The 57,671-nt window shown below is 45.8% G+C and carries 55 protein-coding genes (1 of these 55 running past the window's edge); 25 read left to right on the forward strand and 30 right to left on the reverse strand.

Translation table 11 applies throughout. The features are described from left to right. The coding region (locus tag WH96_RS16330) for an FAD-dependent oxidoreductase (protein WP_047765296.1) at nt 1-372 on the forward strand (372 nt) is incomplete at its 5' end. Here WH96_RS16330 and WH96_RS22680 read toward each other — a convergent pair. Continuing rightward, entirely contained in the window at nt 373-2,109 is a 1,737-nt protein-coding gene (locus tag WH96_RS22680; protein WP_053006044.1) for a calcium-binding protein, read from the reverse strand. A gap of 513 nt (nt 2,110-2,622) precedes the next feature. Here WH96_RS22680 and WH96_RS16340 point away from each other — a divergent pair. Together WH96_RS16340 and WH96_RS16345 are read left to right on the forward strand one after the other, a co-directional pair. After that, nucleotides 2,623-3,963 carry an NAD(P)/FAD-dependent oxidoreductase gene (locus WH96_RS16340; RefSeq protein WP_047765297.1) on the forward strand — a complete coding sequence of 447 codons (1,341 nt, stop codon included), beginning with the start codon at nt 2,623-2,625 and terminating at the stop codon, nt 3,961-3,963. A 61-nt stretch (nt 3,964-4,024) separates the two neighbouring features. Continuing rightward, entirely contained in the window at nt 4,025-5,305 is a 1,281-nt protein-coding gene (locus tag WH96_RS16345) for an NAD(P)/FAD-dependent oxidoreductase (RefSeq protein ID WP_047765298.1), read from the forward strand. A gap of 46 nt (nt 5,306-5,351) precedes the next feature. Here WH96_RS16345 and WH96_RS16350 read toward each other — a convergent pair whose 3' ends face one another. Both WH96_RS16350 and WH96_RS16355 read right to left on the reverse strand, forming a co-directional pair. Further along, nucleotides 5,352-6,110, reverse strand: a complete 759-nt coding sequence (locus WH96_RS16350; protein ID WP_047765350.1) for a DeoR/GlpR family DNA-binding transcription regulator — start codon at nt 6,108-6,110, stop codon at nt 5,352-5,354. A 118-nt stretch (nt 6,111-6,228) separates the two neighbouring features. Then, entirely contained in the window at nt 6,229-8,712 is a 2,484-nt protein-coding gene (locus WH96_RS16355) for a DUF3772 domain-containing protein (RefSeq protein WP_047765299.1), read from the reverse strand. A 376-nt stretch (nt 8,713-9,088) separates the two neighbouring features. Between WH96_RS16355 and WH96_RS16360 the strand changes: the two genes are divergently transcribed. The 5 genes from WH96_RS16360 to WH96_RS16380 all read left to right on the forward strand — a co-directional run bounded on the left by WH96_RS16360 (nt 9,089) and on the right by WH96_RS16380 (nt 14,118). Next, nucleotides 9,089-10,393 (forward strand): extracellular solute-binding protein, encoded by a 1,305-nt coding sequence (locus WH96_RS16360; protein WP_047765300.1) that lies wholly within the window; start codon nt 9,089-9,091, stop codon nt 10,391-10,393. Nucleotides 10,394-10,480: 87 nt separating this feature from the next. Further along, on the forward strand, nt 10,481-11,359 hold the full coding sequence (locus WH96_RS16365; protein WP_047765301.1) for an ABC transporter permease subunit: 879 nt from the start codon (nt 10,481-10,483) through the stop codon (nt 11,357-11,359). Between the two features lie 11 nt (nt 11,360-11,370). After that, nucleotides 11,371-12,225, forward strand: coding sequence for an ABC transporter permease subunit (locus WH96_RS16370; protein WP_047765302.1), 855 nt, complete (start codon nt 11,371-11,373; stop codon nt 12,223-12,225). Beyond that, a complete protein-coding gene (gene ugpC / locus WH96_RS16375) occupies nt 12,225-13,301 on the forward strand; it encodes a sn-glycerol-3-phosphate ABC transporter ATP-binding protein UgpC (RefSeq protein ID WP_047765303.1) in 1,077 nt (358 codons plus the stop codon). Before WH96_RS16370 ends, ugpC begins: the two co-directional genes overlap by 1 nt. Before the next feature lie 22 nt (nt 13,302-13,323). Next, entirely contained in the window at nt 13,324-14,118 is a 795-nt protein-coding gene (locus tag WH96_RS16380; RefSeq protein WP_218045075.1) for a DeoR/GlpR family DNA-binding transcription regulator, read from the forward strand. A gap of 5 nt (nt 14,119-14,123) precedes the next feature. On the opposite strand, the gene WH96_RS16385 is transcribed toward WH96_RS16380, so the two are convergent. The 5 genes from WH96_RS16385 to WH96_RS16405 form a co-directional block, all read right to left on the reverse strand. Further along, nucleotides 14,124-14,897, reverse strand: a complete 774-nt coding sequence (locus WH96_RS16385; protein ID WP_047765305.1) for a substrate-binding periplasmic protein — start codon at nt 14,895-14,897, stop codon at nt 14,124-14,126. A gap of 130 nt (nt 14,898-15,027) precedes the next feature. After that, on the reverse strand, nt 15,028-15,381 hold the full coding sequence (locus WH96_RS16390; protein ID WP_047765306.1) for a VOC family protein: 354 nt from the start codon (nt 15,379-15,381) through the stop codon (nt 15,028-15,030). A gap of 62 nt (nt 15,382-15,443) precedes the next feature. Next, nucleotides 15,444-15,932, reverse strand: coding sequence for an SRPBCC family protein (locus tag WH96_RS16395; RefSeq protein WP_047765307.1), 489 nt, complete (start codon nt 15,930-15,932; stop codon nt 15,444-15,446). Beyond that, nucleotides 15,933-16,277: an ArsR/SmtB family transcription factor gene (locus WH96_RS16400; protein WP_047765308.1), complete on the reverse strand. Its 345-nt coding sequence runs from the start codon at nt 16,275-16,277 to the stop codon at nt 15,933-15,935. Nucleotides 16,278-16,365: 88 nt separating this feature from the next. Then, on the reverse strand, nt 16,366-17,742 hold the full coding sequence (locus WH96_RS16405) for an aminotransferase-like domain-containing protein (RefSeq protein WP_053006048.1): 1,377 nt from the start codon (nt 17,740-17,742) through the stop codon (nt 16,366-16,368). Nucleotides 17,743-17,845: 103 nt separating this feature from the next. Here WH96_RS16405 and WH96_RS16410 point away from each other — a divergent pair, with 103 nt between their 5' ends. Next, the gene (locus WH96_RS16410; RefSeq protein WP_047765309.1) at nt 17,846-18,586 is read left to right on the forward strand and encodes a pyridoxine 5'-phosphate synthase; all 741 of its coding nucleotides are present in this window, start codon (nt 17,846-17,848) and stop codon (nt 18,584-18,586) included. Between the two features lie 123 nt (nt 18,587-18,709). After that, nucleotides 18,710-19,129, forward strand: coding sequence for a DUF1801 domain-containing protein (locus WH96_RS16415; protein WP_047765352.1), 420 nt, complete (start codon nt 18,710-18,712; stop codon nt 19,127-19,129). Here WH96_RS16415 and WH96_RS16420 read toward each other — a convergent pair. From WH96_RS16420 to WH96_RS16465, 10 genes are all read right to left on the reverse strand, one after another. Continuing rightward, nucleotides 19,126-19,392 (reverse strand): metal-sensing transcriptional repressor, encoded by a 267-nt coding sequence (locus WH96_RS16420; RefSeq protein WP_047765310.1) that lies wholly within the window; start codon nt 19,390-19,392, stop codon nt 19,126-19,128. The two genes, WH96_RS16415 and WH96_RS16420, sit on opposite strands and share 4 nt — an antisense overlap. A gap of 117 nt (nt 19,393-19,509) precedes the next feature. Beyond that, entirely contained in the window at nt 19,510-20,280 is a 771-nt protein-coding gene (locus WH96_RS16425) for a hypothetical protein (protein WP_047765311.1), read from the reverse strand. A gap of 97 nt (nt 20,281-20,377) precedes the next feature. After that, entirely contained in the window at nt 20,378-21,040 is a 663-nt protein-coding gene (locus WH96_RS22015) for a hypothetical protein (protein WP_156176834.1), read from the reverse strand. 112 nt (nt 21,041-21,152) lie between these two features. Continuing rightward, on the reverse strand, nt 21,153-22,196 hold the full coding sequence (locus WH96_RS16435; RefSeq protein WP_053006050.1) for an RDD family protein: 1,044 nt from the start codon (nt 22,194-22,196) through the stop codon (nt 21,153-21,155). Beyond that, entirely contained in the window at nt 22,181-23,188 is a 1,008-nt protein-coding gene (locus WH96_RS16440) for a stage II sporulation protein M (protein ID WP_047765313.1), read from the reverse strand. The genes WH96_RS16435 and WH96_RS16440 overlap by 16 nt, the downstream gene beginning before the upstream one ends. Nucleotides 23,189-23,206: 18 nt before the next feature. Further along, the gene (locus WH96_RS16445; RefSeq protein ID WP_053006052.1) at nt 23,207-24,523 is read right to left on the reverse strand and encodes a DUF58 domain-containing protein; all 1,317 of its coding nucleotides are present in this window, start codon (nt 24,521-24,523) and stop codon (nt 23,207-23,209) included. Next, nucleotides 24,523-25,479 carry an AAA family ATPase gene (locus tag WH96_RS16450; RefSeq protein ID WP_047765315.1) on the reverse strand — a complete coding sequence of 319 codons (957 nt, stop codon included), beginning with the start codon at nt 25,477-25,479 and terminating at the stop codon, nt 24,523-24,525. The genes WH96_RS16445 and WH96_RS16450 overlap by 1 nt, the downstream gene beginning before the upstream one ends. Continuing rightward, nucleotides 25,466-26,722 (reverse strand): hypothetical protein, encoded by a 1,257-nt coding sequence (locus tag WH96_RS16455; RefSeq protein WP_047765316.1) that lies wholly within the window; start codon nt 26,720-26,722, stop codon nt 25,466-25,468. Before WH96_RS16455 ends, WH96_RS16450 begins: the two co-directional genes overlap by 14 nt. Beyond that, nucleotides 26,722-27,429 carry a hypothetical protein gene (locus WH96_RS16460; protein ID WP_047765317.1) on the reverse strand — a complete coding sequence of 236 codons (708 nt, stop codon included), beginning with the start codon at nt 27,427-27,429 and terminating at the stop codon, nt 26,722-26,724. The genes WH96_RS16455 and WH96_RS16460 overlap by 1 nt, the downstream gene beginning before the upstream one ends. A gap of 324 nt (nt 27,430-27,753) precedes the next feature. Further along, a complete protein-coding gene (locus WH96_RS16465) occupies nt 27,754-28,305 on the reverse strand; it encodes a TetR/AcrR family transcriptional regulator (protein ID WP_047765318.1) in 552 nt (183 codons plus the stop codon). A gap of 132 nt (nt 28,306-28,437) precedes the next feature. Between WH96_RS16465 and WH96_RS16470 the strand changes: the two genes are divergently transcribed. The 3 genes from WH96_RS16470 to WH96_RS21520 all read left to right on the forward strand — a co-directional run bounded on the left by WH96_RS16470 (nt 28,438) and on the right by WH96_RS21520 (nt 31,189). Further along, on the forward strand, nt 28,438-29,100 hold the full coding sequence (locus WH96_RS16470; protein WP_047765319.1) for a cupin domain-containing protein: 663 nt from the start codon (nt 28,438-28,440) through the stop codon (nt 29,098-29,100). Nucleotides 29,101-29,518: 418 nt separating this feature from the next. Then, nucleotides 29,519-30,517, forward strand: coding sequence for a D-cysteine desulfhydrase family protein (locus tag WH96_RS16475; RefSeq protein ID WP_047765320.1), 999 nt, complete (start codon nt 29,519-29,521; stop codon nt 30,515-30,517). Between the two features lie 36 nt (nt 30,518-30,553). Beyond that, a complete protein-coding gene (locus tag WH96_RS21520) occupies nt 30,554-31,189 on the forward strand; it encodes a GDSL-type esterase/lipase family protein (protein ID WP_053006053.1) in 636 nt (211 codons plus the stop codon). A gap of 11 nt (nt 31,190-31,200) precedes the next feature. Here WH96_RS21520 and WH96_RS16485 read toward each other — a convergent pair whose 3' ends face one another. Further along, entirely contained in the window at nt 31,201-31,662 is a 462-nt protein-coding gene (locus tag WH96_RS16485; RefSeq protein WP_047765321.1) for an Lrp/AsnC family transcriptional regulator, read from the reverse strand. A 214-nt stretch (nt 31,663-31,876) separates the two neighbouring features. Between WH96_RS16485 and WH96_RS16490 the strand changes: the two genes are divergently transcribed. Both WH96_RS16490 and WH96_RS16495 read left to right on the forward strand, forming a co-directional pair. Next, a complete protein-coding gene (locus WH96_RS16490) occupies nt 31,877-32,782 on the forward strand; it encodes a DMT family transporter (protein ID WP_047765322.1) in 906 nt (301 codons plus the stop codon). A gap of 284 nt (nt 32,783-33,066) precedes the next feature. Further along, a complete protein-coding gene (locus tag WH96_RS16495; RefSeq protein ID WP_047765323.1) occupies nt 33,067-35,070 on the forward strand; it encodes a hydantoinase/oxoprolinase N-terminal domain-containing protein in 2,004 nt (667 codons plus the stop codon). 194 nt (nt 35,071-35,264) lie between these two features. Here WH96_RS16495 and WH96_RS16500 read toward each other — a convergent pair whose 3' ends face one another. Next, complete coding sequence (locus WH96_RS16500; RefSeq protein WP_047765324.1) at nt 35,265-35,642, reverse strand: avidin/streptavidin family protein; 378 nt, start codon at nt 35,640-35,642, stop codon at nt 35,265-35,267. A gap of 208 nt (nt 35,643-35,850) precedes the next feature. Here WH96_RS16500 and WH96_RS16505 point away from each other — a divergent pair, with 208 nt between their 5' ends. Further along, nucleotides 35,851-38,121 (forward strand): winged helix DNA-binding protein, encoded by a 2,271-nt coding sequence (locus tag WH96_RS16505; protein WP_204248223.1) that lies wholly within the window; start codon nt 35,851-35,853, stop codon nt 38,119-38,121. 52 nt (nt 38,122-38,173) lie between these two features. After that, on the forward strand, nt 38,174-38,743 hold the full coding sequence (locus WH96_RS16510) for a hypothetical protein (RefSeq protein ID WP_047765325.1): 570 nt from the start codon (nt 38,174-38,176) through the stop codon (nt 38,741-38,743). Between the two features lie 113 nt (nt 38,744-38,856). On the opposite strand, the gene WH96_RS16515 is transcribed toward WH96_RS16510, so the two are convergent. Then, nucleotides 38,857-39,396, reverse strand: coding sequence for a winged helix-turn-helix transcriptional regulator (locus WH96_RS16515; protein WP_047765326.1), 540 nt, complete (start codon nt 39,394-39,396; stop codon nt 38,857-38,859). 69 nt (nt 39,397-39,465) lie between these two features. Here WH96_RS16515 and WH96_RS16520 point away from each other — a divergent pair, with 69 nt between their 5' ends. Beyond that, nucleotides 39,466-39,843, forward strand: coding sequence for a VOC family protein (locus WH96_RS16520; protein WP_047765327.1), 378 nt, complete (start codon nt 39,466-39,468; stop codon nt 39,841-39,843). Nucleotides 39,844-40,140: 297 nt separating this feature from the next. Here the strand turns inward: WH96_RS16520 and WH96_RS16525 are convergent, their stop codons facing one another. From WH96_RS16525 to WH96_RS16535, 3 genes are all read right to left on the reverse strand, one after another. After that, nucleotides 40,141-40,749 (reverse strand): alpha-ketoglutarate-dependent dioxygenase AlkB family protein, encoded by a 609-nt coding sequence (locus tag WH96_RS16525; RefSeq protein WP_047765328.1) that lies wholly within the window; start codon nt 40,747-40,749, stop codon nt 40,141-40,143. A 28-nt stretch (nt 40,750-40,777) separates the two neighbouring features. Then, nucleotides 40,778-41,371, reverse strand: a complete 594-nt coding sequence (locus WH96_RS16530) for a DUF4447 family protein (RefSeq protein WP_047765329.1) — start codon at nt 41,369-41,371, stop codon at nt 40,778-40,780. A 290-nt stretch (nt 41,372-41,661) separates the two neighbouring features. Next, entirely contained in the window at nt 41,662-42,078 is a 417-nt protein-coding gene (locus tag WH96_RS16535; protein WP_047765330.1) for a PilZ domain-containing protein, read from the reverse strand. Between the two features lie 258 nt (nt 42,079-42,336). On the opposite strand from WH96_RS16535, the gene WH96_RS16540 reads away from it, so the two are divergent. Beyond that, a complete protein-coding gene (locus WH96_RS16540; protein ID WP_047765331.1) occupies nt 42,337-43,317 on the forward strand; it encodes a lipid II:glycine glycyltransferase FemX in 981 nt (326 codons plus the stop codon). Between the two features lie 146 nt (nt 43,318-43,463). On the opposite strand, the gene WH96_RS16545 is transcribed toward WH96_RS16540, so the two are convergent. Then, on the reverse strand, nt 43,464-44,699 hold the full coding sequence (locus WH96_RS16545) for a YeeE/YedE family protein (protein WP_218045076.1): 1,236 nt from the start codon (nt 44,697-44,699) through the stop codon (nt 43,464-43,466). Beyond that, on the reverse strand, nt 44,671-44,859 hold the full coding sequence (locus WH96_RS16550) for a hypothetical protein (RefSeq protein ID WP_047765333.1): 189 nt from the start codon (nt 44,857-44,859) through the stop codon (nt 44,671-44,673). The genes WH96_RS16545 and WH96_RS16550 overlap by 29 nt, the downstream gene beginning before the upstream one ends. 80 nt (nt 44,860-44,939) lie before the next feature. Here WH96_RS16550 and WH96_RS16555 point away from each other — a divergent pair, with 80 nt between their 5' ends. Both WH96_RS16555 and WH96_RS16560 read left to right on the forward strand, forming a co-directional pair. Next, nucleotides 44,940-46,328 (forward strand): tetratricopeptide repeat protein, encoded by a 1,389-nt coding sequence (locus tag WH96_RS16555; protein ID WP_047765334.1) that lies wholly within the window; start codon nt 44,940-44,942, stop codon nt 46,326-46,328. 153 nt (nt 46,329-46,481) lie between these two features. Then, on the forward strand, nt 46,482-46,865 hold the full coding sequence (locus tag WH96_RS16560) for a DUF1761 domain-containing protein (protein ID WP_047765335.1): 384 nt from the start codon (nt 46,482-46,484) through the stop codon (nt 46,863-46,865). Between the two features lie 102 nt (nt 46,866-46,967). Here WH96_RS16560 and WH96_RS16565 read toward each other — a convergent pair whose 3' ends face one another. Both WH96_RS16565 and WH96_RS16570 read right to left on the reverse strand, forming a co-directional pair. Continuing rightward, the gene (locus WH96_RS16565) at nt 46,968-47,951 is read right to left on the reverse strand and encodes an alpha/beta hydrolase (protein WP_047765336.1); all 984 of its coding nucleotides are present in this window, start codon (nt 47,949-47,951) and stop codon (nt 46,968-46,970) included. A gap of 24 nt (nt 47,952-47,975) precedes the next feature. Continuing rightward, complete coding sequence (locus tag WH96_RS16570; protein ID WP_053006055.1) at nt 47,976-49,214, reverse strand: OpgC family protein; 1,239 nt, start codon at nt 49,212-49,214, stop codon at nt 47,976-47,978. Between the two features lie 306 nt (nt 49,215-49,520). Here WH96_RS16570 and WH96_RS16575 point away from each other — a divergent pair, with 306 nt between their 5' ends. Both WH96_RS16575 and mdoH read left to right on the forward strand, forming a co-directional pair. Further along, entirely contained in the window at nt 49,521-51,086 is a 1,566-nt protein-coding gene (locus WH96_RS16575) for a glucan biosynthesis protein (RefSeq protein WP_082130544.1), read from the forward strand. Nucleotides 51,087-51,101: 15 nt separating this feature from the next. Beyond that, the gene (mdoH, locus tag WH96_RS16580) at nt 51,102-52,946 is read left to right on the forward strand and encodes a glucans biosynthesis glucosyltransferase MdoH (RefSeq protein ID WP_053006059.1); all 1,845 of its coding nucleotides are present in this window, start codon (nt 51,102-51,104) and stop codon (nt 52,944-52,946) included. A 15-nt stretch (nt 52,947-52,961) separates the two neighbouring features. Here mdoH and WH96_RS21525 read toward each other — a convergent pair whose 3' ends face one another. Together WH96_RS21525 and WH96_RS16590 are read right to left on the reverse strand one after the other, a co-directional pair. Further along, nucleotides 52,962-54,437 carry a sensor histidine kinase gene (locus tag WH96_RS21525; protein ID WP_162200164.1) on the reverse strand — a complete coding sequence of 492 codons (1,476 nt, stop codon included), beginning with the start codon at nt 54,435-54,437 and terminating at the stop codon, nt 52,962-52,964. 8 nt (nt 54,438-54,445) lie between these two features. Further along, nucleotides 54,446-55,207 carry a response regulator gene (locus WH96_RS16590; protein ID WP_047765337.1) on the reverse strand — a complete coding sequence of 254 codons (762 nt, stop codon included), beginning with the start codon at nt 55,205-55,207 and terminating at the stop codon, nt 54,446-54,448. Nucleotides 55,208-55,484: 277 nt separating this feature from the next. Between WH96_RS16590 and WH96_RS16595 the strand changes: the two genes are divergently transcribed. Then, nucleotides 55,485-56,747 (forward strand): ABC transporter substrate-binding protein, encoded by a 1,263-nt coding sequence (locus WH96_RS16595; protein WP_047765338.1) that lies wholly within the window; start codon nt 55,485-55,487, stop codon nt 56,745-56,747. 237 nt (nt 56,748-56,984) lie between these two features. Then, nucleotides 56,985-57,671, forward strand: partial view of a carbohydrate ABC transporter permease gene (locus WH96_RS16600; protein WP_047765360.1) — the 5' portion only. It continues 222 nt past the right edge of the window; 687 of the gene's 909 nt are visible here — the first part of the coding sequence; its start codon is at nt 56,985-56,987; its stop codon lies off the right edge, out of view.

Consider the following 57,671-nt stretch of genomic DNA (forward strand, 5'->3'; position numbering starts at 1 on the left):
GAAACCCATAACACCGATGCTGATGTTATGGGCAGCGGAGAGATAGAACTGGCCCATAAAGCAAACCGTATGGATGACCTGCGGCAGGAACAGGAATTTCTCGGCAAAACCTTTGATCACAACACTTATGTCCTTGCCCCGGCCCAGTTAGCTGAAATCGGTCTGTCGGGTGACTTTCACGGTGGTCTGCATAACCCCGACCGGGTTTGGTCTTCATCACTAAAATATGCCAGAGGGCTTGCCCGCCTTTTGCGTGACGGTGGTATTGAGATCTTTGGCAACAGCCCTGTCACCAAGTGGGAAAAACATGTTCGATGGTCACCATCTTCACACCTCACAGGGCATGGTAAAAGCCAACTACGTCATTATTAATTACGAATGAATTTCCAAATTTTCTGTTTCGAGTAGTGACTGAATAGTCGCGATCTCTGATCTTCCGCTAAGAAGGTCGAGATTCCCGAGCTCGATAATAAAACCATCAGATCCAACTGCAGAACCATTCAGATCGATTGTTAAAAGTGTGTTTGATCCATCATAGGAAATATCAAGGAAGCGATCTAATGCAGTTGCCAGTTCCGCATTGTTACTGGCCCCTGCCAGGCTTCCATCATCTATTAAATCTCTGAGCTCAAGTACATCGCCTTCGTTCTGGTTAAAATCGCGGATATAGTCATGACTACCAGTTGTCGTGCCATAAAACACAAACGCATCGATACCATCACCTCCAGAAAGATAGTCGTTACCGTCACCGCCAGAGAGCCTGTCATTACCAGAACCGCCACGAAGAATGTCATTACCAGCATTGCCTTCGAGCCTATCATTACCATCACGTCCATAGAGGAAATCGTTATCGGAACCACCTAGAAGATAGTCATTATCGTCACCGCCATATAACCTGTCGGAACCGGAGCCTCCTAGGAGAATGTTGTTACCATCATTACCATAAATTTTATCGTTACCGGAACCACCTGAGAGAAAGTCGTTACCGTAATCACCAATAAGTTCGTCATCACCATCACCGCCATAGAGTTCGTCACGACCAGAACCACCATGAAGATAATCGTCATCGTCACCGCCATATAGCTTGTCGTTACCATAACCACCAGTGAGTCTGTCTTTACCAGCACCACCTTCGAGCCTGTCGTCACCCAGATCGCCAGAGAGAATATCGTCTTCGGAACCGCCTAGAAGAACATCATTCCCAAAACCGCCGATGAGAACGTCGCGCCCCGAACCGCCATCAAGATAATCATTACCCAGACCGCCATCGAGAAAGTCATCACCGATATCCCCAAAGAGATAGTCGTCACCTAAACCGCCTTCAAGCCTGTCGTTACCGGAACCACCCTCGAGCCAGTCGACACCGTCATCACCCCGGAGAAGATCCCTACCACCACCGCCATTGATAGTGTCGTTACCATAACCACCATGCAGGTGATCATTACCGCCACCACCATCGAGCCTGTCGTCACCATCACCGCCATAGAGTTCATCATCCCCGAAATCACCATATAGCCTGTCGTTACCGTGACCGCCATAAATTCTGTCGTTATCACGCCCACCATCGAGAATATCGATACCATCACCGCCATCAAGAAGATCGTCACCACCTCCCCCTAAGAGTGTGTCATCACCGCCATCGCCACGGAGATGGTCGTCGCCGTTGCCGCCATTGACATGATCGTTATCTGCACCGCCATCAAGATAGTCGTTATCCTCACCACCAATGAGAATGTCGTCACCATCTAGGCCATGAATAAAGTCGTCACCATCACCCCCTAAGAGCCAGTCGTTACCATCGCCACCATTGAGAATATCGTTACCTGTTCCGCCAATGAGAATGTCGTCACCACCACCACCACGCAGATGATCATTACCGCCGAAGCCGTTGATAGTGTCGTTACCATCACCGCCGACCAGGTAATCGTTACCGGAACTACCAGAAATCACGGACTTATACATATCGTTGTAATCGGGAAACTTGTATTGAGAATAATTATTTTGCATGTAAAAATTACCCTTAAGTTCTTCTTCAAGCAGGTAATCTTTATAATTTGTTTTTATCAAGTTGGTTGGAACAAGGTTTTTTTCAATTTCATGGGCACTCATTTTCTATATTCTTTTCACATGGTTACTCAGAAATAGTAAAATCGACTGAATTCTAAAATGAATTCGAAACGGCGTTTTATCGCCACTACATATTCTTCGCTTACGACAAGAATTGTAGGATTTGTTATGAATTAAGTATGTATTTAACCATATTACAAACACAGTGAATGAGTGAAATAAACGTGAAAACTGCTTTCTACACTTAAATAAGTCTAAGCTTTGCTGCGAGATGAGAGGCAACTGAAACGATTACAAACACATCAAATGGTCATTCAGAAATAGACATATGTTTCCCATATCTGATACAAAGCAGCAAAAATCATAACCTGATTTATAATAGCTAATATTGTGGTTTGGGATGGATGATTACAGTTTGTTACATCTCGTAATTATCAGCCGTAATTTTAAATGCATAACGATCATTTTGCCTTGACCAAGTGATCTTCCTGACATGGAATACACAAAAACAAAGTACTCATCCTTCGCCTTCTTTTAAAAAGTTCGTCGCTCGCCATGAAATATCTTTATGATACGCACGCTTTCTCTGCTCAAAATCATGCTCCCAGCTATTGGCGGGATACGGCACCTGCGTTAGAGGATTTCCCCAGCCTGACTGAAGATACCAAGTGCGAAGTTGCGGTTATCGGCAGTGGGTACACAGGGATGATGGCCGCCTATCGTCTGGCGACAAAGTACCAGATTGATGTAAAGGTCTTTGATGCTGCCCAACCCGGTTGGGGTGCTTCGGGACGTAATGGTGGTTTTTGCTGTATGGGATCTACGAAACTCAGTTATCAACAGATGATCCGTCGTTACGGGCTGGATGCCACAAAAGATTTCTTTGAGGCTCAAAAGCAGTCTGTTGCTTTCGTGAAATCTTTTTTGGAAACCCATAACATCGATGCCGATGTAACGGGCAATGGTGAGATTGAGCTGGCCCATAAGGCCAACCGTATGGATGACCTGCGGCAGGAACAGGAATTCCTAAGCAAAACTTTTGATCACAATAGTTATCTTCTTGCCCCGGCCCAGTTAGCTGAAATCGGTCTGTCGGGTGACTTTCACGGCGGCCTGCATAACCCGACCGGATTTGGCCTTCATCCGCTCAAATATGCCAGAGGACTGGCCCGCCTTTTGCGCGACAACGGTATTGAGATCTTTGGTAACAGCCCTGTCACCAAATGGGAAAAACATATCGATGGTCACCACCTTCATACCCCACAGGGCATTGTGAAAGCCAACCACGTCATCATGGCGACAAATGGCTATACCGCAGAAAACCTGTCCTCGAATGCAGCCGGAAAATTGCTCCCGGCGCTGTCGTCCATTCTGATAACACGCCCATTAAGTGAACAGGAACAACAAGATCAGGGCTGGAGCAACACAACAACGGTTTATGACAGCCGGATCTTGCTCCATTATTTTAGATTACTCCCTGATGGACGTTTCCTATTCGGTGGTCGCGGGGGTACAGATAGCTCCGCCAGTGGTGAAAAGCTGGCCGAAAAGCGCGTAAGAGAAGACTTTGAAGCACTCTTCCCTGCTTGGGCGCATATTGAGCACACTCACTTTTGGCAGGGTTTTATTTGCCTTTCCAATGATCTCGTTCCCTATATCGGCCCCATAAATAAAGATAAAACGGCATGGGCTTCACTTGCCTATCACGGCAATGGGGTCGCCATGTCCGGTTGGGCCGGAAAAGCGCTGGCTGACGAGATTGCCGGAGACAGAACGGATAGCAAGCTACCAAGTGTCTTTACAAAACGCTTCAATAAGTTTCCGTTGCCTGCGCTACGTTTGCAATATCTAAAAGCTGCCTATGCCTTCTACCAAATTAAAGACGAGTGGCTTTAACCCCTATTTTTAATCTTCTGCGATTTACACCTCAGGCTTCAATCAACGAACAAGTAACAACATGACTTATCCTGATACCTATTACAGCCGAACGACAATTGAACATTCCCCCTACCCTTCCCTGACACAAAATCTGGAAACAGACGTTTGCATCGTCGGTGGTGGTCTGGCTGGATTAAGTTGTGCGTTGGAGCTTCTCAACAAAGGAAAGTCTGTAGTTATCCTGGAATCCAACCGAGTTGCATGGGGTGCATCTGGGCGCAATGGTGGCTTTGTTTCTTGCGGTTTTGCAGGCGGTCAGGACATTGTTAAAAAACGGCTGGGCATTGATAAGGCACGCAACGTTTTTGCCTTGTCACTGGAAGGCGTCGATATGGTTCGAAAAAATATCGATGACCTAAAACTGGAAAATGTAAACCCAAGCCCCGGCATGTTATCCGTCATACGCTATAACGATCCCGATGGTATGAAAAAACACTGCGATTATATGGCAGAGCAATACAACTATCCGCTGGACTATTTATCCCGCGATGACCTTCAGGAAAAATTCAAGACCGCCCGCTACTATCAGGGTAATTTTGACAAGGGCGCATTTCATTTTCACCCGCTGAATTATTGTCTGGGGATCGCACAGGCAATCACAAATAAAGGTGGCCTCATCTTTGAAGAGACCGAAGCCACTGAAATGAAACTCGATGGTTCGATCAAAGAAATAAAAACAGCAAGCGGTACGATAAAAGCAAAAGACGTGGTTCTCTGTGGCGGTGGCTATTCCGGTAATGTATTTGACCGCCTCAGGCGTGCCTTGCTGCCCATCGCAACCTACGTTGTTGTCACCGAAAAGTTGGGAACGCGCGTTCATGATCTGGTGAAGACCAGCGCTGCAATCCTCGATGATCGTCAGGCATCAGACTATTACCGCATCGTTGATGAAGACCGTTTACTCTGGGGCGGCAGGATTACGACAAGAACAAGCCAACCCAAACGTTTGGCTCAACTGTTGAAACAGGACATTACAAACGTTTATCCGGAATTGTCGGGCGTAAAAATTGAAATGGCCTGGACGGGTTTGATGGCCTATGCCCGTCATAAAATGCCCTACATCGGTGAACTAAGACCCGGCGTTTGGTCCTGCACCGCTTTTGGCGGGCACGGGATGAACACAGCGCCTATCGGGGGGCGTCTTGTTGCCGAGGGTATAACAAAAGCATCTGATCGACATAAACTTTTCAAAGCGTTTGAGCTGGAATGGAATGGCGGTATATTCGGGCCACTGGCAGCACAGGGTATTTATTGGGGAATGAGGCTATCAGACAAGTGGCGCGAAGCCATGTCTCGTTAATCACTATATTCTGGGTCACTTTAATCATTACATTCTGGCAATTAGCCTAAGTAGCAATTAACGTCTCGACCTCGGCTTCTTTCAGTGCGTCCTGAAGCTCTTGCGGTGGCTCTCTGTCCGTTACCAAAAGATCCATGTCGCCCAGATCGGAAATATGAACAATGCCTTTGCGCTCGAACTTTGTGTGATCAACAGCAACGATCACACGCTCAGAGCGTTCCATTACAGCCTGGCAAAACTCTTTCTCACTAAGACGAAAGTCCATCAATCCGTTGGGGTTAACCGCCCCGATAGAAAAGACAGCGGTTTTCACCTGAAAGGTCTTGATAAATTCAATTGCTGTTGGCCCGACAGAAGCAGCATCATCCGTACGCAACAGGCCACCAGCCATATAAACTTCGTTGCCTTCACCGCTTACCAGTGTGCGGGAAATTTCAGCCGAGTTTGTTAAAATCACCAGATCGCTGTGGTCGCACAACGCTCTCGCAACGTAGTTGGTCGTCGATCCGGGATGCAAGAATACCGTTTCACCATCTTCGATCATTCGGGAAACCGCCGTGGCAACCTTTACCTTGGCGTCCATATTTTCCTGCATACGCATATGGAACGGCGGTTCTTTGATATCATCCGGCATGGTGACCTTGCCATGGGTCTTAATCACGAGGCCTTTGGCAACCATCGGCTTGATATCACGCCTGATTGTTTCTTCCGAAACAGAAAGAGACGTCGCAATTTCAGATATGGCACAGGTGCCTTTCAAGCGAATTGCCCGTAGTATTTCTTGTTGGCGAGACGAAGCAGACATAATAACCCCAAAAGATAAATTCATACCCTTTATGACGCTCAAACAACTTCATTTCAAGAAATAACCTGACATAACCACAAAAAACCCAATTTTTTGCGCTTTCTGATGAAAATATTACTTACTCCGGCTTCTTATCGATGTTTTTCTCTTCAGTAGATTTTTCTGTCTCTGGGTCTTCAGCCCTAACCTCATCTTCTTTTTCGAACTCGTCTATTGATTTTACGCCACTTGGGATCTGCTTGATATAAACATCCTGTTGCGGGAAAGGTATCTCGATGCCCGCTTCTTGAAAGGCCTTGCGGATAGAAAACCTGAGATCACTGGCAATACTCATTTTATTTTCAATATCTTTCAGGAAACACCTGAGTTCAAAATCCAACGAGCTCGCGCCAAAATCCATGAAAAGTACGTAAGGTTCTGGACGAGGAAGAACCCCCGAGTGCTCTGTTGCAATCTTGGTTAAAATATCCCTGACCTTCTCTTCATCAACATCATACGAAACACCGATACGCAGTTCCAATCGACCAAGTTTGCTCTTATGAGTCCAGTTTTTCATTGTCCCCGAAATAAGGTCAGAGTTCGGGATAATAACGGATGCACGATCAAAGGTTTCTATTTCAGTCGCCCGAACCTTGATCTTTTTGACATGCCCCTCTTCATTTCCAACAACAACCCAATCCCCTTGTTTGATCGGCCGCTCAAATATCAAAATTAAACCTGATACAAAATTATTCACGATGGATTGCAAGCCAAAGCCAATACCGACTGAAAGCGCACCGGCAACAATGGCAATATTGGATAGATCAAGCCCCGCAGCAGAAACACCGATCAGAACGGCAAGCCCCAGCCCCGCATACCCAACAGATGCTTTAATGGCATCACGAACCCCAGCATCAAGTTTTGTTTTTGGCAGAAGACGCTCATCGAGTAGCTTTGCAAAAACTTTCGTGAGCGCGAGCATGCCGATAAACAGCATCCCTGCAACGGCGATATCAATAAATGATATCCTGACTTCCCCAATTTCAAATCCGGTCAATCCCGCCTGAATAATGCCCAAAAGGCGCTGCCCGCTCATGCCCCAAATCAATAGAATTCCAATGACACCCAATACAACCAGGGCACAGCCAACGCACAACACAATCCAGAAACCAAGTCGATCGGCCCCGTCATCATCCAGTGATAGAATATTTCTAAGACTGCGCCCGATATCTGCCTTTCCCGACAATTCATAGTGCGCGACTTCATGCACGATCACATGTATCAACAGCAACAACAGAAAAAGTTCCAAAGTTGCAACAAGGTTGAAAACTGCGAAATGTGCCATGGGAATAAAGCCAATAAAGGCCGCAGCAATCATAATTGACATAAAGGCGACAATCACCTTCCGAAATCGCGACCACAGCCGCGAAACGCGACTAATCTCTTCTGGTACTTCTCCCGCAAGTTTCCATAAACTTTTCCTGTGTAACAGGATCACGAGCACAGCCATCGCCGTTGCTGTAAAGAAACTCCCCAAAAGGTGCTGACTGGCAGAAGCGGGTACAATTTCATTTACGACACGGATTAACAGATCAATCGAAAAGATGAAGGCAATAATAATAGCAATAATACGGACCTGTTGAGCAGCAGGGATCGCCATAGCCAGAACACGCCAGGAAGAACGTACTGGAAACAGCGTTGCCTTGGTTATTGCTTCTGCAATCGTAATAAAAAGCAAGCCGAGAATAATGGCTTCGACCATTTGCTCTATCTCAGGGTCCAGGATTTTACCCCACACCAAAGTACCCGTAACCAACGTTAAGAGTGTGACAGGTATCAATGCCCGCCTTAACGCATTCAAAGACGCCGCTAATACTCTTTTGTGATAGTCAGGACGCACGATACTTTCTTGCACCCCATAGCGTCGCCTCATCACACGCAATAACAACGAAGAAACAAAAGCAGCAGCGAGAACAATAACCCACAAAGGGATTATTTCTTCCCACTCGATTTTCTGCCCTGCTGTGTTCAGCGCCAATTCCAGTTGAAGAAAAAAGACTTCCCAGTCTGTTCCACTTAATTCAAAAGCTTCGCCCCATAATGAACGGGAAATAGGCACAGGCCCCCTGCTAAACACTTCATTTACAAAACGCTGCCTTTCGATCTTGTTAAATCGCCCGACAAGTTCATCCACCCGGGGGGAAATCAATTCAGCCTGCTTGATCTGACTACTGACAACCGAAAGTTCGGTTTCAAGGGTTTGCCTGATCATAACAATTTGCTCGGTCTCGGGCGTTTGATTTTGCTCCGGGATAGGTCCAAGACCTTTTAATTGCTTTGTCAGTTGGCTTTGTATTGGCTGTAATTGTGAAATAAACTCTCTTGCTTCAATACGAACATGGTCAAGATCGTCACGAATATCCTCAAAATCACTTTGGGAAAGATTCCCCCGCTCCAGATCCTGTGTTTTTTCATAGAGCGCCAGCTCCCAGACAGAGAGCGCTTCATCAAATTTCTTGCGTAACTCATCATTGGCAGTAACAGATGACGCAACATTAAGAGATAAAAAACAGATCGAGAAAAAAAACAATGCCTTTTGAAACATTGCGATCAATATTTTCATGAAATTCAATTCTCAAATTCAAATCTTAAAATTAGACGAACAATTTCCTACAAGACTATATCATATCTTTAGTTAGGAAAGATAACTTACTGCCATCTTGTAATATAGACAGAATCAACAACAATAAGTCCACTATCAATAGTAGCCTGATACCAATTATTCACCAAAAGATAGATGTAAAAAACAAGATCAACCATAAGTAAACACCGATTCAACACATAAAACCCTTAGAAAACACTGGGATGGAGATTTTGTCTTTTATTTGACCAATTTTTGTAGTTATAGTTTCATATGAAGGCTATAAATGGTTCAAATGAACCCGAAACAACGGGTCTAATATATTCTTTCGATGCTTTACCTTCAGGGAGTTATCTCTATGTTAAAACGTACTCTTACGGCCATTGGCGCATTTTCGTGCCTGGCAACAATCAGCGTGGCAAATGCTGCGACTGAAGTTCAATGGTGGCACGCTATGGGCGGTCGCCTAGGCGAAGTTGTTGATGAAATTGCTGTCAAATACAACGCAAGCCAAAGCGAATACAAACTCGTACCGACCTATAAAGGTGGTTACGAAGACACAATGACAGCTGGTATTGCGGCATTCCGTGCCAAGCAACAACCACATATTCTCCAGATTTTTGATGCCGGTGCTGCAACAATCATCAATGCCAAAGGTGCAACCATTGCTGTTGCCGACCTGATGGCTGAACACGGTGCAGGCTTCAACAAAGAAGATTACCTCGCTGGTGTGCGTAACTTCTATGCTGATTCCGACGGCAAGATGATCGGCATGCCGTTCAACTCTTCCACTCCTTTGCTGTATTATAACAAAGAAGCTTTCAAAAAAGCTGGCATTGCAACCCCGCCAAAAACTTGGGAAGAGTTTGAAGCAATCGCTCCCAAGTTAAAAGAAGCTGGCTACATTGCCCTTGCGCAAAGTCACAGCCCATGGATTTTCACTGAAAACTTCCACAGCCGTCACAATCTACAAATGGCAACAGCAAACAACGGCTATGACAGTACTGATGTAAAAATCATGTACAACAACCCGGAACTGAAAATGCACTGGGGTAAAGTCAAAGAATGGCTCGACAAAGGCTGGTACGGTTATTATGGCCGTGCATGGGGTGACAACCAGGATGCATTCATCCAGAAAAAAACAGCTATGTGGCTCGGTTCATCAGGATCTTTTGGTGGTCTGACAAAGAGTGCTGAATTTGAGTTCGGCGGTTCTTTCCTGCCATATTGGAAATCAATCGTAGATGAGCCAAAAGGTACTTTCATCGGTGGCGCTGCCCTTTTTGCAATGTCAGGTCATGACGACGAAGAGTACAAAGGCGTTGCAGACTTCATGAAGTTCCTGACCAGCCCGGAAATGCAATATTTCTGGCACAAAGAAACTGGTTATGTTCCGATTACCAATGCAGCTTATGACCTTGCAAAAAATGATGGTTACTACGAAACAACGCCAGACGCTGAAATCGGTATCCTTCAGCTAAACCAGCCTGGTGGTGACTGGACAAAAGGTTATCGCCTTGGTTATTACGTTCAGATCCGTGAAGTTCTCTACAAACACTTCGATGATATTTTCGCAGGAAAATTATCTGTTGACGATGCTTTCGCTAAAATCGAAGAAGAAAGCAACGATCTGCTAGAGCGCTTTAACGCGACCTATAACTAAGACTTGGTTATGGGCGGCGGTCTGAATGACCGTCGCCCATAGTTTTACGATGTTTATTATCGACGAATATGGAGCGCGCTTTCTGCTATGAAACGAGTTCAATTTAGCCACAGCCCGATACCCTATCTGTTTATCGCTCCACAAATTATTATCATTTGTATATTTTTTCTGTGGCCAGCTGCTCAGGCCATCTATCAATCATTTTTACTGGAAGATGCTTTTGGCCTCTCTTCACAGTTTGTCTGGTTTAAAAATTATAAAGATACAATCCTGACGGATGCCTGGCTTCAGTCCGCAGGCTTTACCCTTGTGTTTTCCTTTTTAGTCACATTCCTGTCCCTCGCCCTTGCCATGTTATTGGCAGTAAAGGCGAACGAGGTGATACAAGGAGCAAGAACCTATAAAACTTTGCTAATGTGGGCCTATGCCATCGCGCCGCCAGTGGCTGGCTTGATGGGCAATCTGATGTTTAACCCCTTGATCGGTGATCTTTATTATTTCCTCAATGCCATGGGCTGGGATTTCAACCATAAACTTGATTCATTCGATGCTGGTTTTGTTGTTATCCTCATCGCTGTCTGGAAGCAGGTTAGCGTCAACTTTATCTTCTTCCTGTCAGGTCTTCAGAGCATCCCGAAATCTGTCCTCGAAGCAGCAACAATCGACTGTAAAAGTAATTTACGCCGGTTTTGGACCATGACGTTCCCGCTTCTGGCACCAACAACCTTCTTCCTTGTTGTGATTAACATCACATACGCTTTCTTTGAAACCTTTGGCATTATTGACACCACGACAGGTGGCGCACCGGGCGGCTCAACAAGTACACTTGTGTACAAAGTTTTCACAGATGGCTTCCGAGGAAACGATCTCGGTGGCTCATCTGCTCAATCAGTTGTTTTGATGCTTATGGTTCTGGCTTTGACGGTTATCCAGTTCCGTTTCATTGAACGTAAAGTTCATTACTAGGAGGGATCAGAATGTTGAAACTTAGTTGGCATGCGATCTCGGGACATTTGATCCTTATTCTCGGTGCAATTTTCATGACAGCGCCCGTTTGGGTTGCCTTTATGTCATCAACCCATTCCGCTGAAACATTATTCAGAGAAGGCCTTCAAGCATGGCCCGGCGGCCACTTTTTCGAAAATTACAATGAAGTTCTGTTTGTCGAAGGCGGCGTGATGAAACGTGTCACCGCCAGCATGATGCTCTGGAACAGTTTGCTATTGGGGATTGGTTTTGCCATTGGTAAGGTCGTGATATCAACCCTGGCCGCTTACGCCATTGTCTATTTCAGATTTAGACTGGCTACACCGTTGTTCTGGATCATATTCATGACACTCCTCTTACCGCTCGAGGTCAGAATTATCCCGTCCTATGAAGTTGTTGCAGGTATGGGCTTGCTGGATACCCACACAGGGTTGATCCTGCCGCTCATTGCCTCTGCAACCGGAACATTCTATTTCCGTCAATTTTATAAATCAGTCCCTGAAGAGCTTTTGGAAGCAGCGCGACTGGATGGTGCAAATGCATGGCAGTTCTTCATTGATATTCTGATCCCCATTTCCAAAACGATGATCGCTGCAATCCTGATCATCATGTTTGTAGTTGGGTGGAACCAGTATCTATGGCCCTTGATCATGACAACAAATGAAGACAATTACACCTTGGTCATCGGCATCAAGCAGATTTACCAGGTATTGTCAGAGGGCGGAGAACTCCCTCAATTCCAAAAAGCGTATGCCCTGACCATTCTGGCCACCCTGCCCCCTGTGATTGTGGTGCTGGTGTTCCAGAGCTGGTTTGTTAAAGGTTTGGTAGAAAGTGAAAAATAATGGCCGAAGTTAAGCTCACCAATGTTAATAAAGTGTACTCAAACGGCGCTCACGCTGTCAGAGGCGTTAACATGGAAATTGCCGACGGTGAATTTATCGTATTCGTCGGCCCAAGTGGTTGTGGTAAATCAACTCTGTTACGCATGGTCGCAGGACTTGAGACAGTTACCGAGGGCGATCTTTTTATTGATGAAAATCGGATCAATGATGTCTCCCCGGCGGAACGTAACGTGGCAATGGTTTTCCAGAACTACGCGCTTTATCCGCACATGACCGTTCGCGGCAACATGTCTTATGGCTTGAAAAACCGCGGAGATTCCAAAGAAGAAATCGAACAGAAAGTCATTGCTGCAGCAAAGACACTTCATATTGAAGATTTTTTGGACAGGCAACCGAACCAGCTTTCTGGTGGTCAGAGACAACGTGTTGCCATGGGCCGTGCAATTGTCAGAAATCCAAAGGTGTTCCTCTTTGACGAACCCTTAAGTAACCTTGATGCAAAGCTTCGTGTACAAATGCGCATTGAGATCAAAAAACTTCAACGCAAAATGGGTGTCACCAGTATTTACGTTACCCACGATCAAACAGAAGCCATGACATTGGCTGATCGTCTCGCGGTGATAAACAATGGTCAGATAGAGCAGATGGGGAAACCTATAGAGCTTTACAAAGATCCTAAAACACTTTTTGTCGCCAGCTTTATTGGATCGCCACAAGTAAACCTGCTTTTAGTTCAATACGACGGAAAGTTCCTGAAATCAGGTTCCTTAGAAATTGGGGGATTTGAAGGTTTACCCATAGCTGAAGAACTTGTCCTTGGATTGCGGCCGGAACACCTCCGCATTGACGATCAGGGTAAATTAACAATGAAAATTGACCTTGTTGAACAACATGGTGCAGATAACCTTATTTACGGATCTCTTGAAGGGGCCAAAAATGAGGATGGTGATGATCTCGAACTATGTTTGCGTCTCAATCAGGATCAAGAACCATCCATTGGTGACACAATCAAACTTAGCTACGATCACAGCAACGCACTTGTTTTCAATAAAGAAACAGGTAATCGTTTGATCTAGCTTCCTTACTGACCGGAAAATATTGGCCGAAAAAAGCGGACATCACTTAACTATGCGTCTGAGCGAGAGACAAAATCAAATACTGGAATGGACCAGTCGTGAAGATGCCCTGAGCATTGAAGACCTGTCCAACCATTTTCAGTTAAGTACCCAAACCATTCGCAAGGATATAAACGCCCTTTGTGAAACCGGATTGCTCAGACGTGTGCATGGTGGTGTCTGCTTACCTTCTGCGATTGAGAACCTGTCCTTCAACACAAGACAGGTCATGAACGCTAAAAACAAAGATGAAATAGCCCAAGCAGTTGCAGATCAGATACCGGATGGTTCAACTATTTTTCTCGGCATAGGGACAACAGTTGGGTCTGTTGCCAATGCTCTGCTGAAATATCAAAACTTACGAGTTCTGACAAATAATCTCAAAGCTGCTGCTATTCTCTGCAATAACGAAAATATTGACACACATGTCTCGGGTGGACGCCTAAGACAAAGCGATCACGATCTGGTCGGTGTTGAAACCATCCGTTTCTTTTCCTCGTTCAAAGCCGACTACGCCATTGTCGGTACAGGCGGGCTGGACCCCAGTTATGGCATGATGGATTTCAAGCCTGATGAAGCCTACGTCACTCAGTCCATTTTGGAAAATAGCCGTAAAAAGATTCTTGTCGCGGATAATACAAAGTGGAATAGGCCTGCAAACGTAAAAGTCGCTTCATTCAAAGACCTCGACCTTATGGTGACCGATCTTTTACCTGACGAGAATACTCGTGTGCAGCTTGAACGTTCCAAACTGAAAATAAAAGAATGTAGCGCCTAACCCCTCTACATCAGCGGAGTTGAATCTTTCCCAAGGTGCTTGATCCAAACTTCCTTTATCGCGCCGCTGTCAAGTAACTGAAGAAACTTAGCATTAAATGCCTCAATCATGCCCAGTCCGTGTGGGTGTTTTTTAGAAATAATAAGATGTTCGGTTGAAATGTTTAAGGGAATCTCAGATTCCGAAAGTACGTTCTGGGCCTCATCTTTCCACAATCGATCTGCTGCCGCCCAGGCAACCGAGGGACTCATGACAACAAAGTCAGCAGGCCCGGATGCTAATCTTTCCAAACAACCATCAACACTTTCAGCACTGAAACGCTCGATCTGTCTTGTTTCTATCAAATCAACAAGCTCAATTTCCGTCTTATATCCCAAGGGTTCACAGTTGATTAGACCGATTAAATCTTCAGGTTTAGCAAAAGGCCTTGCTTGTCCACGTTTTTGAAAAATGCTTAGCTTAATTTTATGTACAGGGTGCGAAAAATAAAACTTCTCAGCACGTTCTTTGGTGTGTGCATAGGGGAAGGTCGCATCACTTTTTAAACGATCAACCCGCTTCAGAGCACGGTTCCACGGATAAAACCCAAGTGTTGACTGATAACCAATTTCTGAGAAAACAAGAGATACAATTTCTGTAATTACGCCACCATTGAGAGAATCAGGGCTTGCATAGGGAGCATAATCAAGCCCCGTAACCAATTTCACTTCTTTAGATTGGGATGTTATAGCCCATACAAGACTATGAAATAACACAACAAAGAAGATAGATAACTTCATCCGGCGCTCTATAAATCGTTATCCCTATTTATAGATTACTCCAAATAAGTAAAATTATACTAAATAATCTTTTCCATAAAAAAGCTCTACCAAACATGACAGAGCTTTCAGTAACTATTCAGCTAGAGAATTAAGCTTCAACAAGCCCAACTCGACGCCCGTCCGGATCATTAAAGAGACCTATCGTTGGACCACCGGGAATATCCATAGCTTCCAGAACAATGGTCCCCCCCTTTTCAACAGCTAGTTTTAGCGTTTCATCGACTGAAGGCACTTCAACGTAAAAAGTCAGGTGACCGCCTGTGTCAGCCATATCTTCGCCGATGCCACCGTTAATCCCCTTTTCGTCACTCTCTGTATCAACCATGCCGTAATTCATCGGGTTTTCAGCATCAATGTCCCAGCCGAAAAGGTCTCCGTAAAAGGCTTGCGCCTTTTCTGCGTCTTCAGAAATAATCTCAAAGTGTACAACGGGACATCCCATTTCTTTTTCCTTCTTATCTTTTTCAGTATATTTACCGCGTTACAAACGCCAAGTGGTTAGCTTTATTTTTTGGCAAGAACTTCATCAAGACAGCTATATGAACTCTCCCATCCCTGACGATGCTGATCGCACTGTTCTGCATCAGCAAAGATCTTTTGGGAAAATTCCATCAAGGTTTTTTCACCCTCGTCATGAAGTAAGATTGTCACTTCTGTCTCATGCCCGCGAATTCCGCCCTCTCCAATCCAGGCCCAGGTGAAGACCAGCTTGGAAGGATCCTCTATCTCAGTGTAAATACCGCCAACTTGTTTAGAAGAGCAATCTCCACCTGTATTCTCAAGCGTCGTTGTCCATTTCCCACCTACACGCAGGTCAATCTCACAGAGACTGCAATCACATCCTTTGGGTCCCCACCAAATTTTAAAAATCTCAGGTTGGGTTAGCGCTTTAAAAACCATTGTTCTGGGCGCAGCAAAACGGCGCGTAATTTCCAATGATAAATCAGAAGTGGTTGTATCAGATAGATAATCTAAACCTTTATGTTCGGCCATTTACTTCGCGTCCTCTTCAGCGTTATCTCCAGCCACCATTGCTTTCAAAGTGTCATCAAGCTGCGCGAAACTGCCTTCCCAAAAGTGACTATAATGTCCCAACCACTCAACAGCGCCTTTCAAAGGCTTTTCCTGCAAAATACAGCGGCGCAACTGACCATCCTTCTCTTTGCGGATAAGCCCGGAACCTTCGAGTATCTTGAGATGTTTTGTAATAGCAGGTGCAGACATCTCAAAAGGCATCGCCAGTTCACCGACAGTTGCCTCCCCCTTCGACAGCCGCAATAAAATGGCCCGCCGTGTGGGGTCTGATAACGCAAAAAATGTATCGCTTAGATTATCCATAGCTTAACCAAAAAGAAAATTAACCTAAAAGTTAATTAATGTATTTTCAAGTTTTCGTCAAACTATTCATACCCAACCACACCATCAGTTACATCTGAAATTTAGTCGCCTGGGGCATACTGTTTAGAAGCCCGACAACAGCGGTTAGGGACTGTTTTAAAAGGGCATTGTCTATGTTGGTCAGATTGATACGCACCCCGGATGGTGCTGAAACCGGATCGACAGCGAAGATACTTGAAGGCGAAACCCGAACCCCACGTAATCCAAGCGTCTCAGCGAACTCTTCTGCCTTCCATGTGTCATTCAGAGGTATCCAGAGATGTGAGGTCGCATCATTATAGCGGTACGAAATATTTCCGAGACAGTCCTCGGCCTGTTTAAGTAAGTTGGCCGTTATGGCGTTCCGCTGTACTTCAAGTTCACTAGCGGTTCCATCTTTAATCCAATGACACGCAACCTCGGCCATAAGGGGCGGCGCCATCCAACTGGTTGTTTGGCTCGCAGCCAGGAACTGAGATAACAATCCTTGCGGCGGCATTAAGGTACCGACCCGTAATCCAGGAGAAATAGTTTTCGACAGACTGCTGATATAAACAGTACGTTCGGGGTTATAAGCTGCTATTGGCTTGAAATCTGACTTTGGGCTACGCGGATTAACATCGTCCTCAATAACAAAAAAACCATATTGATCTGCCATTTTTGCTATTTCAGCAATCCGTGCCTCAGACATCGTTGCCGTGGTCGGATTATGGGCAAATGGCATGCAATAAAGAGCTTTGACCGAATTTCTGAGACAAGCCTGTTCCACGGATTGTGGAAGCAAGCCACCTTCGTCCAGTGCAACGGGGACAAGATTAATACCAAAGAAACGTGCATAGTTCTTGATACCAGGATAAGAAAGTTCTTCCACCAACACCGTATCTCCGGGGGATGTTAGTGCCCCCAAAGCTGCAGTTAGTGCCTGTTGCGCCCCCCCTGTGATGATCAAACGTTCAGGGTTAGCTTTGAAGCCGCGCCCACCAAGCCATTCACATAAAACTTCGCGGTGACGAAGTAGTCCCTGACTTTGGCCGTATTCAAGCATGCCATCAAGATTGCTATCCTTGCCAATCTCGATCAACGACCGCCGCAACTGTGCTTCCAGATTAATAAAGGGCGGCGTATTTCTGCTTAGATCAACAGCCCCAGTTTCATCCAGCGCATCCTGCTTAGATTGCTCATGATCTCTGTGAGCGCGAACAAAACTTCCCCGGCCGGTTTGTTTAACAAGTAAGCCCCGTTGTTCCGCAAGATCATAAGCGCGTAGAACTGTTCCAACCGTAACACTGAGTTCATCGGCAAGGTCACGCATTGGAGGGAGTTTCTCCCCTTCGGTAAGACGCCCTTGTTCAATATCAAGCGCCAAACAATCAGTTATGGCGCGATAGACGGATAGTTTTGGATCAAGCTTTTGTGGAACCCACATTGTTACCCCAACAATGTTTTTATTGACTAGAACAATAATAAGAACATTATTCTATATAAAATCACAACAATTTATATTGTTACCGTAACAATATGAGGAAATTATGACTGTTCTGAGCATCAATCTAAACAAAATCGCCCTGCTACGTAACCAACGTGATATTGACTATCCAAGCGTCACAGGAATGGCGAAGATCGCCTTGGCCGCTGGTGCAGGCGGGATAACAGTCCATCCGAGGCCCGATCAAAGGCATACACGAAAGTCGGATGTATACGACCTTTCCAAAATGTTACGGGAAGAATATGCTGCCTCCATCGAATTCAACATCGAAGGTAATCCAACCGAAGAATTCATGGAGCTCGTCGCCGATACAAAACCTGAACAAGTAACATTGGTTCCTGACGATCCGGATCAGAATACATCTGATCATGGATGGGATATCCGCAACAACAAAGACAGGCTCAAAGAAATTGTTGATCGGCTTCACGCACAAAATGCACGCGTATCCGTTTTTATTGATCACGATCCCGATGTTGCCCTTGCTGCGGCAGAAATAGGAGCTGACCGGGTCGAGCTTTATACGGGTCCCTACTACGAATGCTTCTACAGAGATGACCGCGAACAGGTACTTTCCAAGTACAAAAATACGGCGATTGCTGCACGCGATGCTGGCCTTGGCGTCAATGCGGGGCACGATCTAAATCTGGATAACCTCGCTCATTTTTTACAGGCCATTCCCTGGACAGACGAAGTATCGATTGGACATGCCCTCACCGCAGATGCCCTGATCTACGGAATGGAGGGTGCTATCAAGGCTTATCTTGCTGAAATAGCAAAGAAATAAAGACTGGATAGAATAACTTGAGGGTATGGGCTAGACTAACCTCCGATACCCTCAGCACTTTTCTATATGGAATTGTTGGATTATTACAACTTACAAAGAACAAGTATTTCAGGTCTGAAAAGAATGACTTCCAGTCCCCTGCCAGATATCGTCGTTCCGGCGTATGACAAATATCCTGCCGCCATACGTGAAAAGCTTCTCAACCTCAGAGAAATGATACTGGATACAGCAGCCAGTATTCCGGCAGTTGGTCCTATAGAGGAAGCCCTAAAATGGGGACAACCAAGCTTTCTGACCGCAAAATCTAAAAGCGGTACAACAATTCGCATTGATCAAGTCAGAGAAAATCAAGGACAATACGCTCTCTATGTTCATTGCCAGACCAATCTTCTTGATCAGTTTCGCGAACTCTATCCAACCGAGTTTACATACAGCGGTAACAGGGCAATCCTATTCAACGAAAAAGATAACCTCGCAACACACGCGCTACAGCATTGTATTTCTCTGGCGCTGACCTATCATCTGAAAAAGAAACAGCTTTAGAGATACTTCGTGATCTCTTTCAACTCATCCAGAGTTTGGACTGATTGGCTATCTTGATCTCCCTGCCCCAAACAATGATCAATATGGTCATGGATTAAGAGCCTCTTGGCTTTGATTACGGCTTTCTCGACAGCATATAACTGCTGCGCAACTTCAACACAAGATCGTTCATCTTCCAGCATTTCCATAATCTTATGCATATGACCATGCGCCCGCTTGAGGCGATTGATTACCTGTTTATGCGATGCGTGCTGTGTTGACATTTTTCTGCCGTCTCATTTGAATTGTTATTCTGCATAACAAGAATTTACCATTACATAAAGAAAAAGCCGGAAACGAAATCGCTCCGGCTTTTTCATTTAATCTAACTGATTAATATCTTAATCGAAGACAGAGGCAATTTCATTTGAAGAAACGCCTTCTTTGCTATTGCGTAGGTTGTTGTATGTCACAGCACTAACAATCAGGAAGAAGGTTGTTGTAATAACCTGCACCACGGTCGAGATAACAATCGCAAACACATTCAAGCTCGTACTAACAAAGAAAATCGTGATAAAGTTACTAATAAATCCAAGAACAATGGCAATGACCATGATGATCAGGAAAAGCCCCAGGATAGACCAGCGGTTGCCTTTGGTAAGATCTGCGCTTCGCCCAAGGCTTGCAAAGACACCCGGACGTTCGACGACCACAACAGGTATCACAACAAAAAAGCATATAGCCGCAAAGATCCCAGGAACAATCAGCAATACAGTACCAATAAGAATAGCAATGTAAGCTATAAGGCCGGATAAAATCACTGGAACCAGAACACTTAGGCTTTTTGAAAGACACTCGCCAATACTAATATTGCGTCCTGTGATATCCAGAAAAACCCCGTAAACAACGGCAGCTGCAGAGGCAAACGACAGGATTGTTGAAACTATCATAATCCATACGAACTGGTTACCAAAATCATTAAACACAGTTTCCGGGTTTTCAACACTGGCTGTGAATAGACCGGAAGAAACAGACCAGATCAGCATCGGTAATTGAAAAATCAACACCAAAAGGTTTAATGGAATAAAACGTTTCAGGAAAACACTAAACGTAGTGCCTAACGTGTTGCCAACATTAAATTGGCCAACAACATTCTCATTCAAATTACTCATATTACCCCCTCAGATAATAATATATCTTTTAAAATTAGAACTCGAAAAACATTATCCCAGCATATAATTAACTTCAATCAATTCTTATTCTTTGAAATCATTCAAAAATAGAAGCCACCTGCTCTTTTGTTGGACCTTCCTGTAGCTGACGCAATTCAACATAGGTAAATGCAGACACAACAAAAAAATATGCAAAGACGACAGAATCTATTAGTTGCTCAACGATAAACAGAAGAGGTGTAGAAATCAGTCCATCGAAAAAAGAAGTTACATATTCGGTAAGAATAGGAAAACAAGCTGTCACCAGCACAGAAATGAAGAATAGTCCCGCAAGAGGCCAGCGACTGCCCCGTGATAATTCACTACTGCGCTTTAAGCTACCAATAATACCCGGTTGCTCGACAACGATCACAGGAATAACAACAGCCAATAAAACCGCTACATACACCCCAGGAACAATCAAAAGCACAAGCCCCAGATAAAACAAAAATATCGTAATTGTCCCAACCACCAAAATCGGCATGAGATTGGACAGACTATTTAGTCCACACTCCCAAACAGATATTTTCTTTCCCGAGATGTATAAAAAAACACCATAAACAACAGCTGCTTCAGCTAAAAATGATGGTAATAAATACGAGAACAAAGACCCTAAATACTCATACCAATCTCTATCTATAGTAAGATTGACAGCATCTAATTGATAATCACCTGCGGATAAAGTCCATAAAATAAACGGGGCTTTAAAGAAAAAAGCCAAAGCTATAAACGATCAAAGCTTATCAGAGAAAAAAACGACAAAACTGTCCTTTAAAATTTTACCCAGATTTAAAGAACCATTTCTCCAGTTATTTTCTGGAGTAACATCATTATCATTTATCATGTTTATTTTCCCGGCGGACACCAAAGAGCATCTTGGCTTCAAGCCTCTTACGCAGCGCGGCGTAATAGGCTTTAAGAAATGCCTTATCACTTTGTGTGTTCGTTCCTTTGTGGTTTTTCCAATAGAATGAAGACGTTTCAGTCTTCGGTGGTTCAACCCATTTAATTTTTGCTTTTATTCGTTCGGTGACTTCTTTGATTGTTTTTGGGGCAACCTCTGGTTTTCTCAGCAGTTCTTCCAAAGTTTGCAGCTCATATATGCCATAGGCATCAACCTGCTCATCCGAGAATCTGTACAGATCCACTTGTCCTGTACTCCTTGAGATTTTTTGGGTTGCAACTCCGAGAGTATCTTTATCTTGAACGATATCACCCAGCAGATTTGTTTTTGGTATCTTTACAACCCAAGTTCCGGCAATCATGTCCCCTGCTCTCAAGCGGTCTTTATTAAAAAAGGGCAGAAAAAGAAAAACGCCGAGCCAGATCCAAATCAAGAGACTGATAATCCCTTCATATCCGGAGGAAACGGGGGAAAAAAGCATCGAAATCGGCAAAAAGAGTTCCAGTTCGCGCATCAAGTTGCGAGCAAAAACGGCATCTGGTTTCAATTGTCCGCCCTTGCGATCAACAACCCGGATGCCCAAGGCACGCTTGCCCGGAGTTCGTCCCTGCCATTTTATTTCAAAGAAACTGAAGTAAAAATTATACCAAAGAAACAAAAGAACAGTGACTATGGAATAAAGAACATAGATGAACTCTTCATTTTCCAGAAAATTTTCCCAAAGCTTAGAAAAAACAAATCCAAGAATAATTAATATCGGCACCCCATAAACAATCATTAGATCCAGCAAAACCGCCGCCAAGCGATCTCCACGGGAAGCCAATTGAAAGTTGACGGGAACACCTTCGGGGGTAATCACACGCCGCCAATGGCTTTTCTCTTGTTGGGCTTTAGTCTTGATCTTCTTTTTCTTTGATCCAGGCACCTTTGAGGAAGGTGTTCGGGAAGAAGGAGGCGTCACTGTCTGTTGCATATTTTACGCCCCCAATAGCCAAAATACACCCCCCAGAATGTCAGCATAGAACTACCAATAAGAAAGCGTGTGGACGTATCTGTTATCCATTGACGTCCAAAGCCTTCGAGTATTGCTGCAATCAAAAGCATGAGGACGGCCCCAATAACAATCTTAGCGGCTTGACGTCCCTCGTGCGCAAGATTTGAAAGCCTGGATTTGTTCCCCGGTATTATCATTCCCTTGGCAAGACCAAGTCCACCTGCCCCACAAAGAATAATTGCCAGTAGTTCGGTCGTTCCATGAATAGACAACCAGCCAGCAACATCCACCCCCAAACCACGGCTGCTATAAAGGGCAACAAATGATCCCAAGGTTAGGCCATTGTAAAAAATCAGAACAATTGTTGGCACCCCAAGGGCAAACCCGAGTGCAAAAGAGAACATGCCCACAGATGAATTGTGCGAGAACAAAGACGACGCAAAAACATTTAATTCATGTGCTTCAATGTCAGCACCGTCATATAAACCTTTGCGTAAATCTTCTGTTGCGCTGGCAGGCGTACGCCCACTGGACATACCATCGCTTACAATCGTGTAATACCACTCTTCATTCGTGATAGTCAGATAATAGGCAATAAGTGCGGCAACAAGCATTATAATAGTCGTCAAGAGAACACGCCAACGTGCACTCCAAACAGCCGCGGGTAATTCTTCAAACAGAAACTTAAAAACAGTTCCCCCAAAACTGGCATGTACTCCATAGATACAAAAGTAAGCCCTTGTTGACAGAAGTTCGAGATATTCAAGTAAATTTCGATCTAACGAAACACCTCGTGCAACGGATAGAGAGGAAAGTGTAAAGCGATAGAGATTTGGAAGACGCATCAATTGTTCCGCATCCAACGATTTGACGCCTTTCTTTTCTATTTTTTCCACCAGATCTTGAAGCTCTTTCCACGACGCTTCACGTTCTTTACGAAACTGTGAACTTTTCAGTGTTGCATCTGACATTATGTACGCCTCTTCATATCAGATTAGCTCCTGATGTTTTATGGCCAGATAGCGTTCAACAAGATCAGCACTCAATGATGCCGCCTGGGCCTGAATACAATGCACCCCAAGACGACGTAACCTCTCAAAAACAACTCGCCTATCCCTGAGAAAGTCGTCTGCAACAACCGACTTGGCAATATCATTCACGGAATGTGGTTTTCTTTCAGCTACCTCAGAAAGTTCACGATCTTCCAAAGTAACAAAAATAATTAGATGGCGCTTGGCCATGCGCGTAATATTTTCAATCATCAACTCTGCTGTAACTGTATCAACAAAGTCGGTGTAGAGAACAATTAATGATCTGCGTTGCAATTTGCCCGAAAGGTGAGAAAGCCCCAGCGTAAAGTTGGTTTCATTATGCTGGTAATCCAGTTCTGCACAATTTGACTGTAGATGACTAAAGGCCTGATGTCCGCCCAAAGGTTTTGCAAGCCTTCTGACTTTAGCATCAAAACCATACAAGCCAACCTTATCGCCCCCCCTTAGAGCCATAAATCCCAACAGTAAGCCGGCATTGATCATGTGATCCAGCTGCGGCAGCCCATCTATGGGTCTTGTCATCAAATGCCCTGTGTCAAAAGCAAGAATGACATTGTGATTTCGTTCGACCTGAAATTCCTTACATACCAATTTGCGATGTCTTGCTGAATGCTTCCAATCAATCGAACGCAAATCATACCCCGGCTGATATTCACGCAAGGCATCAAACTCGGTTCCGTCGCCACGTTGTTGCTGTACCTTAGTTCCATGAAACGCATCACGACTATCAATCTGTAATGCAGCAGTCTTTACAGCATGTACGTTGGGTACAATCGACACTTCATGATCTAGATCCCATTTGGTTTGTCGAACAACTAACCCCCAAGGACTATACCACTTGAGCCATAGGTTGGTTATCTTAGCTTTGCCTCGCCGCTTTACAACCAGAGGAAACGCCAGTTCACCAACCTCTCTTTGATCCAGACGATCAATAATCACAGGTGCAGCTTTATTAAGATACTCACTCTCTACATCCAACAAAGCTGTCACACCATATGCCCGAAGCCGACTGGAAATCGTAAGAGAGAAATAGGCATAATCTTCGTGCCCGGCATAGAGTAACTGCGGAATATTTTGCGACAGAGCTATTCGGCTTGCCCCCAATGAATTCAGAGCATCAAACCCAATAAGCAAAAGAGCCAGGAACAAATAAACCACACCAAACAGCCACAGCCCCTCATCCCAAATAATCAGGATAAGGCTGAGGGGTATTCCCAGCGAGATAAGAAGGGCACTACGAAGCGTTGGTCTCATTATCTCGGGGCAGCTGTCTGTTCCAGAATTTCACGAATAACATTGTTTGTCCGTGTTCCTTCAATTTCTGCGCTAGGCGCAAGAACAACACGGTGATGTAATCCGGGAATAGCGACAAATTTCACGTCATCCGGGATCACATAGTCTCGTCCCTGTAAAGCCGCATATGCTCTGGAAGCTGCGGCCAGCATCGTTGCAGATCTAGGAGACCCTCCGAACTGAAGTGCCGGGTGCTCTCGGGTGGCACGAACAACAGAAACAATATAATTGGTTATGTCCGGGCTTAATCTAACTTTGGCAACGAGTGCCCTCATCTCTTCCAGCTTATCCAGATCAGCGATTCCCTTCATGCCAAATTCATCCAGCTTTGGCATCGATGTCTGATGGCCATGCATTGCAACAATTGACCGTTCCTCGGCTTCACTTGGGTACTCCAAGACATGTTTGAACATGAAACGGTCCAATTGAGCTTCCGGCAAGGGGTAGGTTCCCTGTTGCTCAATAGGGTTTTGTGTCGCAATCACCAGAAATCCAGCCCCTAGATCATGGCTGGTACCATCAATTGTTACGGATCGCTCACTCATCGCTTCAAGCAAAGCAGATTGCGTCTTGGGCGGTGTTCTGTTGATTTCATCCGCCAAAAGCAAGTCTGTAAAGATCGGTCCTTTGGTAAGAGAAAACTCGTTCGTCTGAAAATTGAACAAGTTTGTCCCCAGGACATCACCCGGCATAAGGTCCGGTGTAAACTGGATACGTCCAAATTTTAAATTCAAAGCTTTTGAGAATGAACGAACCAACAGCGTTTTACCTGTTCCGGGAACTCCTTCCAGCAAGATATGCCCTTTGCACAACAGGCTGACCAAGATCAGATCCAATGCGCCTTCTTGCCCGACAATTGTCCTACGTACTTCTGCTTTTAAACCGTCACTAATGGTCCGGATGTCATCCAGTTCCATGCAGCATCTCCTGTTTCCATCTATGGATATTCTGTGCTGCACGAATGGCAGCTAAAACGTTAAATGTGTTTGCTTTGTATAAATCTTCGGCCGTTCTGATCACTTCACTACTGCTGATACCAATACCACGGGCATGGCCAACACGATCAAGCCATCGAAGCAGTTCGTATGGTTCGATATTCTTTGGGGCGTGCAAATTCAGAGCAACTGATTGCAACGATCTGTCCACATACTGCTTGAGCATCAAAGCGCCGTGTCCGCCAAAAGCAAGAAGCTCAGCCGTGTTTCCAATCAAGAATTCTTTACCCGTCTGGTACTCCTGATCACTCCGTTCAGGTGATCCAAATCGCGTAAAGCTGCTCCACGCCAGAAAAAGAACAGATACGGCAACCAGCAATGAGACAACAGCAAAAGGAAACTCAAACATCTTTTGCCACAAACTTGGCTCGGATGCATAGCCATGAGACGTTTCATCAATGATAACGCCACCGGTTTTACCATGAGTAAGCTCGTTAATAACACTAACAATAAAGGCAGCGTTTCCTGCGTTATCCAGTCCGTGGTTTGACAGGATATCCGGGTCACTCAAAACCCAGGTACGATCTATATCATAGAAAAAATCGGACTGGATTACTTCGGCTAAGAGAATACCCTGATCGTTATAAACCAAGGGACGTAACACATCCGTGTTTTCAGCAATCAACTGTGGCGCAAGAACGGATAGCTGCTGATCCAGAGAAAATAATTCAGAATCCCAAGTAAAATTTTCTGCCGTCAGCGTTGTATCATTTCGAATAAGTTCCAGATCATTTCCGACGTATTCCAGAATATTCAGAACCTGACCTGACTGCTTTAGTTTCATTTCCTTGACCCAGCGACTATTTTGCGGGTCTGGGCGGACATCCCATTTAGGTAAAACAATCAATGATCCCACACCACTGAAACCTGTCAGGGTATTGGATAATCCAGAAGCCGTTTGCGGCTCAATCACCAGTTTGACATCGGAAAAATTAAACCCACCACGAATTTCACGGCTAATACGTGTTCGGAAATTCATTTTCTGCAACAGCTTGGTAAAAGCTTTGTGGCCAACAGCTGATTCAGAATAGGAATTCGCCCCATAGGAGTTTAGCTTTACAAGTTTATCCTGATAGATAGAAGCAACAAAAGCGCCCAAAAACGAAAGCATTCCAATCACAAGCAACCACAACAGGGTGCGTTTTGAAAAGACCCGATCGTCCATTATGCGTCCCCCTGCTGGGCAGCGGCTTGACTACCTGACGCCATGCTTCTAGGCGTCATAAAGATCTGGAATGCTTCACGGCACGATGAAAACTCTTCAGGCCCAGCTGAACGCCCGCCAAATTCGGTCAATTCTTCGGCGTTTACAATAACAATCATCTTTTTCTTGATATCAACTGGTAGCCAATCTGCTTGCAAGATCTCTCTATTCGTCAAGGCATCTGGCAAGGTTGTGTGATAACTCTCTTTTACATGTTTCAGGCAACACAAAAGAATGGCCCGAATTGCTGCTTCGAAATGCCCCTGACGCGCCAATTGATCCGCATGTTCCAATGTTACCTTGCTCAGTTCATCTGAAATGCGCGTTACTCTGGCATAAGAGCTCGCCTCTTCTTCGACGACAGTTTTATTTTGAGGGCGCCGTTTTAAATCACTGAAATAGCGATAGGCGGCTTTGGCCAGCAAAACCACAACAACAGCTAAGAAACCGAAAAGAATAATCTGGCCTAGAAACTCCAATGCCGAGAGATCAAAGGGTTCAGAATTTTCCTTCTTTTTCTCTGGTACTTTCTTTTCGGCTTTCTCGGATTTCACATCAAAAGGAGGTTCACTTTGGTAACGATCACCCGAATAGATATCTTCAATTGCCTCTTCGACTGCCCCATCAATTGATTGAGCAACAACACTAGATGGAACAAGGAGGACCACCCCTAAGTTCAACAAAAGGAACAAAGAGCCTATTAGAATATATTTTTGTATATTCAGACATCGACAGCGCGATATCGTATTTCTAATTCTTAAAAACAAAAGATAAGGATCCCCACACAGCCTTATCAAGTCGATGACACTTTGGCAGACGTCAATCCATAAAAAAACGTGAATAAGTTTAAAATAGTAACCAGAACGCACCAAAACCTTGACGAGAATTCAACGCAGAATGACACAGCCACAAGAATAGTGTCTATAGTTTTTTTCGACCTCACAGAACAATAAACTAATTGTTGTTAGGGCTACTATTGTTACTGGGTATTGTTACTGGGCAACATAGTCAATAATCTGGTCAAAGGTCTGCAGACCATCCATTGTACGGGCTACAATAAGTCCCCCTTCAAGCAACGCCAATAGCTTCAGAGCCTCGCTTTGCGCGCTTTCTTCAGAATATACGCTTGCCTTATCGGATAGAAAGACACGGGTAAGCCAGGACATATTTTGATCAAAAAATGCCTTGGATTTCACCATCACGTTATCTGGGAGTGATGAAATCTCGGCCCCTAACATGCCGCAGAGACACATTTGTTCACCCGCAGCATAAGAAGACCGAAAAGCTTCTTTGTAGCGCAGCACCTGTTCCATTGCAGAATAAGCATCAGGTTCCCCCAAGCTTTCGATAAAGCGTTCGGTATATCGTTGTGTGACGGCGACACCCAAATCAGCTTTGGAGGGAAAGTGATAGTGAATACTAGCTGTCTTGATGCCAATTTCAGCAGAGATATCGCGAAAGCTAAAGGCGTTATAACCACGTGTACGAATGTAGTCTTCTGCAATGTCCATAATTGCCGATGCTGTTTTTGATCTTTCGGTCATTTGTCTCTCTACTCTTAGCGAACCATTCGGCTTACCTATTAATTGATAGATAGCCTCTTGACGTTTCTTTTTAAAGGCATAAATGATAAACAAGAAAAATTACCTACTCATAGGTACATAACGGAGAGCTTTATGCGCATCAATGCTGATTTCACTAAGTCTGTTGAATTACATCCCTCAGATACAAGTCCGTCGCCCTCTCCGGCACCGGGGGTTAACAGAACGATGCTTGATCGCATTGGCGATGAAGTCGCGCGCGCAACAACGATTGTACAGTTTGATCGCGACAAGTATTTCCCCGAACATACCCATGATGGCGGCGAAGAATTCTTTGTGCTTGAGGGAACCTTCTCGGACCAATACGGCGACTTTCCCGCCGGGACCTATGTGCGCAATCCAATCGGCACCAGCCACTCGCCGCATACTGTTGAGGGCTGCACCATCTTTGTGAAGCTCTGGCAGTTTGATAAAAACGATACGGAACAAAAGTCAGTTGATACGACCAGCAAAGATCACTGGGTAAAGGGAGATCACAAAGGGCAAAGGGTTTTGAACCTGCATGAGTTCGAGAGCGAAAAAGTCACCCTGCAAAAATGGGATACAGGCTCCAACGCAACACTAACCACCCCGGAAAAAGGCATGGAAGTTCTGGTTGTTACCGGTGAGCTACAGTCCAATGGCCGTGCCTTCCCCGACCGATCATGGTTGCGTTACCCAACAGGAACAGAGGTCAAATATGATTTCACAAAAGACACAACGTTGCTTGTCAAAACTGGACATCTTGAGGAAGTCTAATCACCAGTCTTAACTCTTAGCTGCCCGAACTCTTCTTCACCATTTTCTAGTTGCTCATTTTCGGGTGGCATTTTTGGGCTGTATCTTGTGATGTTATCTTCTGGCTAGATCTTTTGGCTAGATCTTCTGGCTAGATCTTTTATTTGGCGAGCTATTTGGCCAAGCTTTTCATCTCGCAAATAAAAAATGCCCCTTTCTCTTTCCACCCCGATAGCAAGGGCTGAGTTTGAGACCTTGTCGTCGTTCGTTAGCAATACGATCATGGAATCCACCGTTAACAGGAAATGCCCAACCAGCAGGTAATGTTTACATAAGACATCAGAAATTCACCTCTCCCTATTGAAGTAAAACCGGAAAGCGATCAGAGTAAGCCTCTAAACACTCTGATACCAATTACCAACCGTTTCTCAGGTACCCCATGCTTACCGAATTCAATTCATCTGTGCCACTGGCCTTCACCCCGACGCCCCTGCACCTTCTCAGCAAGCTATCGAAGCATCTCGGCGGGCCAGAGATCTTTATCAAACGGGATGACTGCACAGGTCTTGCCGGGGGTGGTAATAAAACCCGCAAGCTGGAGTTTCTGATTGCGGATGCGCTGGACAAGGAAGCAACCTGTGTGATTACAGCGGGCGGCCTGCAATCCAACCATGTTAGACAGACCGCCGCAGCGGCAGCACGTTACGGGCTAAAGTGCCATCTGGTCCTGGTGCGAAATGTTGACTGGCAAGATCCGGCTTACCAGACATCGGGAAACCTCGTCCTTGATAAGTTGCTCGGGGCCGAAATTACCATTCATCCCGGCGGTTCTGATCGGGATCAGATTATGGATGATCTGGCTTCTGATCTCACAAAAGCTGGCGAAAGGCCCTATGTCATCCCCGTTGGCGGCTCCAATGCGGTTGGCGCCCTAGGCTATGCCAGCGCCCTGATGGAAATTCAGGAACAATGCCGCGAACTAAGCATCTCCCCCAAAGCGCTCTATCACGCGACATCCAGCGGCGGGACGCAGGCTGGCCTCATTGCCGGGATGATCACGCTGAAACGCCCTTTCCCTATTCTCGGCGTGGAAGTTGACGGTGATCCTGCCCCTGTCACCGATGCCATCAAGTCTATTGTACCGGAAACACTGGAACGCCTTGGGCGTTTTGAAAGCTGGGACCCAGAACAGGACTTGCAAGTGATTACAGGCTATGGCGGCAGCAACTATGGCATTCCATCTGACGCAGGAAACGAAGCGATCGAGTTACTTGCGCGAAACGAAGGAATATTGCTGGACCCCGTCTATTCTGGCAAAGCCTTTGCTGGCCTTGTTGATCATATAAGACAGGGGCGATTTACAGAAAACGATACCGTGATCTTCCTGCATACAGGCGGAGCACAGGCACTTGGCGCTTACCCTTCTTTATTTAGATGATCCCAAACAAAACTATAAAGACCGAAAGATAGAAAAATGAAACGAGTTTGTTTTCTTGGCGCATCCGTTATGGAGGGAATGGGCGATGAAGCGCAGCTGGGGATGCCCGGACGCCTTGCGCTTTTAGAGGCAGAAACCAAACAAAGCTTTATCCACTATAATCTGGGCGTCAGGGGGCAGACGCTCAAGGAAATATCGGGCCGCGCGGCATCGGAATGTCGGGCCAGATTTAAAGATGCAAAGGACTTTATTGTTTTCGCTACGGGGTCTAACGATTTCGCCCTCATTGAAAGCGGTTTTCCCAGAACTCCAAGGCGCAGAGCCATGAACAACTTCAAAGCCCTGATGACAGAGCTTGCAGAAATCGCACCCTTGCTTGTTTTTGGCCCAACACCTGTTGATGAAGGCAAGCTGCCCTTTTTCTCGACAGTATCGAATATGCATTTTGATTTTAAAAACGAGGAACTGGCCAGTGGCTCAGCAGAATACAGTACCATCTGTCAGGACTTGGACATTCCCTATATCAATATGCACGAGGCCTTGAGCTCGAGTAATGGCTTCATGACAGGGCTTGCGGAAAATGACGGACTGCATTCAACCGGAAAAGGCTATCAGGCCATGGCAGAAATCGTGCGATCTTCCCTCCATTGGCAGAGCCTGATTCAGGCCTAGACCTATAGACATTAGGTGATAGGGAGTTCCAGCCCACGTTTGACGTTTTCCATTACGACGGTGGTGGTAAATTCCTGTATCGCCGGGTTATCGAAAAACACGCGTTTGGTGAACTTGTCGTAGGTTGTCATGTTTTCCGCTGTGACGATCAGCAGGAAATCAAAAGATCCGGTCACGTTATAGCATTGTTGGATTTCAGGCTCGCCGAGGAACTGTGTTGTTAAGGCCTTTAAGATCTTGGCGTCACAACGTTCAATAACCAGTTGGACAATCAAGGTCAGATTGTGCGCCGAAACATCGGGGTTAATTACTGCGACTTCCCGCTCAATAGCCCCCATATCCCGTAGTCGTTTAATACGGCGTTGACATGCAGTCGCGGACAGACCAACTTGTTCCGCAATGCTATCTGATTTGAGGCGGGAATTTTCCTGTAATAATCGCAGGATAGCTTTGTCAAAATTATCTATTTTCATCTTGGTCTTTAAACTGATCTGTAGGGCGACACTAGTCTGTTGCCGTTTCCGGCTAGGGGTTAAACTGGATAGAGGTCGAAAAAACGCTTCGATTTCTATTTGTTGCAGTTTTTTGATCCGGAAACCACTTATTTTGCAGCAAAACGATGCAAAAAATCGGCTACGATCCAGACAATAAAGACATAACGTATTTTTTGAGTATCGGGTAACGGGTATGGATCAGGTTTTAAAATCAGAGCAAAGCACACTGACAATGGGTATTATCTATGGCTTGATGGCTGCCCTGTTGTGGGGAGCATGGCCTGTGGTGTCCAGTCTCGGTCTTCAAAACCAAACCCTGACGCCTTATGATATTACGGCCCTGCGCTTTGGTGTGGCAGGCACGATCCTTTTACCCCTGATCCTCAAACGTGGTTTCAAAGGCATCGGCCTGCCCGGTGGGCTTCTTTTTGCCTTCGGAGCTGGTGCACCCTATATGCTGCTCACCGTGACAGGACTTAACTTTGCCCCTGCAAGTCACATGGGGATCATCGCGCCAAGCTGCATGATGACCCTGTCCACTATCGGCGGCTGGTTTATCCTTGGCGATCGCCCCGACAGAAACCGACTGCTCGGTCTGGGCGTTATTATCCTCGGCGTTGCCCTGCTTGGCTGGTCCGGCCTTGCCATGGCGGGGGATAATCAGTGGATGGGACATCTGTTGTTTGTTGCCGGGGGTGGCTGTTGGGCGTGTTATACGGTTGGCACAAAGTATTTCAAGGCTGATCCGCTGCACGCGACGGCCTTGGTCGCAGTGCTGTCCATGGTCATTTACCTGCCGCTCTATTTTATCTTTGGCGACCCACAGATCTTTGTCGCGCCGATCAAAGAAACCCTGTTTCAGGCTGCTTTTCAAGGCATCGGCTCTGCTGTTCTTGCCCTGCTGTTCTACACCAAAGCCGTTGCCTTGCTAGGCGCAGCAAAGGGTGCAGTCTTCGCCGCACTGGTTCCCGGTATTGCCGTTATCCTCGCCCTGCCAGTGCTAGGTGAAATCCCGACGACCATCGAGATCATCGGTGTCAGCATCGTGACCATCGGTATGATTGGTGCCCTGGGCCTGATCAAGGTCCGAAAAAGATAGGTACCTTATCAAGGCCCGAAAAGGATAAGAATCTAACAGCAAAAAGTACCCCTGGTCGTTTTAATTTGCTGCTATTCAAGGCATGAAGAGTGAAGTGTAGGAGACCTATATAAGCGATGAAACAACGCCGAAGAGTAGCGAATTAAAATGATCAGAAGCTTTGATCTATTTGCGTCAGGAAAATTCGTCGCTTTTAGGGAAGCAGTATTCCGAGTAAATTGCTACGAGATTATCTCTTTTATCACTGGTTCTTTTTTTCACGGGCAGTTACGGATTATTCGGGAATGTTGTTAGGTATTGATACGGGTGGCACCTATACGGATGCGGTTCTTTTCACAGAAGAAGACGGTGTGCTGCGGACCGCGAAGTCCCTGACAACCAAACACGACCTGTCCATAGGTATCTGTGATGCGGTCAACCGGATTATGGATCGCGAGGGCGACCAGATCCGCATGGTGTCCCTGTCCACCACCCTTGCCACCAACGCCATTGTCGAAGCCCACGACAGCCCGGTCTGTCTGATTATGATCGGCTATGACAAGGGATCGCTTGAGCGATCAAACCTCGGCACCGCCATTGGCAAGAACCCCTATGTCTTTATTGACGGCGGGCATACGCCCCTTGGCGATGAGCAATCCGCGCTGGATCTTGACGCAGTGAAACGGGCCATCGACGAACACGCTCCCAATGTGTCCGCATTTGCCGTTGCGGGTTATTTCTCTGTGCGCAATGCATCCCACGAAGAAGCCGTCCGCAACCTGATACTGGAAAAAACCGACCGCCCGGTCACCTGTGCCCATGAACTGTCATCGGGGCTGGATGCCCCGCGCCGCGCCCTCACCGCGTTTTTGAATGCCCAACTGATCCCGCAATTGCACCAGTTGATCCACTCTGTCGATATCATGTTACAGGAAAAGGGCATCAAGGCCCCCGTGATGGTGGTCAAGGGCGACGGGTCGCTGATCTCTGCGCAAACCGCCCTTGAACGCCCGGTTGAAACCATTCTCTCCGGCCCTGCGGCCTCTGTGGTCGGGGCCAAGTATCTGTCGGGCGCCAGCGATGTCTTTGTCGTCGATATGGGCGGTACCACTACCGATATTGCAATCCTGATGGACGGTGAACCCAAGCTCAGCGAAGAAGGCGCCAACGTCGGTGGCTGGCGCACCATGGTCAAGGCCGTCGCGGTCAGCACTTATGGACTGGGCGGCGACAGTGAAGTCGCCCTCAACCGGACACAAAGGTGTTTATCTATCGGTCCACGAAGGGCTTATCCCATCAGCCTTCTCGCCCAACAACACCCAAGCGTTCTGGAAGAGTTACAGCAACAACTCCGCAATGAACGTATTGGTGAATACGACGGACGCTTTGCATTAAAGCTGCGCGAACTCAATACTGCCCTCACCAGCCTGTCACGGCTGGAGCTGGAAATATGGGAAAGTCTCGCCGACGGTCCCGTTGCCCTGAACACATTGCTGGAACGCCCGGCCATGGCTGGCCCCTTGCAACGCCTGATTGATCGCGGTCTTGTGATTAATGCTGGTCTGACCCCCAGTGACAGCAGCCATATCCTGAACAAACAGAACAACTGGACCCGCGACGGCGCCCTGCTCTGCGCGCAACTGTTTTTAAGACAGTCCCAACGTGATAATTACCTGTTGGGCGTCACACCCGACGACCTTGCAGAAATGATTTACCAGCAAACCATTGTTCAGGCAGGCAAAACCATTCTCGACACCGCCTTTATCGAAGAAAAAATCCCGCAAATGACCAATACCCAAAGTCTGGGACTGGCCCTGCTGGACAATGCGCTCCACAATAAAAGTGGCTCCACCACCAACACGCCCCTTCTGGACTTTACCGTCAAACTGGGCAGAGGCATTGTGGCAACGGGCGCCCCGTCAGCTATCTATTACCCGGAAATCACGGCACGCCTGAACACAGAGCTAAACCTGCCGGAAAACGCCGATGTGTCAAACGCAGTCGGTGCCGTCTGTGGCGGTGTTGTCCAGAAATACACCGTCCTGATTTCCTCCCCCGAAAAGGGTCGCTTCCGCACCCATATGGGCACCGAGCAAAAGAACTTCACCGTCGCCCAAGACGCCATCGATTACGCCAAATCCCACGCAGAAGAAAAAGCCTATCAAATGGCATCGGAAAGCGGCGCCACAGATATCATCGTAGAAGTTGACCAGTTCGATAAAATCATCACCGACGCCGGCGGCGACCAACTCTTCATCGAAAGCGCTATTATAGCCACCGCCAAGGGGCGGCCCGTTTTGGCTGTTTGAGGAGATAAAGTCTTTAACATAGTATAACTTAGACTATCGCAATTGATACACCATTCTCTTTATCTCATGCAGTTGTATATTGGGACACTCCTCTTGAAGAGCTTTATCTCTTGCTATCGCTGTTATCTTTTTCGAAGTTTCGATTTTTTTAAGAGCTAGCCTTTCTTCTTCAAGAGCTTTTTCGCTAGCCTTTTTTATGGAGTTGGCCGAACAAATGAATTTGCACCAGCAAGTATACCTGACCATAATTCTTTTGGCTCATTCTGCTCAGCAATATTCTTAGCTAAATGCCAAAGCGTCTTTATTTCAAATTCACCCGGACGAATAACTGTATGTTGTCCTGCCCATGCCGTAAGCGAACCGTACTTACCAAAGTTAACCGTAAAAGTTATTAAATCGCCGGAGGCAAATCCAGTTAAGTCAAATTCTTCTGTTGGAGTTGGCTCTCCAACGTTGGTTCGGTAAATACCTGAAACATCATTTCCCTGAACTGATAGCTCCATTTGAGATCCTAAACCATTTTCCCATATGCCTTGAAAATCTTCGCTAGGAGGGGGTGCGAGTTCTACCATGTTATTTAACCTCATCAATTACCAATGATTGCAACAGCATTATTATCAACTGATTTAAGCTGTTTTGCAATTGAACAGTTATTAATATTTTATAAACGAAAATCATCAGAGAAACATTGCCGATAGAGGTAACTAACCTTTTATCAAAAACCCCACCTCCACCACTACCGAGAGTTGCTCATATCTGTATGGCAAGAGGTAAAGTATAATGATTTCCCACGCCTCAAAAGCAACACCAAAGGTTGTATGTCTGGTTGTTTTATATAGTTTTTATATTTATATAGAAATCGTCCCAAAACAAACAATCAGATTCTTGTACAAAACTAAAAGCATAATATTGGATTTTTATATGGATATAGAAAGATTTTCTAAGATATCAGAATCTCTTAGACAATACCGCCGAGCTGAACTCAAAGATTTTGAAACAGATATCGGGTCAAAACCAGTCGATATGCTGTATGTGGATCCTCTTCCCGGAGGAGCCGTATTACAAACAGTTTTGTCCAGCAATACTACATTTTTGCTCGGAAGAAAAGGAACAGGAAAAAGTACAGTATTTGCAAAAGCTCAATCTGTTCTCAGAGAAAGAAAAAATGTAATTTCTATCTATATTGATGTGAAATCGATTTATGATGTATTAGGGGCAACAAATATTCCTGATGCAGAGCCAGATACTGCAGGAATTTCAAGCCTAACCTATAAAGCCCACATGCTTAGAAAAGTAATGCTGGGTAAGATAATTTCAGAATTACTCAAGGGAATATCAGATAGTTGCGAAAGTTTAACCTTACTTGAAAAGTGGAGAGGGGCTAAAAAACAGTACGATGAATTACGTAACTCTTTGATGGACATTGGCGATAGAGTAAAAAACTCAAAGTTAGAAAAACACGAAATTCCAGTATTACAAAAAATTACAAGCCAACTTCGATTAAAAAAACAACAAGAAGCCTCAACAGCGACATCATCTAATGGAAAGGCTAATGCAAAAATAAAAAGTTTTGACTATGAAATTAGCGGTGAATTAACAGGTTCTCTATCTGACTTTGATAGAACTTTAGATGATAGTGACATCTATAATGAATACTCTGATGTCATATTAAAATCCTTTCCATTTGATGATATTATTACTGAAATACAGACTTTAATTTCAGAATCAGGACTGCTCCGTTTAGTAGCATTTTTTGATGATTTTTCTGAATTAAGCATTGTTGATCAACGATTGTTTGTTGACGTCGTCTTATCACCACTTAACAATTCGAGTAATGAAATCGTGAAACTTAAAATTGCTGGTTATCCTGGACGTATTTATCACGGGAAAATTGATCCAAGCAAAGCGGATACAGTATTTTTAGATTTCTCAGATCTATATGAAGCAAATGAAGTTCAAGAGATGGAAAGATCAGCTTCTGATTACGCCTATAGATTGCTGGAAACACGATTTAAAGTATTTGGTATAAAATTAGAAGATTACTTTGATGTGACATCCACAACATTAATAGAAGACTATATGAGTATGATGTTTCGTGCATCATTTAATGTTCCAAGGATTATGGGACATATACTACACATCTGTTATTTAGATAAAATATCAAGAAATGAGAAGATAACGCTCGCATCAATCAGATTAGCCGCGAAAAAATATTATGAAAATACCATATCCAGATACTTTGATCGATTAAATAGATATGCCCTCGAACCTTTTGAAAACAAGCTAGACAGAAATAATCAACAACAATTACTTAATTGTATCGTCAATGAATGCCGGGGAGTAAGAAAGCGAATAATAGATAAAGAAGTCGGGGGGAGATATTTTGATAACTTAGGAGGAAACCCCCAGACAAGTCACTTTATTGTCAGTCCAGATTTAGAAGAGATATTTTCATCATTAGAATCAAACTTCTTTCTCTCACGATACAAAAATACTAGAGACAAGGCTGGGAAGAATGTTGTTGTATATGCTCTTTTCATGGGTTTATGTGAAAGCGAACGAATGAACTGGGGGTACCCAGAAGGACGTGAATACAGAAACTATTTTGTACAAAGATGTTTCGAATACACCAGAGCAATTCATCACTTCTTATCGCAGAATCAAACCATTAAATGTGAGAAATGCGGATTTTGTCATTCAATGGAAAATAGAAAAAGTATTGAACTGTTTAAATGGAGGTGTCCAGAGTGCATGGAAGGTTTATGCTCAATTGTTAATTTATCTGATGATTTTAGAGAAGAAGTAGAAAAACTAGATAAAGATATCATGCTTGAACCAATTGAACTTGAGATTGTAACAACTTTGAACGACGAAGAACGCAAAATGCGTGCCGGAGAAATATCAAGTTTAATTGATACCACCCATCAAATGGTTGGTAAAAGGACAAGTAAACTTCAAGAAATGGGATTAGTAGCAAAAGAACGTGATGAAACGGATGGGAAAATGCGTAATTCACTAACAGATCGCTGCCAAGAGACTTATTTTGACTGATTTAATCACTTAACATCAACCACGACAAGATTACCGTTACAGGAGTCTAATAATGGGTTTTTACGTAAGTACATTAAGAAACATTCCCTCTGGTAAATTTAACCATTATATTTACGTCGTAGATTGTTCTGGAGACTCAATTCATACATCATGGATTAATGAAAATTTCAATCGTGTTAGTCAAGGTTTGGGTAATCGGGCTGGTATTATCCACGGACCATCGGATCTTTCTCTTGAAGTATTAAATTTTCTAAACAATCAACTCGAAGATGATTTTTTTGAGATTGAACATCTGTTACACTCGGCAACTTGCTTAATAATCACTGATAATGTTCTTGCACAAAGCCAGAACGATGTTTTTATTATTCCTTTGACTTCAGATAGATCAGAAGATGATCAAATACACGAATACATGAATCACATAATTGATACTATAATAGAGGCCATTTCATCGGGAAAATTCCGAAAATATCTAAATACAAATGCAGCAGTTAAGTTTAAAATTAGAGGAAAAGGTAAAATATTAATAAACTCGATAAATTCTATATTAGAATTAAAACCAAATATTGCAGGCATTGGCATAAATATTAATGTTCTTATAGAGAAAATATTTAAACTATAACCAATACAATTTTTAGGACATTCTTAAACCTTAGGTAAAAAACGGAGCCTTATCACCCGTGATCAGTGTCGGCTCGACAGATTTCGATCCCCCCATAAAGAGCCCTTTTCCCATCACCCCAAAATCACACCGCTTGTCACGCTACTGATCATCGCCCCGGTATTAATCGGGTGATAGATGGGCATGGGCGGGCGGGTGGCATTTTCGACGCTTCTATGTATCCATTGTCGGTCTTCCATGCGGCGCAGGGACTGGGACAGGGCGCGGTCTGTGATGGTGGATAGACTGCGCTTTATTTCGCTGAACTGACTTGGTTTTTGCAGGGTTGCCAGCACGGGCAAGGTCCAGGATCTGCGTATCAAGTCCTGTTCTTTTTCTTCCGAAACGTCCAGAATTTTATGCGCCATTTCGGCTGCGACTTCGCCCAGTGGGGTCAGGCGGAATTCAGGGCGCAGGGGGTGGCCGTGGCCGGGGTTGCGTTCCAACAGGCCGATATCAATCAGATGTTCCATACTTTGCGCGAAGGCGGTTCGACTTGCGCCCGTTGCGCTCAGCAAGAGGGCTTGCCGCCCCGGCACGCCAGTGTGGAGCTTGGCAAGGATGGGCAGCGCCCATGCTCGTGATGTGATGTTGACAAATATATTTATGTCCATAAAGTATAGTTACTATAATTTAAGAATACAAGAAAGCCCCTAAAGGAAAAAACCAGTAAAGGAAAATCTATGTCACTCGTAAAGTTGAATGAAATGATCACAATTGCAATGTCGGTCACTGACCGCCACAAAAGTGCGGACTGGTACCAGAAAATACTGGGGTTTGAAGTTATGTACCACGCCGATGAAGCGGGCTGGTCAGAGATTAAAACCAACACGCAAAACGTAACAATTGGCCTTGGCGAACACACAAAACCGGCCCCCGGCAACTGTGTTCCCGTGTTCGGCATCGCAGATCTGGATAACGCACGGGGCAAGATGGAAGATGCCGGTGTCCGGTTTGACGGCCCCACAGATGTGGTCGAAGGTATGGTGAAAACGGCAACCTTCTATGACCCCGACAACAATGCCCTGATGCTTGCCGAAGATTTATCAGGGGCTGCGTAATGATACAGCCTCAGGGTTTGTTCTCTGGGGGGCGTTCTCTGGGGGGCGTTCTCTAGAGGTGTTCTTGGGGCTTCGCTCTCAGGGGCATTACACGATGAATAACCTGCTTATGAAGGCACGGTTGAAAGATATTTCTGGTTCATAGCCAATGCGAACGACACCCTCTTCCACAGGTAATTTTTACATTGGCAATTTTCGCCCGAAGAAGCTCGCACGCATGAGACATTATCTTTAAATCTGCACTTTGAAGTCTGCGCCTTAAAGTCTTCGTCTTAAAATCTGCGAGGTTTCACGAGATCAGGAATAGGTCATCCGGAAGGTAAGGCAGATACGCTCGCCCGTTGGTTTGTTGGTCTTGGGGATCTGGTGCAACCAGTAGTGCTGGGTCTCGCCCTTCATCAATAACAGATTGCCCGCCTGCAGATTGATATCGAACGGCAGGGTCTCGCCTGATTTTGGCTTGAATTGAAAAATCCGATCACCACCGAAACTGAGGGAAGCAATGGCCGGATTTGTGCCCAACTCTGCCTCGTCATCCGCATGCCAGGCGACGCTGTCTCGCTCGTGACGGTAGAGGTTACAGAGCACGCTGTTATAGGTAAATCCGGTTAAGTCTTCAACCCGATGCTTGAGACGTTCCAGCAAGGGCGTCATCGGCCTTGCTGGCATGTGCAGGCGTGAATAGGTGTAGTCCGACTCTCCGTACCATTGCTGTAAACGGGGGATCGGCACGGTCCGGCCATGAAGAGAGATCTCGGCTTGCTGCCAATCGAGATCGGTTTTCAGTAACTCGAAAATCTCTACACTTTCATCAGCCGAATAGGCCTTGGGGAAGCAAGAAATATCGGCTTGTGGGGCAGGATAGTGAATTACCTTTGTATCCGGTGTATCCGGTGTATCCGGCAATCTAACCTCCCCCAATTACCATACAAACCTATGATTCTTCTGTATCTGCCTCTACAGTTTCTGGCTCTACAGTTTCTGCATCCACAGTCTCGGCACTTACAGCCTTGGTCCCTACTTTCTCGGTTCCTACAGTTTCTGTACCCACAGTCTCTGCCCAGGCGAGACGATTGGCTTCGCTATCTTCTTTGTCGCCAAGGAAATCCTGATAACTTTCCGGGTCAAAGGTGACGGGAACCAAAGTGATCTCTTCTCTATGAAGCTCTATCCGAGCGCGGGTGATAACCGTGCTGTATACCTTGTGATAGCGAAAGATCTTGTAGAATTCCGGCTTCCATTCTTTGAACAGTTTATTGCCGAGATACCGTATAACAGGAACACTTTCGGGCTTCCCCTTTGCTTCGACAATGTCATCGACGGTCGCGAGAAGGTCTTCGACATAATCTTCGATGGTTTCTTCGAGTTTGAGTAGCTCAGTCGCCTTCTCATCAGGGATTTCAGACTTTCCCTGTACCCAGCTAAAAAGGTCTCTTGCCGGGACTCTGAGAACGCCAGCGGCCTCGCGATGGGTCATGCCCATTCCAAAGATAATATCATCCATTTGATCTGGTGTAAGTTTTGACAATTTGTAACGTCCTGTTTTGTATAGCTATTGCTATAACAACCTGAGCAGTTATAGCAATAAAGTTAGTCGGCCCCACCCGTGTTGAAACTAGGGAATGGTATAAGGCCTAATGATTCTGACGCCTATGTAACATGATCTGGCAGATTATGAACATATTATTTCAAAAGAGTTTTGGCAAATTTCGGGCTGACATTTAAGCTGACATTTAAATCGACTTGAAAATGCTTCTTATCGTTCGGTTTATGACACTTAGAAATCTTAATGCACCACGGGTTATATCCGCAATAATTCTACCTCAACCGCCCCAGAACGATCTTCTCCAGCGTATTAAAGTCTTTGTTGCCGATGTTGACAAAACGGGCGCCGAGTTTGCCGTGGTCGGCATCAGCGCGGCGGATTTCGATGTCGATCAAAAAGGGATCGGCTTTTTTCAGTAGAATTTCGAGGCTGACAATATCGCCGACTTTCAGACCCAGTGCTTCTATATCAAGCTTTTCGCCGTCTTCAACGATAACGTCCATATCGCCGTATTCTTCAAGATCAGTCTCTTCCCCCTTGATGCCGACGCCGCCGGGACTGATATCGTTAATCGTCACACGGACACCGTTGAGGATAGCGTCTAATCCACTTAGCTTTGCAGCAAGGCTAACGGCGCGGCGATGATCGCGTCTTCTTTCTTTGTTATAAACCGCTACTACCTTCGCCATAAAACCTTGAATCCCTTTTGATAGTTATCCAATCTAACTCTTCCTTATCGTTGTTTCATCGTTTGTGTAGGTCACCTACACGTCTCTCTTTACGCCTTAGGTAAAAGCCAAGTTTAATAACTATGGTTGTCGAACTTGTATAATAATAGCACGAATATATCGGGAAATCATTTACAAAGCCATAGATAAAGCATTATGGATAATAGATGATTCGCCTAAAAACAATCTTTCAAAACAACCGCGCTCAACAACACATCCATGCCTGATAAAGCCCTGACGAAAGCACCCAATACCAACACGCTTGACATAAAGTGGAACGATGTTTCCGTACGCCAGTGGCGGAACCTTGTGCGTAAAGCCGGGCAATCAAACCTTTTACAAAGCTGGCCCTATGCACAGGCGGTTCTGGTGACCGAACGTCTGGTAGGCAAGTTTGCCACCATCTATTGGCAAGGGCGTATTGTCGGTATCTGTCAAGTACTCGAACAACGGTTACTCGGTGTTTTTCACAAAGTAAGACTCTATCGCGGGCCGCTGTGGCTGGAACCCGACATCCCGCAAGAGGTTCACGAATTCTTCTGGTCCGAAATACAAAAACGTTATCCATCGCGTCCCTGGCGGTTTCGATACTTCTTACCGGAAATGCCGGATACAGAAGAAAACCGCGCCTTGCTGAGCAAATTTGGTCTGAACCGTATTCAGACAGACGGTTATTCATCAATCTGGCTGGACCTGACACAGCGCGAAGAAGTCTTACGCGCGAACCTGAAACAGAACTGGCGCAATACACTGAACCAGTCAGAGAAAAAAGGCCTGTCACTGGAACTGGACACAGAGGGCAAGCACCTGAACTGGCTGTTGAAACTCAGTGAAATGGATAAGATCCTCAAAGAATTCAAAGGGCCAAGCCCCGCCTTGGTCGCGCATCTGAAACGCTTTACAAAAGACCGCGGTGAATTTCTGTTGCTGCGCGCACTTCATGATGGTGAAGCTGTCGGCGCCATTCTGTTGTTCCTGCACGAAGGCAGCGCAACCTATCTGGTCGGCTGGAACTCACAAGAAGGGCGCGATGCCCGCGCGCACAATTACCTGTTGTGGAATGCCCTGCTGGAACTGAAAAAGCGCGACATCAAATGGTTGGACCTCGGCGGGATCAACCCCAATGATGCCAAGGGCGTGACCTTCTTCAAAAAAGGCCTCGGCGGCACCCCCTTTACCCTCGTCGGCAGCTACAACTAGGTGGCTATAGCCACTTCTTTTTGTGGCTATTTTACTTTCTCATGGCTATTTACTTTTCAATAGTTGCTATAGTTGATTTCTGTTCAAGGCGTGAAGAGAGACGTGTAGGCGACCTACACGAACGATGAAACAACGCAAAACAGAAGTTAAGTAGAGTAACTATAGGCCCTACGTATTCTGACGCCGATCATATTCCCGGCGAGAGCCGCGAAGAGCCACACCCAGCCGTGTATGCTGCCCGATGCGACGCCGCTGAAAAAGGCACCGATATTACAGCCATAGGCCAAACGCGCACCATAGCCCAACATCAAGCCGCCAATCAGGGCCGTAACGATGCCTTTGGTCGTGACGTTCTGTGACTTGCCAAACTTTCCGGCCAGAACCGCCGCGCTCATGGCCCCGGCGACAATACCTATATTGGTGGCCGAGGCATCGCTTTTGAACAGTGACCGATCCAGCGCCGCCATCCGCCCGGACCAATAAGGAATGTCAGACAGATCCGCGCCAAGGAAAGACACCAGCTTGCCACCCCACAGCGTAATACCAGATGTAATCCCCCACGGGTGCCCCAACAGGGCCAACATCGCAAAGTTCAGCAAAGCCAGTGCCACGGCACCGAGCACAAGCGGCCATGGTCCTTCGGTAACCCGTGTGAGCAAGGGAGTTTTAGGAGAGGTCTCGGCTTCTTTCACCAAAAAGCTTTTGTTTTCAACCCTGCGGACAAAGAGATAGAGCAAGGCAAAGACAATCAAATGCAGGATCAGGGCTTGTTCCCACCCCCAGAGGCTCACCATGGAAACGGCTTTCCACTTGGGCAGGTCGTGCCAGAACGGCAAGTGTACCGTCGCAATGACCGAACCCAACATAAAGGTGATCAAAGTCACGACCATACGGATGCTGCCGCCGCCAACGGTAAAGAGCGTTCCACTGGCACAGCCCCCCGCGATTTGCATGCCGATGCCAAAGACAAAGGCCCCGACCACAACACCTGTTCCCGCTGGCGCAACAAAGCCCGATGCCCTGTGGCCCAAAATAGTGCCGCTATCCAGCACCGGAAAGAACAGCGTGACAACAACCGCCAGCATGACAATCTGTGCCTTGAGTCCTGCCCCCCAGCCCTCGGTCAGAAAACGTCGCCATGCCGAAGTAAAGCCAAATGCCGCATGATACAGACTGATCCCAAGGGCAACACCCAACCCCGTGGCGATTGTAGGCCGCTGCCCCATATAAAAATACAGCACAACAAGCGCCAGCAGAGAGATTGCCAGGGGCAAATACTTATGTGGAGAGAGTATGTAACTTGTTTGCGCTTGCATTAAATGGGTCCGCTTGATGGATTGGTGATCAGACTTCTTAACTGATTTTGAGCTTATCATACTCATCCAATAACCCTTTTCCTTTCACAATTTTGTCAGAAGGCTGTGTCCGCCCTGTGAACTGCATTCCAGCGTAGAGACAAAAAGCAGAGCTATTCTGCTGCTTTGGGCCAGCGCGTGGCTTATCACGGTGATCACAACCACCTAAAACACTAAGGTTTGACATCTTTTGTGCACTGGAAATTACCCCCCAATGCATGCCATATGGAGTTCAAGAATTTATTGAATCTGCTATGGAGGCACCCCGTGTTGTTTGATTGTCGTGGACACGCAGTAACAGCTTTGAATCAAAACGCCGTTGATCACTTTGACAATACAGTCTCCCTCTTTCTCGCCCATTCAAAGAAAACACCCGATGCGCTCGGCCTGACCCTCGCCGCCGACCCACAAATGGTTCTGGCGCTGATTGCCAAGGGCTTCTTCTACAAGATGCTGGCCAAGGTCGAAACAGACCCCGTCGCACTGGAATCCCTGTTCAAAGCAAAGCTGTCGGTCAGAGAGCGTGGCGCCAACCACCGCGAAAGCGAGCTGTTAACTGCCCTCGAAGAATGGTGTTATGGCAACCTCGACAAAGCAATCGTCAGACTGGATGCCTTACTGGACGATTATCCGCTTGATGCCCTGAGTGTAAAGATTACCCACGCCTGTCAGTTTATTCGTGGCCAAAACCACGGCATGCGGGCTTCGACCACCAAAATCATGAGTTCATGGAACGAAGGTGTGCGTGACTACGGCTTTATTCTGGGCTGTCACAGCTTTGGTCTGGAAGAAACCGGATCTTATGCGGAAGCAGAGAAAACCGGCAAACGCGGCGTAGAGATTGCTCCGAACGATGCATGGGGCACGCACGCCGTCGGCCACGTTTTGGAAATGTCCAATCGCCCGTCCGAGGGGATTAACTGGCTGAAGCAGTATCAAAACGAGTGGGAGAACTGTAATAACTTCTCGTACCATATGCATTGGCACAAGGCGCTGTTCCATCTTGAGCTGGGGCAAAAAGACGAAGTTCTTCGCCTGTATGATTCCTACATCCGCAAAGATCAAACTGATGATTTCCGCGATATCAGTAACGGCGTGTCCCTGCTCTATCGTCTGGAACTAGAGGGCGTCAACGTTGGCAACCGCTGGGAAGAAATGGCCAAGCTGTCCGCCAACCACGTCAACGATCACAGTCTGGCCTTTGCCGATGCGCACTACTTGCTGGCCATCCTGAGCAGCGGGAATACCAAAGCCGCCGACGCTTTTATTGAAACCATGCGTGAAAAAGCGCAGGGCGAAGGCACGACACAGGAAATCTTCCGCAACTTCGGCATGCCACTGGCAAAAGCTATTCATGCCTGCAAAACCGGAAACGACGCGCAGTGTGTTGACCATCTGTTGCCTGTTTTTGATGACCTGCAACAAATCGGCGGCAGCCACGCCCAACGCGATGTCTTCCACAGGCTGCTGATCGATGCCTCTATACGGGCACAGCGCTATACCACCGCCAAAGATCTTCTCAATACCCGCCTAAAACAACGTCCAGAAAACCCTTGGGCCTTGAAGAGACTGGCAAAAATTCCTGAAGCTGCAGAACCAGAAAAAGCACCAGAGAAAGTTGGACATAAAGAACTGGTTTCCAGTTCAGCGCTCTAACACTAAAATTCCTGATCAGATAATCTGTCTAAAAAGGCCCGGTTTGAAACCGGGTTTTTTATTTCTCTCTCATCACAGTGTCTGCCAAAAGCATCTGTTTATCTCATTCCTTTGCCGGTAAAGTGGTCGACTACCAAAAGAGGGAGACGGAAAGTGCACGAATTTGACAGTATAAACTGGATAGCTGTTCTGGTCGGAACTGTAGTATCGTTTTTAGTTGGATGGGCATGGTACAGCCCGCTGCTATTCGGGAAGAAATGGGCCGAAGGGTCCGGTGTAGAGCTTGCCAGCGCAGATAAAATGCCTGTCTTTGCCATGATCGCACAGTTACTGGCGCTTTTAGTGCTCTCCATCGTTATCGGCATCACGGCAGCGAGCAATGCACTCTTTACAGCAATCCTGGCCATACTGGCGGTCGCGTTGTTTATTGCCTCCACTGGAAGCTTCGTCCGCAAATCAACCTATGCCATCATCGTTGATTTCTTTTATATCATTCTGGCTGGGGTCGTTATGATTGCCGTACAGGGTTTGCTATAGGACTGGGGTTATTATGGGCAAGCTTATGTAGCGTAAGATTTGTTCACACCCGAAAACAATCGCGCTTGTCCAAAAAAAGCCCTTCCACAGACAAGCGATAATTTAGGGACAAAAAACAGAGTTTCGGGCCACCATCGCCACAGAGATTACATTTTCGTTTTTGGCATTATTTTTTGTATCTGTTTGCGCAGTATCTTCTGCTGCAAACTTATCATCAATGAAGACCAGTGCTTGCCCGATCTCATCCCGCCAGAGCTTCCATGTGTGATTGCCGTTGGTAATGCGCAGTTCTGACGGAAGCTTCCTGCTTTTCAGTTCCTTATAAAGCGCAAAGGTACCTTCGTAGAGGCCAAACCAGTCATCATCCCCTACCGTCAGGTATGTATGGGGGAAGTTCTCAGGCTTAACACTTTCCAACGCGGTAAAAACATTTTCGCGGTTGAAAATTTCAACTGAAAAAGGATCACCAAAAGCCCCGGCAAAAAGCTTTATCTGAACAGGTTTAAAGATGTTTGCACTTTCAACGTTTGGGAAAATCGCCGGACTTAACGCAGCAACCGCGATGAAGTTTTCTGGCGCTTCAAAAGCAAATTTTAATGCGCCGTAACCGCCCATAGACAGTCCGGCAATGGCACGTTTTCCTTTACTAACCTTATTGGCAAGAAGCTCTTCCATAATCCCCGGAAGTTCCTGCCCAAGGCCGGATTGAAAGGCCCCGTGCTGCTCTGAATTGAGATACCAAGACTTGCCCGCCGAAGGCATGACCACTATCATGGGATCAATTACTCTATCAGCAATAAGAAGATCCAAAGTCTGTGCAACACGGCCCGCTTTTAACCAATCTCTATGGGATCCACCATAGCCATGTAAAAGGTAAAGAACGGGGTATAACCTGTTATCAAAACAGTACTTTTCGGGTAAATAAATCGAGTAATTCGCAGGGATACTAAAACTCGGGAGTGACACTTTCTGATCAGTGATCACGAGACCTTGCGCAAAAGCTGTTAAGGGCCATACCAACCCCAGACAAATAGCTCCTACAGTTGTTCCTATAAAAGCCAAAAACAGTTTAAATGCTTTACGCAAGCGTCCCCCTGATAAAAATCTCTCTTACTCTGCGGGCTGTGTCGCCCGTGTGCCCAAATCTGTTTTAGGTTCTGTCACTGGTTCCATCTCTGGCAAGGCAGCTTTATTAGGCACCTGACGCCACGGTGAAGACTTGACCCACCCCATAAGATACGCAAAGCCTATCAAAATAGCCATGCCGGTAATATTAACAATTGTTAGCCCCAAGGCATCGCGACCAATCTGATCCAGAACAATACCCCCAATCCAGGACAAGGTCATGCCCAAGAGGAAAACTGGTAGAGCCTGCTGTCCGCATTTGATCAACGGCTTGAAATAGCCGTGTCTCAGGATTTGTTCCCGACCTTTCAGCAGGGTCACACAAATATAGGCAAGGGCCAGAAAATGTAGCCAGCGCAGCAGACCGAAGTTGGTTTTCTTAAAGCCAAGAATAAGCTCGGCGCGAATATCTTTAAGCTCTGGTATCGCGCGCATGATCGGCCAGTTACTAATCGGGATCAGCACAAGCACAAAGATGATACAGGCTATAAGCAGCCACTTGTTCGGCGGTGGCGCCTTAATCCAGCCCGCAGATATGGCAAAGCCGGTGAAAAACAATAACTGCCAAGCAAACGGATTGAAAAACCACGGACGATCAGAAAAGGGTTCGGCGGGAAATTCCAACTGCCACTGCCAGCTTGCTGCGTACAGAGCTATCGAAAAAGCAGGGACCAGATAAGGATGTATGCGGGCAAGGAGTATAACCACAGGTACAAGCGCCAGAACCCCAATATACATAGGCATGATATCAAAAAAATTCGGCACATAAGTCAGCGTAAACAAAGCGCCGAGTGCTTCAGATGTGTTGTTGAAAAAGTATGGAAGATTAAGCTTGGTAATGTAATTGAAATCAACAAAGTATGCGGTTGCGACAGCACAGACTGTCGCCAGAACAAAAAATAACCCTAAATGTGCCATATAAAGCTGAACACAGCGAATGACGATGCGCATCGTTCCCATGAAAAAGCCTGAGCGCCGAAAGGTGCCACCAAAGGCAATTGCTGCAGCAAAACCGGAGCAGAAAACAAACATTTCAGCCGCATCGCTGGGGCCAAAGCGTGCCGGAATAAACTTTGCCCAATAGTTACCCGGCACATGCGCAACAAAGATAATCAGCATGGCAACACCACGGAAAAAGTCCAGCCGTGGATCACGGACTTTTTTTACAGCGGTCGCTGCTGGAGTCAACTTATTCTCTGTTGGTCGTTCGTTCGTTTTATACATTCACTCTTAGTCCAGCACTCTTTAATTCGGCAATCTTTAATTCGGCCGATTCTCAATTCGTAAAAGAGGTCTCTATAATGAAAATGATACCTTATCAACTCCCCGTACAGTAAAGCTTGTTCTCGAACTTGTGATGAGGATTGTATACCCCTTCGCTTTGGGAAAGTTTAAAAAAAACCAATCTATTATGGAGAGACACGAAACATAATAAGGTAATAAAAATGCAATGACACAGAAATACCCCTTGAAAAAGCATTACATTTCAGCGACTTCCTCTGTACCAATTTGAACTTGAACCATTGCACAATGAACCGTAGAAAATTTCTTCTCTCCACCGCGGCACTCTCGACCACCGGATTAATGTCAGGTGTCTTAGTCGACTCTTTTGCTAATGATACTGATAATAAAGGCATCACCCGTTATGGCGATGTCATACAAAAAGCACAGACCCTGTCGCAAACTGCTTACAACAAACCCGAAAGCACGATAAGTGATTTCTGGAAAAGTATGTCAGTCGAAGAATTTTCCAAAATCTATTACAACCCCAATAAACCACTTTGGAATGACGGCGGCCCCTATCAACTACAGTTTTTCCACCCCGGCGGCCCGTGGTTCCACGATACAGTTGATATAAACTTACAAGAAAACGGCAGCGAAAAAGGTCAAACCATTCAACCCGGCATGTTCTGGTACGAAGGAAAACAACCTGCCCTATCAGATATGAAAGATCTGCACTTTGCCGGTTTTCGCGTTCATCACCAACTGAACAGCGAATACTATGATGAACTGATATCTTTCCTTGGATCCAACTACTTCCGTGTATTGGGCCAAGGACAGCAGTACGGTCTTTCGATAAGAGGACTGGCTATTGATACCGCCGAACCGACTGGTGAAGAATTCCCGCTGTTCAAAGAATTCTGGTTAGAGAAACCAGAAAAAGACTCTGACGAAAACAACCTTGTCATCATGGCCCTTATGGACAGTCCAAGCGTGGCCGGAGCCTATCGCTTCACAATACAACCGGGAAAAGACACAGTTGTTGATATCGAAGTTTCCCTTTTCGCACGCAAAGATATCAACAAGCTTGGCCTTGCGCCGTTAACAAGCATGTTTCTGTTTGGTGAAAACACCAAGGGATTGGACGATTACAGACCAGAAGTACACGATTCCGACGGCCTGATGGTTTGCACATCCACAGATGAGTGGATCTGGCGACCGCTTGCGCGCCGCAAGAACCTGACAATTTCAGCCTTTATAGGTGAAAATACGAATGGTTTCGGCCTTTCCCAGCGTGATAAAAACTTCAATCACTATGGGGATCTGGAATCGCGATACCAAAAACGTCCGAGTATCTGGATAGAGCCCCAAGAGAATTGGGGAAGTGGTCATGTAGAACTTGTCGAAATTCCTTCGAATTTGGAGACAACAGATAACATTGTGGCCTATTGGGTATCTGATAAACAAATGAAGACTGGTAGCGAATTGCAATACAGCTACCGATTGACAAGTTATCTGGAATCAGAGCAATGGCCGCCAGCAGGAAAGTCGATGAGTACGCGCGAAGGCCCCGCCAACAGAGCAGGCTTTTCCTATGGTCATAGTGCACAAGCTCGCTTTTTTGTCGTGGAGTTTGAAAGCACTGAACTTAGCGAGCTTCCCGCAGATAGCCCTATTGAGGCCATATTCAATTGTCAGGCTGGTAAAATATACGACGTTAAAACGTTTAAAAATACAGAAAACAAGCTGTGGCGTGTCGAGTTCAACATGGAACCGGAAAACGACCAACCTTGTGATTTACGCGGTTATCTGAGAATGGGCGATCGCGCCCTGACAGAAACCTGGACTTACCTCTACACAACAAGATATGCCTAAGGCTGGATAAACTGAATGAGCCATACAACCAACAAACCTTGCAAGATTGACGTCGCGAAAACAAAGCGTAGACGCAGATCTTTGCTTCTCTTGTTGCTCAGCTTAACCGTCGGTGCACTTAGCACAAATCTAACGCTCAACCTTTTTGAAAACGGCTTGAGTCTGCTCGAAGGCATCTATGTACTTCTCTCAACAATTGCCTTTCTCTGGATCAGTCAGTCATTCTGGACGTCTATTATCGGCTTTGTCATTCGTGCTTTCCATCACAAAAATGCAGCAAAAACTGTTGCGCCCATCGCACGCGATCTGGATCCCACAGCCGCGCCAGAAGGCAAAATCGCTATCGTCATGCCCGCCTATAACGAAGATCCTGAGCTGGTTTTTCTGGGGATGGAACAAACGCTTAGGTCCGTACAGGCAACAGGACACGGTAATTCGTTTGAGTTCTTCCTTTTAAGCGATACAACAGATCTATCCATTGCTACCCAAGAAGAATCATTGGCGCAGGAATTACTGCATCGCTATGTCCTGCAAGGAAAATTCCACTATCGCCGCCGTGAAAAGAACACCCACCGTAAAGTCGGCAATATAAAAGATTTTTGTGATCGTTGGGGAGATTCTTTCGACTATATGGTTGTGTTGGATGCGGACAGTATCATGTCAGGCGAAACAATCCTGAATATGACCAGAATGATGGATAACAATCCCAAAGCTGGTTTGATACAAGCACTTCCCCGCGCCATGGGACAAAAAACCCTCTTTGGCCGTCTGACCCAGTTCAATATCAGATTGACAGGGGAGTTGTTCACAACAGGCCTGAGCTACTGGACAATGAATGACGGCAACTATTGGGGCCATAATGCCATTCTTCGACTGTCGCCTTTCATGGAGCACTGTGACCTTCCCATACTATCAGGCCAAGGACCTCTATCGGGCGAAATTCTGAGCCATGATTTTGTCGAAGCAGCCTTTTTGCGTCGCGCAGGACAAGACGTCTGGATCTATCCAGAAGGCAAAGGCAGCTATGAGCAGGTGCCAACCAATATTCTGGATCATATCATTAGGGATCAGCGCTGGTGCCAGGGCAATTTTCAGCACATGCGCCTGATATCGGAAAAGGGACTTAAAAAAGTTAGCCGAATTCACATGCTTATGGGCGCGATGAGTTATGGTTCCTCTTATCTCTGGATGATGCTATTGTTGATGAGTGCTTTTTTGGTGACAGAACGCACAATGCCAATCAGTCCGGTTATTCCCCTACCCTACGAATGGTCAATGCTGACGCCCTACACAGCTTCACCTCTGACTTTGTTTATCATCGTCATGAGCATGCTGTTTATGCCAAAGGTTTTGGCTCTTCTGCTCGCTTACCGAGAAGCATCGGCATACGGCGGAGTCATTAAACTCACGCTCAGCAGTATTTTGGAAATGATTTTCTCTGCTATTTCCGCGCCTGTTATTATGATTTTCCACGTTCGTATTATCTCGGCACTGCTGATTGGTAAAACAGTACAGTGGAATGCACAGAGCCGTAGTGGGCGTAATATTCCATGGAAAGAAGCTTTTAAACAACACAGAGTACATTTGCTCGCCGCTGTTGTGCTTGGTTTTGTTTATCTAAATCAAGCGCCCGAACTCTTGTTATGGTTAGCGCCGATTTTAACAGGCCTGATTTTTGGTGCCCCCTTGGCCGTTGCTTTTGGACAGGAAAAGATTGGTTTGTTTCTACAACGCCATGGCATCCTTCTCATTCCAGAAGAAACCAGCCCTCCCGAAGAATTACCGCTGATATTTACTCGGAATATACAGGAAAGTGTTCCGCTTGGTTCAACAGAACTTACCGCGAAAGCTGCTGAATAAAAGCTTCGTATTTATCTAGTTAACGTCAATTGATCGAGGAATATCAACGGTCGCATTCAGGCCCTGAACGGGTAAATTGATTAAATCAAAATGCCCGTTATGGGCTTGAATAACGCTGTTGACGATACTCAACCCAAGGCCACTGCCCCCAGTTTCCCTATTTCTAGATTTTTCTAGGCGATAAAAGGGTTTGAGAACATTTTCCATCTCTTCCTCTGGAATGCCCGGCCCTTTATCCATGACTTCAATCAAAACGCGACCAGGTTCTATAGTTAAGCTGACCTTTGCCTGAAATCCGTATTTAACTGCATTTGCAACGAGGTTGGTAATGGCGCGTTGTAAAGCTTTGGGTCGCCCCTTCATATTCCCCTTGAGCATACCATCCAAAGGTACTGACTTTGCCTGAGAACTAAAGACTGTGCCTGTTGTTCTCAGGGTTGGATATTGTATGGGCATAAATGTAACAGGCATGCCAACATCGGAAAAATCATCACAAATACTTTGAACGAGCGACACAATTTCAAAGTATTCTTCATCTTCCCTTTCCAAGCCACCCTTGAGGAAATCAATCGCATCTCGTGTCATGCCAAGCATTAAATCCAGATCAGCAAGAATCTTGTTACGTAAGCTTTCATCTTCGATATACTCTGCCCGCAACCTCAAACGTGTGGCTGGTGTACGTAAATCATGAGAGATTGCTGTTAGCATACGCGTTCTCTCATCCAGAACTTCTGCTTTCTCTTTCTGTTCGGCAGAAAGGCTGTGAGCGATACCTTTCGCCTCTTCTGACCAAAGAACTGTAGCACGCACGTCATCCAGATCATCGCTGCTTTCACTTAATATTTTGAAAGGTCGAAGTAAGGCCCGGGTTCCAATTGCGTAAAACACACCAGAAAAAGCCATCCCTGCCAGGAAAATCAATAACCACTGGATTTCTGTAATGCGAGCTTTCCAATATTTACGACTTGAAACAACTAACCTCTCTCCATTTGAAAAAATAATGAAAAGTTTCGCCCGGCTATCGTGTCGTGCAATTGCAGATACGAGGAAAGTCAGCTTTGCGGTTAGGTCTTCAGGAGGATAGTCCGACTTGAGGATCCTTTGGCGTGGATTACGATCAAGAAGCTCCAGATAAATGCGTGGATTAGGTCCATACTGTGAGTTGGTATTAAGAAGGGAATAGTCTTCTAAAGACTTTGCCTCATTCAGTTCATCTTGCTTAATCAAAGCAAACTGAACAGCATCCGATCGATTAAAGTTCTCTACGGAGAGAAGCCTCCGTTCCAACGGCATGCGTGAAATGTCTTCGTAAACCCGTGCTATAACAGGTCCAATCCAGGTCGTTTCTGCTATTTCAGCTCTACGATTGATAATAGCTCCGACCCCGATTGATGCAAAACTTGCCGCGAGGAAACCACATAAAAAGCCAAAAAGAAGAATTCTGGGGCGTATTTTGGTCGGGAGATATTTTTCAAATAAACGTATAAACATATCAGCGATCATGACCTGCTTTGAACAGGTGAAATCGTGTTAACCGAAACTTTTTCGGCAAAAATATATCCTTGGCCACGGACGGTTTTAATCAGCTTTGGCCGATCAGCATCATTTTCAAGTTTTTTACGTAAACGACTGACCTGAATATCAATACTGCGATCAAAGGCAATCGCCTCGACCCCTCTCGTCGCATTAATCAAATCATCGCGGGTTAAAACCTTTTGTGGCTGTTCTAAAAAGGCAATAAGAAGCGCAAACTCACCAGAAGAAAGATGAACCACAAACTTGTCCGGTGAGCGTATCTCTCGCTTACCTTCGTGCAAATGCCAACCAGAAAACTTAAACACCCGATTTGCAGCAATCGCGACATCGTCAATAGTATCATCTGATCCTGCGCCGGAAACTCGACGGAAAATAGCTTTCATTCGAGCCAAAAGTTCTCGGGGATTAAAAGGCTTTTCCAGATAATCATCCGCCCCAACTTCCAGACCGACGATACGATCTGCATCCCCCGTGACAGCCGTAAGCATAATAATGGGGACGTCAGATTTTTCGCGAACGGAACGACAAAGACTAAGACCATCTTCACCGGGAAGCATGATATCGAGAATAATCAGATCAATAGACCATTTATTCAACTCGCGGCGCATTTCGTCACCCGATCCGGCTTCAGAGACTCTAAAACCACGTTGCGTGAGAAACCCCATCAAAAGATCTCTTATCTCTTCATCATCATCCACAATCAGCAGATGTTTAGCCTTTTCCATTCACTCACCTGTCATATTTCGCAACTGCAGCAACTCATTAAAAAGAAAATACTTTACCACTCAATTGTAACGGTTTGTAACCAAGCACGTGATTTGCAATCTTCTGTTACCTTAAAGTAGTCGCAAGTTACACGCGTTAGGGTTTTACTGAGGCTATCGGAGCCTGAATATTCTGAACAGCTAACTATAATCTATGGAATGCTCGTTGGCTCTTTGTCAACATTACATTGGATCAGGCTTACAATTGGATCCACTTCACACGGGGAGGAAACTGGGAATGAAATCGTTTACTCAAAAACTAGTCGTTACAACTGCTTTAGTAAGCTCTATTGCTTTAGGTGCAATTTCTGCACAGGCAGAACCAACAGCAGAAGTCCTGCACTACTGGACATCAGGCAGTGAAGCCAAAGCTGTTAAAGCACTGAAAGAAGACTTTGAAGCAAATGGTGGTAAATGGCTCGATGCACCTGTTGCTGGTGGTGGCGGAGATGCACAGGCAGCTGTACTTCGTTCACGCGTTCTATCAGGCAACCCGCCTGCTGCTGTACAAATCAAAGGCTTGAGTATTCAGGAATGGGCCGAAGCCGGTGCATTGGGCGATTTGACCAAGCTTGGTGAAGAAGAAGGCTGGGATGACGTTCTCCCACCATTGTTACAAAAAATTGTTAAACATGACGGCAAATATGTTGCTGTTCCTGTGAACATCCACCGTGTTGACTGGATTTGGGCAAACCCGGAATCTTTGGCAAAAGTCGATGGTGAGCCACCTCGCACCTGGGAAGAATTCAACGCACTCGCAGACAAACTTCAGGCCGCAGGCATTACCCCGTTGGCTCATGGTGGTCAGCCATGGCAGGACGGTACAGTATTTGAAACAGTTGTATTGGGAATGGGCGGCGCTGAATTTTACAACAAAGCCTTCATAGAAAAAGACATAGCGACAATCAAATCCGATACCATGAAAAAAGTCTTTGATCAGATGCGCAAAATGCGCGGCTACGTTGATGCCGATTTTTCAGGACGTGACTGGAACCTTGCAACGAGTATGGTGATGCGCGGCGAAGCAGCAATGCAGATCATGGGTGACTGGGCAAAAGGCGAATTTATTGCGGCCGGGAAAGTCCCTGGCAAAGATTTCCTTTGCGTTCCCACACCATCCAACGGCGGTTACATTCTCAATTCTGACAGCTTTGCCATGTTCAATGTTAGCAGTGAAGATGACAAAGCCGGACAAGCCTTACTTGCACGTCTGATCCTGGGCGAAAAGTTCCAGGAAACCTTTAACCTATACAAAGGGTCAATTCCGGCAAGAATGGGCGTACCTACTGATAAGTTTGACGAATGTGCTGTGAAATCGATGGTTGATCTACAATCAGCATCCGAAAGCGGAGCATTGGTTGGATCAATGGCTCACGAAATCGCGGCTTCTGGCGCAATTCGCGGAGCTATTCTAGATGTCGTTACAGAACACTTCAATTCTGACATGACGTCAGATGTTGCGGTTGAACGTCTAGCCGAAGCAATCGAACTGGCTGAGTAACCTCCCTAAAAATGACGGTGTTCCCCTGTGATATCCATTGGTGGGAATATTCATTGGAGACACCGTCATTTTTTAAGCTAAGCATGTTCAATGCATGCGCGATTCAAAACTTTCCCCTCTGCGTGTATTACGACTGGAAAAGTTTTATCTGTTTGACTTAGAGCATTTATTAGTTTCAAGCGATTTCACTTATCAGATTTTGCTTGCCGGAATGCTCCCGAACAAATGATGAGCCTCATGACTCAAAAAACCATACCAGCCAAGCAACCACTTTCTGATTGGTTTCGCCGGAATGTCGCCAAATTGGTTGTGGCACCGACTTTTGGCCTGATCATATTCTTTGTTTATGGCTTCATTGCCTGGACCGGCTATGTTTCTTTCACAAAGTCCAAGATGCTGCCGACCTATTCGTTCGAAGGATTTTACCAGTACATCCGCCTCTGGAAAATGACTCCTTGGAATGTTGCGATGGAAAACCTGCTTGTCTTTGGCAGCCTGTTTATCCTTATTGCAATTGTTCTCGGTTGCTTATTAGCCATCGCACTGGATCAAAAAGTCCGCGCCGAAGGCGTACTGCGTACCGTCTATCTCTATCCCATGGCGATTTCCTTTATCATCACAGGTACAGCCTGGAAGTGGATACTCAACCCAGGCCTTGGCATTCAAAGCCTTATGCAATCATGGGGATGGGAGAGTTTCGCCTTTGATTGGCTGATCAACAGTGAAATGGCTGTTTATACCCTTGTCATTGCAGCCGTCTGGCAATCATCCGGCTTTGTTATGGCGCTCTTCCTTGCTGCTTTACGCGGGGTTGATAGCGAAATAATCAAAGCAGCCTATCTGGATGGTGCATCCCTATCGCGTATTTATCTCGTCATTATATTACCGACATTACGTCCTGTATTCCTGAGTTGCTTTTTTATT

Origin of the sequence: Kiloniella spongiae (genome assembly GCF_001026905.1) — a bacterium.
GTDB lineage: Bacteria > Pseudomonadota > Alphaproteobacteria > Kiloniellales > Kiloniellaceae > Kiloniella > Kiloniella spongiae.

Coding starts and splice junctions, on each gene's coding strand:
- WH96_RS16495 (WP_047765323.1), top strand. CDS start 33,067: ATGTTGTTAGGTATTGATACGGGTGGCACCTATACGGATGCGGTTCTT.
- WH96_RS16425 (WP_047765311.1), bottom strand. CDS start 20,280: ATGAGTAATTTGAATGAGAATGTTGTTGGCCAATTTAATGTTGGCAAC.
- WH96_RS16490 (WP_047765322.1), top strand. CDS start 31,877: ATGGATCAGGTTTTAAAATCAGAGCAAAGCACACTGACAATGGGTATT.
- WH96_RS16340 (WP_047765297.1), top strand. CDS start 2,623: ATGAAATATCTTTATGATACGCACGCTTTCTCTGCTCAAAATCATGCT.
- WH96_RS16515 (WP_047765326.1), bottom strand. CDS start 39,396: ATGGACATAAATATATTTGTCAACATCACATCACGAGCATGGGCGCTG.
- WH96_RS16520 (WP_047765327.1), top strand. CDS start 39,466: ATGTCACTCGTAAAGTTGAATGAAATGATCACAATTGCAATGTCGGTC.
- WH96_RS16470 (WP_047765319.1), top strand. CDS start 28,438: ATGCGCATCAATGCTGATTTCACTAAGTCTGTTGAATTACATCCCTCA.
- WH96_RS16485 (WP_047765321.1), bottom strand. CDS start 31,662: ATGAAAATAGATAATTTTGACAAAGCTATCCTGCGATTATTACAGGAA.
- WH96_RS16365 (WP_047765301.1), top strand. CDS start 10,481: ATGAAACGAGTTCAATTTAGCCACAGCCCGATACCCTATCTGTTTATC.
- WH96_RS16590 (WP_047765337.1), bottom strand. CDS start 55,207: ATGGAAAAGGCTAAACATCTGCTGATTGTGGATGATGATGAAGAGATA.
- WH96_RS16595 (WP_047765338.1), top strand. CDS start 55,485: ATGAAATCGTTTACTCAAAAACTAGTCGTTACAACTGCTTTAGTAAGC.
- WH96_RS21520 (WP_053006053.1), top strand. CDS start 30,554: ATGAAACGAGTTTGTTTTCTTGGCGCATCCGTTATGGAGGGAATGGGC.
- mdoH (WP_053006059.1), top strand. CDS start 51,102: ATGAGCCATACAACCAACAAACCTTGCAAGATTGACGTCGCGAAAACA.
- WH96_RS16395 (WP_047765307.1), bottom strand. CDS start 15,932: ATGGCCGAACATAAAGGTTTAGATTATCTATCTGATACAACCACTTCT.
- WH96_RS16410 (WP_047765309.1), top strand. CDS start 17,846: ATGACTGTTCTGAGCATCAATCTAAACAAAATCGCCCTGCTACGTAAC.
- WH96_RS16575 (WP_082130544.1), top strand. CDS start 49,521: ATGAACCGTAGAAAATTTCTTCTCTCCACCGCGGCACTCTCGACCACC.
- WH96_RS16450 (WP_047765315.1), bottom strand. CDS start 25,479: ATGGAACTGGATGACATCCGGACCATTAGTGACGGTTTAAAAGCAGAA.
- WH96_RS16405 (WP_053006048.1), bottom strand. CDS start 17,742: ATGTGGGTTCCACAAAAGCTTGATCCAAAACTATCCGTCTATCGCGCC.
- WH96_RS16440 (WP_047765313.1), bottom strand. CDS start 23,188: ATGTCAGATGCAACACTGAAAAGTTCACAGTTTCGTAAAGAACGTGAA.
- WH96_RS16415 (WP_047765352.1), top strand. CDS start 18,710: ATGACTTCCAGTCCCCTGCCAGATATCGTCGTTCCGGCGTATGACAAA.
- ugpC (WP_047765303.1), top strand. CDS start 12,225: ATGGCCGAAGTTAAGCTCACCAATGTTAATAAAGTGTACTCAAACGGC.
- WH96_RS16385 (WP_047765305.1), bottom strand. CDS start 14,897: ATGAAGTTATCTATCTTCTTTGTTGTGTTATTTCATAGTCTTGTATGG.
- WH96_RS16535 (WP_047765330.1), bottom strand. CDS start 42,078: ATGGCGAAGGTAGTAGCGGTTTATAACAAAGAAAGAAGACGCGATCAT.
- WH96_RS16540 (WP_047765331.1), top strand. CDS start 42,337: ATGCCTGATAAAGCCCTGACGAAAGCACCCAATACCAACACGCTTGAC.
- WH96_RS16475 (WP_047765320.1), top strand. CDS start 29,519: ATGCTTACCGAATTCAATTCATCTGTGCCACTGGCCTTCACCCCGACG.
- WH96_RS22680 (WP_053006044.1), bottom strand. CDS start 2,109: ATGAGTGCCCATGAAATTGAAAAAAACCTTGTTCCAACCAACTTGATA.
- WH96_RS16360 (WP_047765300.1), top strand. CDS start 9,089: ATGTTAAAACGTACTCTTACGGCCATTGGCGCATTTTCGTGCCTGGCA.
- WH96_RS16550 (WP_047765333.1), bottom strand. CDS start 44,859: ATGTCAAACCTTAGTGTTTTAGGTGGTTGTGATCACCGTGATAAGCCA.
- WH96_RS16455 (WP_047765316.1), bottom strand. CDS start 26,722: ATGGACGATCGGGTCTTTTCAAAACGCACCCTGTTGTGGTTGCTTGTG.
- WH96_RS16545 (WP_218045076.1), bottom strand. CDS start 44,699: ATGAGTATGATAAGCTCAAAATCAGTTAAGAAGTCTGATCACCAATCC.
- WH96_RS16420 (WP_047765310.1), bottom strand. CDS start 19,392: ATGTCAACACAGCACGCATCGCATAAACAGGTAATCAATCGCCTCAAG.
- WH96_RS16510 (WP_047765325.1), top strand. CDS start 38,174: ATGGGTTTTTACGTAAGTACATTAAGAAACATTCCCTCTGGTAAATTT.
- WH96_RS16445 (WP_053006052.1), bottom strand. CDS start 24,523: ATGAGACCAACGCTTCGTAGTGCCCTTCTTATCTCGCTGGGAATACCC.
- WH96_RS21525 (WP_162200164.1), bottom strand. CDS start 54,437: ATGTTTATACGTTTATTTGAAAAATATCTCCCGACCAAAATACGCCCC.
- WH96_RS16505 (WP_204248223.1), top strand. CDS start 35,851: ATGATTTCCCACGCCTCAAAAGCAACACCAAAGGTTGTATGTCTGGTT.
- WH96_RS16350 (WP_047765350.1), bottom strand. CDS start 6,110: ATGTCTGCTTCGTCTCGCCAACAAGAAATACTACGGGCAATTCGCTTG.
- WH96_RS16370 (WP_047765302.1), top strand. CDS start 11,371: ATGTTGAAACTTAGTTGGCATGCGATCTCGGGACATTTGATCCTTATT.
- WH96_RS16465 (WP_047765318.1), bottom strand. CDS start 28,305: ATGACCGAAAGATCAAAAACAGCATCGGCAATTATGGACATTGCAGAA.
- WH96_RS16400 (WP_047765308.1), bottom strand. CDS start 16,277: ATGGATAATCTAAGCGATACATTTTTTGCGTTATCAGACCCCACACGG.
- WH96_RS16390 (WP_047765306.1), bottom strand. CDS start 15,381: ATGGGATGTCCCGTTGTACACTTTGAGATTATTTCTGAAGACGCAGAA.
- WH96_RS16570 (WP_053006055.1), bottom strand. CDS start 49,214: ATGTATAAAACGAACGAACGACCAACAGAGAATAAGTTGACTCCAGCA.
- WH96_RS16345 (WP_047765298.1), top strand. CDS start 4,025: ATGACTTATCCTGATACCTATTACAGCCGAACGACAATTGAACATTCC.
- WH96_RS16355 (WP_047765299.1), bottom strand. CDS start 8,712: ATGAAAATATTGATCGCAATGTTTCAAAAGGCATTGTTTTTTTTCTCG.
- WH96_RS16435 (WP_053006050.1), bottom strand. CDS start 22,196: ATGCAACAGACAGTGACGCCTCCTTCTTCCCGAACACCTTCCTCAAAG.
- WH96_RS16500 (WP_047765324.1), bottom strand. CDS start 35,642: ATGGTAGAACTCGCACCCCCTCCTAGCGAAGATTTTCAAGGCATATGG.